General features: G+C 71.0%; 43 protein-coding genes and 3 pseudogenes. 26 read left to right on the plus strand and 20 right to left on the minus strand.

Annotated elements, in window-relative coordinates:
• Positions 1-43: 43 nt before the first annotated feature.
• A complete protein-coding gene (locus K4G64_RS13545) occupies positions 44-784 on the plus strand; it encodes a glycerophosphodiester phosphodiesterase family protein (RefSeq protein ID WP_221756322.1) in 741 nt (246 codons plus the stop codon).
• A gap of 67 nt (positions 785-851) precedes the next feature.
• Positions 852-2735 carry a molecular chaperone DnaK gene (gene dnaK / locus K4G64_RS13550; protein ID WP_221756288.1) on the plus strand — a complete coding sequence of 628 codons (1884 nt, stop codon included), beginning with the start codon at positions 852-854 and terminating at the stop codon, positions 2733-2735.
• A gap of 221 nt (positions 2736-2956) precedes the next feature.
• Here dnaK and K4G64_RS13555 read toward each other — a convergent pair whose 3' ends face one another.
• Positions 2957-3802, minus strand: a complete 846-nt coding sequence (locus K4G64_RS13555) for an NAD(P)H-binding protein (protein ID WP_221756289.1) — start codon at positions 3800-3802, stop codon at positions 2957-2959.
• 105 nt (positions 3803-3907) lie between these two features.
• Between K4G64_RS13555 and K4G64_RS13560 the strand changes: the two genes are divergently transcribed.
• Positions 3908-4294: a helix-turn-helix domain-containing protein gene (locus K4G64_RS13560; protein WP_260460422.1), complete on the plus strand. Its 387-nt coding sequence runs from the start codon at positions 3908-3910 to the stop codon at positions 4292-4294.
• Here the strand turns inward: K4G64_RS13560 and K4G64_RS13565 are convergent.
• Together K4G64_RS13565 and K4G64_RS13570 are read right to left on the minus strand one after the other, a co-directional pair.
• Complete coding sequence (locus K4G64_RS13565; RefSeq protein ID WP_221756290.1) at positions 4291-4758, minus strand: nitrate reductase molybdenum cofactor assembly chaperone; 468 nt, start codon at positions 4756-4758, stop codon at positions 4291-4293. The two genes, K4G64_RS13560 and K4G64_RS13565, sit on opposite strands and share 4 nt — an antisense overlap.
• A gap of 133 nt (positions 4759-4891) precedes the next feature.
• The gene (locus K4G64_RS13570) at positions 4892-5755 is read right to left on the minus strand and encodes a helix-turn-helix transcriptional regulator (protein WP_221756291.1); all 864 of its coding nucleotides are present in this window, start codon (positions 5753-5755) and stop codon (positions 4892-4894) included.
• A gap of 241 nt (positions 5756-5996) precedes the next feature.
• On the opposite strand from K4G64_RS13570, the gene K4G64_RS13575 reads away from it, so the two are divergent.
• Positions 5997-6422, plus strand: coding sequence for a hypothetical protein (locus K4G64_RS13575; protein ID WP_221756292.1), 426 nt, complete (start codon positions 5997-5999; stop codon positions 6420-6422).
• Here the strand turns inward: K4G64_RS13575 and K4G64_RS13580 are convergent.
• Positions 6404-7210, minus strand: a complete 807-nt coding sequence (locus K4G64_RS13580; protein ID WP_221756293.1) for a helix-turn-helix domain-containing protein — start codon at positions 7208-7210, stop codon at positions 6404-6406. The genes K4G64_RS13575 and K4G64_RS13580 overlap by 19 nt on opposite strands.
• 141 nt (positions 7211-7351) lie before the next feature.
• Here K4G64_RS13580 and K4G64_RS13585 point away from each other — a divergent pair, with 141 nt between their 5' ends.
• On the plus strand, positions 7352-7657 hold the full coding sequence (locus tag K4G64_RS13585) for a 4a-hydroxytetrahydrobiopterin dehydratase (RefSeq protein ID WP_031106506.1): 306 nt from the start codon (positions 7352-7354) through the stop codon (positions 7655-7657).
• A gap of 4 nt (positions 7658-7661) precedes the next feature.
• Positions 7662-8405: a class I SAM-dependent methyltransferase gene (locus tag K4G64_RS13590; RefSeq protein WP_221756294.1), complete on the plus strand. Its 744-nt coding sequence runs from the start codon at positions 7662-7664 to the stop codon at positions 8403-8405.
• Here the strand turns inward: K4G64_RS13590 and K4G64_RS13595 are convergent.
• Both K4G64_RS13595 and K4G64_RS13600 read right to left on the minus strand, forming a co-directional pair.
• A complete protein-coding gene (locus K4G64_RS13595) occupies positions 8374-8850 on the minus strand; it encodes a hypothetical protein (RefSeq protein WP_221756295.1) in 477 nt (158 codons plus the stop codon). The genes K4G64_RS13590 and K4G64_RS13595 overlap by 32 nt on opposite strands.
• Positions 8847-9326 (minus strand): hypothetical protein, encoded by a 480-nt coding sequence (locus K4G64_RS13600; RefSeq protein ID WP_221756296.1) that lies wholly within the window; start codon positions 9324-9326, stop codon positions 8847-8849. The genes K4G64_RS13595 and K4G64_RS13600 overlap by 4 nt, the downstream gene beginning before the upstream one ends.
• A 40-nt stretch (positions 9327-9366) precedes the next feature.
• Between K4G64_RS13600 and K4G64_RS13605 the strand changes: the two genes are divergently transcribed.
• Complete coding sequence (locus K4G64_RS13605) at positions 9367-10305, plus strand: YafY family protein (protein WP_221756297.1); 939 nt, start codon at positions 9367-9369, stop codon at positions 10303-10305.
• A gap of 181 nt (positions 10306-10486) precedes the next feature.
• Here K4G64_RS13605 and K4G64_RS13610 read toward each other — a convergent pair whose 3' ends face one another.
• Complete coding sequence (locus tag K4G64_RS13610) at positions 10487-13405, minus strand: glycoside hydrolase family 48 protein (RefSeq protein WP_221756298.1); 2919 nt, start codon at positions 13403-13405, stop codon at positions 10487-10489.
• Between the two features lie 452 nt (positions 13406-13857).
• Between K4G64_RS13610 and K4G64_RS13615 the strand changes: the two genes are divergently transcribed.
• The 3 genes from K4G64_RS13615 (at position 13858) to K4G64_RS13625 (ending at position 17432) form a co-directional block, all read left to right on the plus strand.
• Positions 13858-15573 (plus strand): glycoside hydrolase family 6 protein, encoded by a 1716-nt coding sequence (locus K4G64_RS13615; protein WP_221756299.1) that lies wholly within the window; start codon positions 13858-13860, stop codon positions 15571-15573.
• 153 nt (positions 15574-15726) lie between these two features.
• A complete protein-coding gene (locus K4G64_RS13620) occupies positions 15727-16638 on the plus strand; it encodes a trans-aconitate 2-methyltransferase (RefSeq protein ID WP_221756300.1) in 912 nt (303 codons plus the stop codon).
• 98 nt (positions 16639-16736) lie between these two features.
• Positions 16737-17432: an SDR family oxidoreductase gene (locus tag K4G64_RS13625; RefSeq protein WP_221756301.1), complete on the plus strand. Its 696-nt coding sequence runs from the start codon at positions 16737-16739 to the stop codon at positions 17430-17432.
• Positions 17433-17548: 116 nt separating this feature from the next.
• Here K4G64_RS13625 and K4G64_RS13630 read toward each other — a convergent pair whose 3' ends face one another.
• The 3 genes from K4G64_RS13630 to K4G64_RS13640 form a co-directional block, all read right to left on the minus strand.
• On the minus strand, positions 17549-18340 hold the full coding sequence (locus tag K4G64_RS13630; RefSeq protein WP_221756324.1) for an aldo/keto reductase: 792 nt from the start codon (positions 18338-18340) through the stop codon (positions 17549-17551).
• A 159-nt stretch (positions 18341-18499) separates the two neighbouring features.
• Positions 18500-20326, minus strand: coding sequence for a long-chain fatty acid--CoA ligase (locus K4G64_RS13635; protein ID WP_221756302.1), 1827 nt, complete (start codon positions 20324-20326; stop codon positions 18500-18502).
• Between the two features lie 301 nt (positions 20327-20627).
• The gene (locus K4G64_RS13640) at positions 20628-21506 is read right to left on the minus strand and encodes a LysR substrate-binding domain-containing protein (protein ID WP_221756303.1); all 879 of its coding nucleotides are present in this window, start codon (positions 21504-21506) and stop codon (positions 20628-20630) included.
• A gap of 161 nt (positions 21507-21667) precedes the next feature.
• Here K4G64_RS13640 and K4G64_RS13645 point away from each other — a divergent pair, with 161 nt between their 5' ends.
• Positions 21668-22681, plus strand: a complete 1014-nt coding sequence (locus K4G64_RS13645) for a bile acid:sodium symporter family protein (protein WP_221756325.1) — start codon at positions 21668-21670, stop codon at positions 22679-22681.
• Here the strand turns inward: K4G64_RS13645 and K4G64_RS13650 are convergent.
• The 3 genes from K4G64_RS13650 to K4G64_RS13660 form a co-directional block, all read right to left on the minus strand.
• Positions 22617-23852: a DUF4185 domain-containing protein gene (locus K4G64_RS13650; RefSeq protein WP_221756304.1), complete on the minus strand. Its 1236-nt coding sequence runs from the start codon at positions 23850-23852 to the stop codon at positions 22617-22619. The genes K4G64_RS13645 and K4G64_RS13650 overlap by 65 nt on opposite strands.
• An 11-nt stretch (positions 23853-23863) precedes the next feature.
• Complete coding sequence (locus tag K4G64_RS13655; protein WP_221756305.1) at positions 23864-25735, minus strand: sialidase family protein; 1872 nt, start codon at positions 25733-25735, stop codon at positions 23864-23866.
• A gap of 140 nt (positions 25736-25875) precedes the next feature.
• Positions 25876-26793, minus strand: coding sequence for a zinc-binding dehydrogenase (locus tag K4G64_RS13660; RefSeq protein WP_221756326.1), 918 nt, complete (start codon positions 26791-26793; stop codon positions 25876-25878).
• 103 nt (positions 26794-26896) lie between these two features.
• Between K4G64_RS13660 and K4G64_RS13665 the strand changes: the two genes are divergently transcribed.
• The gene (locus K4G64_RS13665) at positions 26897-27331 is read left to right on the plus strand and encodes a MarR family winged helix-turn-helix transcriptional regulator (RefSeq protein WP_221756306.1); all 435 of its coding nucleotides are present in this window, start codon (positions 26897-26899) and stop codon (positions 27329-27331) included.
• A 70-nt stretch (positions 27332-27401) separates the two neighbouring features.
• On the opposite strand, the gene K4G64_RS13670 is transcribed toward K4G64_RS13665, so the two are convergent.
• Complete coding sequence (locus K4G64_RS13670; protein WP_221756307.1) at positions 27402-27761, minus strand: hypothetical protein; 360 nt, start codon at positions 27759-27761, stop codon at positions 27402-27404.
• A 28-nt stretch (positions 27762-27789) separates the two neighbouring features.
• Positions 27790-28434: a hypothetical protein gene (locus K4G64_RS13675; RefSeq protein ID WP_260460423.1), complete on the minus strand. Its 645-nt coding sequence runs from the start codon at positions 28432-28434 to the stop codon at positions 27790-27792.
• A gap of 414 nt (positions 28435-28848) precedes the next feature.
• Between K4G64_RS13675 and K4G64_RS13680 the strand changes: the two genes are divergently transcribed.
• Positions 28849-29211, plus strand: a complete 363-nt coding sequence (locus K4G64_RS13680) for a DUF5335 family protein (protein WP_221756309.1) — start codon at positions 28849-28851, stop codon at positions 29209-29211.
• A 179-nt stretch (positions 29212-29390) separates the two neighbouring features.
• Entirely contained in the window at positions 29391-30338 is a 948-nt protein-coding gene (locus tag K4G64_RS13685; protein ID WP_221756310.1) for a phosphotransferase family protein, read from the plus strand.
• 139 nt (positions 30339-30477) lie between these two features.
• On the opposite strand, the gene fdhD is transcribed toward K4G64_RS13685, so the two are convergent.
• From fdhD to K4G64_RS13710, 5 genes and pseudogenes are all read right to left on the minus strand, one after another.
• Positions 30478-31326 carry a formate dehydrogenase accessory sulfurtransferase FdhD gene (gene fdhD, locus K4G64_RS13690; RefSeq protein ID WP_221756311.1) on the minus strand — a complete coding sequence of 283 codons (849 nt, stop codon included), beginning with the start codon at positions 31324-31326 and terminating at the stop codon, positions 30478-30480.
• Between the two features lie 7 nt (positions 31327-31333).
• Positions 31334-32195 (minus strand): annotated as a pseudogene (locus K4G64_RS13695) (2Fe-2S iron-sulfur cluster-binding protein).
• Entirely contained in the window at positions 32192-34024 is a 1833-nt protein-coding gene (locus K4G64_RS13700; protein WP_221756327.1) for an NAD(P)H-dependent oxidoreductase subunit E, read from the minus strand. Before K4G64_RS13700 ends, K4G64_RS13695 begins: the two are co-directional and overlap by 4 nt.
• 53 nt (positions 34025-34077) lie before the next feature.
• A pseudogene (locus K4G64_RS13705) lies at positions 34078-34644 on the minus strand (molybdopterin oxidoreductase family protein); the annotation flags it as partial.
• Positions 34641-35608 (minus strand): annotated as a pseudogene (locus K4G64_RS13710) (2-dehydropantoate 2-reductase). The pseudogenes K4G64_RS13705 and K4G64_RS13710, both read right to left, overlap by 4 nt.
• Positions 35609-35864: 256 nt before the next feature.
• Between K4G64_RS13710 and K4G64_RS13715 the strand changes: the two are divergent.
• The 12 genes from K4G64_RS13715 to K4G64_RS13770 form a co-directional block, all read left to right on the plus strand.
• Positions 35865-37196 (plus strand): OFA family MFS transporter, encoded by a 1332-nt coding sequence (locus tag K4G64_RS13715; protein ID WP_221756312.1) that lies wholly within the window; start codon positions 35865-35867, stop codon positions 37194-37196.
• The gene (locus K4G64_RS13720) at positions 37165-37305 is read left to right on the plus strand and encodes a hypothetical protein (RefSeq protein WP_167526639.1); all 141 of its coding nucleotides are present in this window, start codon (positions 37165-37167) and stop codon (positions 37303-37305) included. The genes K4G64_RS13715 and K4G64_RS13720 overlap by 32 nt, the downstream gene beginning before the upstream one ends.
• A gap of 168 nt (positions 37306-37473) precedes the next feature.
• Entirely contained in the window at positions 37474-38412 is a 939-nt protein-coding gene (locus K4G64_RS13725; RefSeq protein ID WP_221756313.1) for a beta-ketoacyl-ACP synthase III, read from the plus strand.
• A gap of 156 nt (positions 38413-38568) precedes the next feature.
• A complete protein-coding gene (locus K4G64_RS13730; RefSeq protein WP_221756314.1) occupies positions 38569-39246 on the plus strand; it encodes a GntR family transcriptional regulator in 678 nt (225 codons plus the stop codon).
• Between the two features lie 201 nt (positions 39247-39447).
• On the plus strand, positions 39448-40629 hold the full coding sequence (locus tag K4G64_RS13735; protein WP_221756315.1) for an ROK family transcriptional regulator: 1182 nt from the start codon (positions 39448-39450) through the stop codon (positions 40627-40629).
• 120 nt (positions 40630-40749) lie between these two features.
• The gene (locus K4G64_RS13740) at positions 40750-42267 is read left to right on the plus strand and encodes a sugar ABC transporter ATP-binding protein (protein WP_221756316.1); all 1518 of its coding nucleotides are present in this window, start codon (positions 40750-40752) and stop codon (positions 42265-42267) included.
• Positions 42264-43283 (plus strand): ABC transporter permease, encoded by a 1020-nt coding sequence (locus K4G64_RS13745; protein WP_221756317.1) that lies wholly within the window; start codon positions 42264-42266, stop codon positions 43281-43283. The genes K4G64_RS13740 and K4G64_RS13745 overlap by 4 nt, the downstream gene beginning before the upstream one ends.
• 17 nt (positions 43284-43300) lie before the next feature.
• Positions 43301-44347, plus strand: coding sequence for a substrate-binding domain-containing protein (locus tag K4G64_RS13750; RefSeq protein ID WP_030843640.1), 1047 nt, complete (start codon positions 43301-43303; stop codon positions 44345-44347).
• A 55-nt stretch (positions 44348-44402) separates the two neighbouring features.
• Entirely contained in the window at positions 44403-45614 is a 1212-nt protein-coding gene (locus K4G64_RS13755) for a Gfo/Idh/MocA family protein (protein ID WP_221756318.1), read from the plus strand.
• A 16-nt stretch (positions 45615-45630) separates the two neighbouring features.
• Positions 45631-46629 carry a sugar phosphate isomerase/epimerase gene (locus K4G64_RS13760; protein ID WP_221756319.1) on the plus strand — a complete coding sequence of 333 codons (999 nt, stop codon included), beginning with the start codon at positions 45631-45633 and terminating at the stop codon, positions 46627-46629.
• A gap of 263 nt (positions 46630-46892) precedes the next feature.
• Positions 46893-50615: a ThuA domain-containing protein gene (locus K4G64_RS13765; RefSeq protein ID WP_221756320.1), complete on the plus strand. Its 3723-nt coding sequence runs from the start codon at positions 46893-46895 to the stop codon at positions 50613-50615.
• Between the two features lie 84 nt (positions 50616-50699).
• On the plus strand, positions 50700-51815 hold a 1116-nt coding region (locus K4G64_RS13770; protein ID WP_221756321.1), incomplete at its 3' end, for an inositol-3-phosphate synthase.

Below are 51815 nucleotides of genomic sequence, written 5' to 3' on the forward strand. Positions count from 1 at the left end.
CCCCCGTCCCGCCTCCCCGCTCGCCCTCCGGGAGCCGACGACCATGACGCCCCGTCCCGCCGTCTCCGCCCACCGGGGCGGTTCCGAGCACGCCGGTCCCGCCACCTGGGAGGCGTACGAGGACGCGATCGGGTCCGGCGCGGAGTACGCCGAGTTCGACATCCGCCGTACCAGGGACGGGGTCCTCGTCGTCTACCACGACCCCCGGGTCGGTCCCGCCGGGCCGCCGCTGTCGGTGCTCACCCATGCGGAGCTGTGCGAGCGGGCCGGGTACGCCGTGCCCGTGGTGGACGAGGTCATGGCGCTGATCGCCGGGAAACTCGTGGCCCACCTGGACCTCAAGGAGCCCGGCTACGAGCGGGAGGTGGTCGACCGGGCCGTCGCCCTGCTCGGCGCGGACGGGCTGGTCGTGACCACGCTGGAGGACCGTTCAGTCGCCGCCGTCAGCCGGGGCTTCCCCGGGGTCCGCACCGCCCTGTCCCTCGGGCGCGACCGCAGGGAACTCGCCCTGGCCCGGCTGCCCGGGACCCGGCTGAGCGAGCTGTTCCCGGCCCGCCGGATCCGGGCCTGCGGAGCGCACGGCGTCGCCGTCCACCAGCGGCTGGCCAGGACGAACGTACTGCGCGAGGCGACCCGGCACGGCCTGTTCACCATGGTCTGGACCGTCAACGACGACACCCTCATGCGGGCCTTCCTCGCCCACCCGCGCGTCGACGTGCTCGTCACCGACCGGCCCCGGCGCGCGGTGGCCCTGCGCGGGCCGATCACCCCTTCGCGGCATTGACAAGAGCGCACTCAAGTTTTGTGCTGGAGTGTGGGACGAGTCGTCGCCCTGGCGGAAGGGGACAGCGATGGGACGAGCGGTCGGGATCGACCTCGGAACCACGAACTCGGTGGTCGCCGTGCTGGAAGGCGGCGAGCCCACCGTCATCGCCAACGCGGAGGGGGCCAGAACCACACCCTCGGTCGTGGCGTTCGCCAAGAACGGCGAGGTGCTGGTCGGAGAGGTGGCCAAACGGCAGGCCGTGACCAACGTGGAGCGCACGGCCCGCTCGGTCAAGCGGTATATGGGCGACGCGCACTGGCGCTTCCCCGACGAGGGTGACGTGGACGGTACCCGGTACCGGGCGCAGGAGCTGTCCGCGCGGGTGCTGCAGAAGCTGAAGCGGGACGCGGAGTCCTACCTCGGCGAGGACGTCACCGACGCGGTGATCACCGTGCCCGCCTACTTCGACGACACCCAGCGGCAGGCGACCAAGGAGGCCGGGGAGATCGCCGGCCTGAAGGTCCTGCGGATCATCAACGAGCCGACGGCCGCGGCCCTCGCCTACGGCCTGGACAAGGAGAACGACCAGACGGTCCTCGTCTTCGACCTCGGCGGCGGCACCTTCGACGTGTCGCTGCTGGAGATGGGCGAGGGCGTCATCGAGGTGAAGGCCACCAACGGCGACACCCACCTCGGCGGCGACGACTGGGACCAGCGGATCGTCGAGTACCTGATCAAGCGCTTCAAGGGCCAGAACGGCGTCGACCTCGCGGGCGACAAGATGGCGGTCCAGCGGCTGCGCGAGGGCGCCGAGCGGGCCAAGATCGAGTTGTCCAGCTCGACCGAGACGACGATCAACCTGCCCTACATCACGGCCTCCGCCGAAGGGCCCCTGCATCTCGACGAGAAGCTGACCCGGGCGCAGTTCCAGGAGCTCACCGCCGATCTGCTGGACCGCTGCAAGGCGCCCTTCCACCAGGCGGTGAAGGACGCCGGTGTGCAGCTGTCGGCGATCGACCATGTGATCCTCGTGGGCGGCTCCACGCGGATGCCCGCGGTGACGGACCTGGTCAAGGAACTCACCGGCAAGGAACCGCACAAGGGCGTCAACCCCGACGAGGTCGTGGCCGTGGGCGCGGCGCTCCAGGCGGGCGTCATCCGCGGCGATGTGAAGGACGTGCTGCTGCTCGACGTCACCCCGCTGTCCCTGGGCATCGAGACCAAGGGCGGCATCATGACCAAGCTCATCGAGCGCAACACGACCATTCCGACCCGGCGTTCGGAGATCTTCACGACGGCGGCGGACAACCAGCCCTCGGTCGGCATCCAGGTCTACCAGGGCGAACGGGAGATCGCCGCCTACAACAAGAAGCTCGGCGTCTTCGACCTGACCGGGCTGCCGCCGGCGCCGCGCGGGGTGCCGCAGATCGAAGTGGCGTTCGACATCGACGCCAACGGCATCATGCACGTCTCCGCCAAGGACCTGGCGACCGGCCGGGAGCAGAAGATGACCGTCACCGGCGGCTCGGCCCTGCCCAAGGACGACATCGACCGCATGATGCGCGAGGCCGAGCAGTACGCCGACGAGGACCGTAAGCGCCGCGAGGCCGCCGAGACCCGCAACCAGGCCGAGCAACTCGTCTACCAGACCGAGAACTTCCTCCGCGAGAACGGCGACCGGATCCCGGCCGACACGAAGTCCGAGGTCGAGTCGGCCGTCGCCGGGGTGAAGGAGCAGCTGGAGCAACAGGCGGACACCGCCGCCCTGCGCGCCGCCGTCGAGAAACTCGCCTCCGTCAGCCAGAAGATGGGCCAGGCGATGTACGCCCAGGCGGCCCAGCAGCCCCCCACCGAGGAACCCCACGGCACCCCCCAGGACGAGGAGGGCGTGGTCGACGCGGAGATCGTGGACGAGGACAAGGACCAGGGCGCCGGGCGGGACGGGAAGAGCGGCCCGGGCGGGGGCTGAGCAGCCCTTGGTCGTGTCCGCAAAGTCCCGTCGTCCGCCCGGAGGCGGGCCCTGCGGCGTCCGGTGCGTGCTCTCGGCGCGCCGGGCGGAGTCCCTCGTACTGGACGTACTTGGGGCTTCGCCCGGTGCGGCGAGTGGGGGTACCCCCTGCTCGAGCGGAGTCGAGAGCTCGGGGGCGCGTACCAGGCGCCGCGGGGCAGGCGGGACTTTGCGGACACGACCTAGCGGAACGCGGCGACGTGGCGGTGGGCCCAGTCGGCGAAGGTGCGGGGCGCGCGGCCGAGGACCCGCTCGATGTCGGGGCTGATGCGCCGCTCGGCGGGAGTGGGCTCACCCAGGATGGCCAGCGTCGTCTCCGCCACGGGTTCGGGCATGAACCGCAGCAGTTGCGCGCGGGCCTCGTCCCGGGTCTGCTCGACGAAGCGGACCGGTTCGCCGAGCGCCTCCGCCAGCGCCCCGGCGCGCTCCCGGGGCGTGCTCAGGGCGGGCCCGGTCAGCTCGTAGACCTGTCCGGCGTGCCCGTTCTCCCGCAGCGTCGCCGCGGCGACCTCGGCGATGTCGTCCGGGTCGACGACGGGCAGTCCGACGTCACCGAACGGCGCGGCGACGGTCCGCAGGGCGCGGACGGACTCGGCCCAGGCGTAGGCGTTGGAGTCGAAACCGCCGGGGCGCAGGATCACCCAGTCCAGGCCCGATCCCCGCACGGCGTCCTCGATGGCCCGTCCGACGCCCCCGTGGGAGGCCGACTCCGGCCGGGTCGCGACCCCCTGGGAGGAGAGCAGCACGACACGCCGGACCCCGCCGTCCCGGGCGGCGTCGAGGATCTGCCCCGGGTCCAGCAGATGGGCGTCGGCCCCGCCGTTCTGCAGGAACAACGCCTCGGCGCCGTCCAGTACGGGGCGGAGGCTCCCGGCGTCGGTCAGGTCCGCCGGGCGGGCCTGGACCCCCTCCGGCAGGTCAGCGTCCGAGACCCTCCGCGAGGTCGCCGTCACCTTCTCCCCGGCCCCGGCGAGGGCCTGGACGAGCGATCGCCCCACGTTCCCGGTCGCACCGGTCACCACGATCATGAGCAACTCCCTTGTTTCACGGCCTTGTTGCCGATGTCGTGGACGCTAACACCGTCGGTATAGTAGGTACCTAGAGGAAAGTGACTATCCCAAAGGGGTGTGCACATGGGCATGGAGACGACCCGGACGGCGTCCGCGGCCACCGCGCCGGAACTCGCCTGCCCGATCAGCGCGGTCGTGGACATCGTGTTCAGCCGGTGGACCACACCGATCCTGTGGACGCTCCACACCCACGGCCGGCAGCGCTTCGTCGAGCTGGAACGACGCATCGGCACCATCACGCCCAAGGTGCTGACCCAGCGCCTCAGGCAACTGGAGCGCGACGGCCTGGTCGTGCGCACCTACCACCCGGAGGTCCCGCCGCGGGTCGAGTACGAGATCAGCGAGCTCGGCCGCAGCCTCGCCCCGCTCTTCGCCCACCTCGCCGACTGGTCGGCCACCCACCTGGACGAGGTCGAACAGGCCCGTCACGCCTACGACAGCGAGAGCTAGGGCCCCGTGGCGACCGGCGGCAGCGTCGCGCACACCGCGTCCAGGACCGTCGCGTACGGTGTGCCGAAGTCGGTGAGCTTCGAGCGGAGCTGGTCCAGGCCGTCCCGGTGCTCCGCCAGCAGCCCGGCGTTGCCGGTGCGGGACGCGAACTCCAGGACCGCCGGCAGAAAGTCCGGCGGCTCCTCGCCGGTGGTCTCCAGGCCGTGCGCGCGGTACAGCTCCTCGGACGGCGCCGGGGCGGCCTCGCGCCAGACGCTCAAGTACAGGCTGTGATCGTGCCCCGCCTCGAACACCTCGACGTAGTGCGCGGCCAGTTCCATCGGCGGGGTCACGGCCGCGTGGTCGGCGAACTCCCTCAGCTGCGGCGCCGCTTCGCGCAGCAGCGGCAGCCGGGCGCGGAAGTCGTCGTCGGGGTACATCAGGCACAGCGCCGCCGCCTGGTACAGCACCTCGAATGCGGGCATCGGACCTCCTTCGCGTGCGCTCCCTTGCCTGCCCCGTCATCCCGACGCTAGGGGCGGCCCGGGGAGCACACCTGCCGACGGCGCCCGTACGGGTCAGAACCCGTGCCATGACGTCGGGGCGCGGGGGAGCGGCTCAGTAGCGCTCGCGCCACTCCCGCAGCAGCTCCTCCGTGCGCTGAGCGGAACCCGCCCGGGCCGTCATGTGGTCCAGCACCTCCAGATGCGCCGAGACCTCCTTGCGGGAGTCCAGGTACAGCGCGCCGGTCAGATACTCGGTGAAGACCATGTCGGGCAGCTCCGGCTCGGCGAAGCGGAACAGCGAGAAGGGGGCGTACGTCCCCGGATGCGGGCCGTCGGCGAACTCGGCGATCTGGAGGGTGACCCGGTCGCGCGCGGCGTACTCCAGCAGCTTGTCCAGCTGGTCGCGCATCACCCGTCCGTCCACGCTCACCGGGCGGCGCAGCACCGTCTCGTCCATGATGACCCACAGGTGCGGCGGGTTCGGCCGGTCCAGGAGCCGCTGCCGCTCCATGCGCAGCGACACATGCCGGTCCACGGCCTCCGGCCCGGCGTTCGCGATGGTGCCGGACCGCATCACGGCCCGCGCGTACCCCTCGGTCTGCAGCAGTCCCGGCACGAAGTGCGGCTCGTACGACCGGATGATCCGGGCGGCGCCCTCCAGGCTCACGTACAGGCTGAACCACTCCGGCAGCACGTCGTGGAACCGCTGCCACCAGCCCGGCCGGTTCGCCTCCTCGGTGAGGTCGACGAACGCGGTCACCTCGTCCTCGGCCACCCCGTACGCCGTCAGCAGGACCTGCACGTACGGGACCTTCAACGCGACGTCGGCCGTCTCCATCCGCCGGACGGTCGCGGGGGCGACCCGCAGCACCTTCGCGGCCTCGTCACGACTGAGGCCGGCGGCCTCGCGCAGCTCCTGCAACCGCTTGCCCAGGACCACCTGGCCCACGGTGGGTGCGGCCCGCCGTTCACTCACGCCACGCCTCCCCTACGCGCCCACGCCTGTGATCAGTCTGTCACGTCCGGTCGGCGGCATCACAGGGCTCAGCCCGAGAAGATCCCCGGAAGCGGAGGAGCGGGCCGGGCATTACCCCGCGGGTAATCGACCGGGCGCCGCCGGAACGGGATCGTGAACGGACCGGGTCCCGGGCCGGCGCACTCCGGCCCGGGACCCGGCTCCAGCCGCCGCACCACGACCCGACGGAGGGTGATTCCCCATGTCCGCGATCCAGCTCGCCGCACTCGCCCGGACCTCCGAGCCGCAGTCGATGCTGCGCCGCTTCCTCGCCCTGGACGCCGTCGTGACCGGCGGCAACGCGCTCGCCTACCTGGCGTTCTCCGGCCCGCTCGGACGGCTCCTGGGTGTCGACGCCACGCTGCTGCTCGCCCTGGGCGCGTTCCTCGCCCTCTACGCGGCGGGCGTGGGCCTGCTGGCCGCCCGCAGGCAGCCGCCGGAGCTCGGTGTCCGGGCCGTCGTCGAGGCCAACCTCGCCTGGGCGGCGGTCAGCCTCGCGGCCCTGGCGCTGTGGCTCACTCCGAGCACCCCGGGCGCCGTGTGGACGGTGCTCCAGGCCCTGGTCGTGGCCGGATTCGCCATCCTCCAGCACATGTCGCTGAAGGCCCGTCAGGACATGCGCCCCTGAAGGTACTTGACCGTCGCCGGGTCGGCCGGGAGCAGTGTCTCGATGGCCAGCTCGGCGACCGTCACGTCCATCGGGGTGTTGAACGTGGAGATCGAGGAGATGAACGACAGCGTCCGCCCCTCGTGCTCGATCCGCAGCGGCAGCGCGAAGTACGGCACCGGCTCATCCGGCTCGTCCGCGGGATCCGCGTCGGGCACCGGATAGGCCGCCACCTCCTCGTACAGCGCCCGCAGCGGCTCCGAGCGGTGCAGCGCGATCTGCCGCTCCATCTGCTCCAGCAGATGCCCCCGCCAGGCGCGCAGATTGCGGATCCGCGGCGCGAGGCCCTGCGGGTGCAGGGCCAGCCGCATCGCGTTCAACGGCGGCTCCAGCAGCGAGCCGGCGACACCGTCGAGCAGCGTCATGATCCCCCGGTTGGCGGCCACCACGTCGTACAGCGCGTCCACCACCAGCGCCGGATACGGCTCGTAACCGCCGATCAGCCGCTCGATACCCTCGCGCAGCGCGCCCAGCGCCGGGTCGTCCAGCGGCGTCTCCGGATAGCGGGGGGCGTAACCGGCCGCCAGCAGCAGCGCGTTGCGCTCCCGCACCGGGACGTCCAGATGCTCGGCCAGTCGCAGCACCATCTCCTCGCTGGGCCGGGAGCGTCCGGTCTCGACGAAGCTGATGTGGCGGGCCGAGGAGTCCGCGCGCAGGGCCAGCTCCAGCTGGCTGACCCGCCGCTGCTCCCGCCAGGCCCGCAGCAGCGGGCCCACGCCCTGCTCGGCGGTGGAGGGGTGAGTGGTCATGCCGGGACCGTAGTCGAGAACCGGTCGTCCCGGACAGATACACCCCTCTGACCAGGGAGGGCTTCGATCGCTCCTCTGTGGCAGGCTGAGAGAACACCGAGAACACCGAGAACCTCGCGGTCACGGAAAGGAGCGCAGCCCATGCCCGTCGAACCGCTGTCGCAGAAGGAGGTCGAGGACCGGCTGGCCGAGCTGCCGGGCTGGTCGCTCGACAAGGACCACCTCATCCGCTCCTACCGGCTCGGCTCGCACTTCGCGGCGACGGCGATGGTCGTGCACATCGCCCAGGTCCAGGAGGAACTGAACCACCACTCCGACCTCACGCTCGGCTACAACACCGTCTCCCTGGCCGTGCACACGCACAGCGCGGGCGGCGCCGTCACCGAGAAGGACTTCGAGCTCGCCCGCAGGGTGGAGGACCTCGCCCCCGGGCACGGTGCACACTGACCGGGTGCTCGACTACGACAAGGAAGCGGAGCGGTACGACGCCTCGCGCGGCGGCGAGCCCCGGGCGGCCGCCGCCGCGGAAGCCGTGCTGCGCCTCGTACCACCCGGCACGGGCCGGCTGCTCGACGTCGCCTGCGGCACCGGCATCGTGACCCGCCGGCTCGCGGCCGCCCGCGAGGACCTGCGGGTGACCGGCGTCGATCTCGCCCCCGCGATGGCCCGGCAGGCATCCACCCGGCTCCCCGGCGCCGTCGTGCGCGCCGACAGCCGCCGGCTGCCGTTCCGGGACGGGCAGTTCGACGCCGTGTGCAGCGTGTGGCTGCTGCACCTGGCCGCCGGGCCCGCCGAGGTGCGGAGCATCGTGGGCGAGTGCGCCCGGGTGCTGCGGCCCGGCGGGGTCTACGTCACGACGGTCGACAAGGCCGCCTCCCACAACGTCGGCAGTGACATCGATGTCGTCCTGTCCTCCCGGCCGCCCAGCCCGGTCCGGGACGCGGCGGCAGACGTCGAGTCCGCGGCCGCCGCCCACGGCCTGCTGCCGGCCGGGCGGGCCCGCTTCACCGGTCACGGCCAGGGCCGCAGCCCCCGCCGCACCATCGCCGACCTGCGCCGGGGCTGGTTCGTCACCCTGCCGCCCGGCGACCCCCTCGCCGACGGCTTCGCCACCCGGCTCGCCCGTCTCCCCGACCAGGAACGGCCGCGCCCCGACCCGGTGTTCAGCCTGCGGTCGTTCCGGAAGGCCGGGTGAACTCCATGATCCAGTTGGTCACCCAGCTGTCCCCGCCGTCGACGGAGAAGGCCTGCTCCCAGCGGGCCGACGTGGTGGAGATGCCCGACCACACGAACCGCGCCCGGATGTCCTTCCCGTCGTACGTGTCGTCGCCGAGGAACGTCCCGATTCCCCCCTCGAACCGGCCGACGACCGGCGGGAACAGCGTCCCGCTGATGCTGGAGGCCCAGTACAGGGACCACTGCTCGCTCTCCCGGTCGAAGAGCCGCAGCGTCGCACCCTTCGCCGACAGGTGCGGCATGTCGATCTCGTCGAGGTTGGCGGCCCCGTCGAACAGCGGCAGACAGCGGCTGGTGGCCGGGAACTCCTCCCAGTCGCTGTCCGGGTCGAGGAAGTCGGTGCGGCGCCGGTGCAGGACGTCCCAGTCGCCGTGGAAGAAGTCGAAGTCGTGCGGGCTGCTCATGCGCGGTCTCCTGTGGTTCCCTCGGGCAGGGAGTCGGTCAAGTAGGCCTGGAGGTCCGGGACTTCGGTGGCGAGCAGGTGCCGCACCCAGGCGTCCCGTTCGTGCAGGATCGGCGGCAGCTCCCAGACGCAGCCGATCCACGGCAGCTCGGGCGTGATGAAGCGGGCCGGGTCGCGGTCCGGGCAGCCCAGCACCGGCTGGCCCGCCGCCGCGCCCTTGAAGTGCAGGACGTTGTCCCACACCCAGCTGTACGCGTTGAGGTAGGCGCCGGTGTCGCCGCCCCGGTGCAGGACGACGAAGGTCGCCGGGGGAGTGCCGTCCGGCTCCGGCAGCAGCTCCGGCAGGATCGCGTACGCCGCCTTCTCGACGTCGGGCTCGATACCGGCCGGGTCGGCGGTGACGTGGTAGCGCTTGATGTGCCGGCCGGCCACCTCGATCGGCGGAGGCACGGTCAGCAGCTTCTCGGTGAAACTCATGCCCGGGACGCTAGAGCCGCTTCACTGACATCCTGTGTCAGTGAAGTCCAGCCGGCTCGTCTCCATCCTCCTGCTGCTCCAGACCCGCGGCCGGATGACCGCCGCACGGCTCGCCGAGGAGCTGGAGGTCTCGGTGCGCACGGTCTACCGGGACATCGAGGCGCTGAGCGCGGCCGGCGTCCCGCTCTACGGCGACGCGGGCCACGCCGGCGGCTACCGCCTCCTCGACGGCTACCGCACCCGCCTCACCGGCCTCACCGCGGACGAGGCCGAGGCCCTCTTCCTCGCCGGAGTCCCGGGCCCCGCGGCCCAGCTCGGACTCGGCTCCGTCCTGGCCGCCGCCCAGCTCAAGGTCCGGGCCGCCATGCCGGCCGAACTGCGCCCGCACGCCGACCGGATCAGCGGGCGCTTCCACCTCGACGCGCCCGGCTGGTACGCCGGCGCCGACGAGACGCCGTACCTCCCGGCCGTGGCCGACGCCGTGTGGAACTGCCGCGCCCTGCACGTCCGCTACCGCCGCTGGCGCGAGCCCACCGACGTGGAACGCCGGCTGGATCCGTACGGACTGGTCCTCAAGGCGGGCCGCTGGTACGTCGTCGCGGGCCCGGGCCCGCGCACCTACCGGGTCGACCAGATCCTGCACCTCACCTCCCTCGAGCAGCAGTTCACCCGTCCGGACGAATTCGACCTGGCCGGGTACTGGACGCAGTACCAGCGTGACTTCCACGACCGGCTCCGGCCGGCCCGGGCGGTGGTCCGGCTGGCGCCGGGAGTCTCCCTCCCCGGACCGGGTCAGACCGACGCCCACCTGGAAGAGGACGGCTGGACCCGGACCACCGTCCCCATCGAGTCCCTCGACCACGCCCACGCCGACTTCCTGCGCCTCGGCACCGGCATCGAGGTGCTCGAACCCCCGGAACTCCGCGACCGCATCGCCCGGACGGCGGCGGAACTGGTGGAACGGTACGGCACCCCGTGACCGCCGTGCGAGGGCCGGGCGGCTCCCGTGCGGAGGAGCCACCCGGCCGTGGCCCCGCGTCAGGTGCGGAGCCGTGTACGCGGTGCTTCGGAGCTGCCCCGGGGGCGCGCGGCACTGCCCGACCAGCCACGACGGACCGGCAGACGAAGTACCGCCCACCCCGCGGAGCGCCCGGCGGGGGCTATTCGAGAAGCTCCGCGTACGAGCCCATGGCCAGGGCGATGTCCGCCTGGGCCCAGAACCGGTGATACGTGAACGACGGCACCGCACCGCCGGCGAGATAGCTCTCGATCTTCGACCAGGCCGGATCGTCCTCGTAGAAGGACCGGATCGAGTCGAACGTGGACGACGAGTTGATCGCGTCACCGTTCGGCATCGTGCCCGTCCAGCCGCTCGGGATGTACACCGGGTCGTCGAACCGGTTGTAGTCGGCCCGGTTCTCCGGGACCGCGATCCCGAGGGCGTCCTGGTGGTTGTCCCACATGCCGTCCAGCAGCTTCTTCGCCGCCGTCGCGGCCTCCGTGTCACCGGAGCGGTCCGCGTAGTACGTCAGCGTCTTGGCGTACGCGGCCGCCACACCGACGTCGTTGGTGTAGTCGGCGACGGTGACGCGCAGCCCGCTGTTCGCGCCGGGGCTGGAGGCGTTCCAGGTGTCGGGCTGGCCCGACCACTGGAGCGTCGACGGGATCAGGAACGTGCCGTCCGGGTTGAACGTGGTCTTGGACAGCGCCCAGTCGACCCACTTGTCGAGGACCGTCTTGGCCTTCGCGTTGCCCGTTTGCTGGTACAGCTCGGCGACACGCTCCATGGACCACGCCTGGAAGCCGAACCACTGGTTGGACGGCGGGTCGTGGTACACGGGCTTCTCGTCGTAGTACATGCCGTAGAACGTCGACTTGCCTGCCGGCGGGGTCGCGTACCGGCCCGCCCAGCTGTTGGTCGCGCCGCCCGCGATGGCGCCCTCGCTCGACTGCAGCCAGCGGTAGAACTCCAGCTGCCGGTCGAGGGACTTGGCCCAGTCCGCCGCGCCCGTCGCCGACTTCGGCTTCAGCGGGGCGTAGCTGCTGAGCGCGTACGCGGCCAGCGGGTTCTGGTAGCCGCCGTGGGCGTGGCTGGAGCCGATGCGCCAGGCCCAGCCGGCATTCGTGTCGGTGGCGCCGCCCCAGGCGTAGTACCAGGACATCAGGTAGAACGAGGCGTCCTTGCCGGTGCCCGCCGGGCAGGCCGACGCTCCGACGCAGTTGCCGACCTTCTTGAAGTACTTGTCGAACATGGAGTAGCGCAGGTAGTCGCCCATCTTGGCGGCCTTGCCCACCGTCGCGGAGACGGCCGAGCCCTTGCCCTGTTCCTTCGCCCACAGGTCCGCCCAGTAGGCGGCCTGCACGGCCCGTGCGTCGGCGTCCGGCGCGTTGGTGAACTTCCACTGCTTGGCGTAGGAGGCGTCACCGGTGAACAGGTCGAGGTAGCCGTTCTTGCCGCCGTACTTGAAGGCGTCACAGGTCGGCTGCGGCACCGTCTCCCACACCGACTCCTGCGCGCCGCGCTGGAAGGTGTTGATGTAGGACGGGCCGGTGTCCGAGGGGCCCGCCTCACACTTGCCGGGGGAGTTGCCGTAGCCGTAGACATTGTCCACGTCCTGCAGCCAGTGCATGCCGTAGACGTCGTCCGTGCCGTACGCGCTCTTCAGCTCACCCGCGATGGGGTCGGACCCGACCGAGACACCGGTGTCGAGCTTGGCCGGATAGTCGTTCGGCGTGTCCAGCTCGGGCGCGTAGGTGCCCGGCTTCGAGGCGTTGTAGAAGGAGTTGGTCGGCTGGTCGGCGTGAGTGGGGATCATGTACTTCTCCATGAGGTCCCACGCGCCGTTGAACCTCGACCAGTCACCCGTCACCTTGCCGTACATGGCCTGGAGCCACAGGAGGTAGCTGTACGCCTCCGAGGTGGTCTCGTGGCCGTGGTCCGGCGCCTCGACGATCAGCGTCTCGACCGAGTGGTACGGGATGCCCTCGGGGGAGAAGTAGCCGTTCGCCGGGTTGGTGATCTTCCCGTAGAGCTCCAGGAAGCGGGCGTCGTACACCTTCGCCGCCGCCAGCTGGGTCACGGTGACCGAGGCCTTGGCGTGGCCCGCCGCCGTCGACTCGAAAACGGCCGAACCGGTGCCCGAGTTCGCGGCGGTGACGGTCACCTTCTGCGCGGTGTTCCAGTTCTGCGGCGTGAAGGTCAGCGAGGCGCCGGCGGAGACCGAGAGCCCCGAGTTGCCGCTCGCCCGCGCCGAGGTCACGGTCACGTTGCCCGTCGGCTGCTTGGACAGCTTCACCTCATAGGTGCCCGACTTGCCCGACTGGACGCCCAGTTGGAGCGGCGAGGCGACGACGGTCGGGCCGGAGGCCACGGTGATGCCGACCGGGGTGGAGTCGGCCGAGGCGCCCATGCTGTCGTACGCCTTCGCCACCAGGGAGTGACTGCCCACGGCCAGGTCGGAGACGGACAGCGCGTACGGCGCACTGGAGTCCGTGCCCAGCAGCTTGGTGTCGTCGTAGAACTCCACCTTGCTGATCGTGGCGTTGTCCGCGGCGGCGGCGGTCGCCGCCAGCGGCACCGCCTGGCCCTGGGTGTAGACGGCGCCCGCGCTCGGGCTGGTCAGCACGGCGATCGGCGGCTGGTGCGCGCCGGTGCAGGGCGTGCCGTTGACCGAGAAGGACGTCGGCGCGGTGTTGCTGCCGCTGTAGGAGAACTGGGCGCCGGTGGAGACGGCGGCGCCCGCGGCGACCCGGGCGTTGTGGGGGGCGTTCTTGACGGTGATGTTGCTGCCGGACTGCGTCCAGCTTCCGTTCCAGCCGTTGCCCAGCTTCTGGTTGCCGGCGTAGGCGTAGGTCAGCGTCCAGCCGTCGATGACGTCCGTGCCACGGTTGGTGAGGGTCAGGTCCACCGTGAAACCGGAGCCCCAGTCGTTCGTCTTGTAGTCGACACTGCACTGGAGCGGCGCTGCCTGCGCGGGTGTCGACCCCGAGGAGAGCATCGTCAACGGAAGCGCGAGAGCTGCGAGGGCGGCGGTCCACAACCGCCGTACCGCTCCGCGTCTCCGGGGTGGGGGATGCATGGTGCTGGTTCCTCCTTGCGGCTCGGAGAAGTCAAGGCTTGAACCAGTGGGAGCGCTCCCATAGTGATGACTCGTCAGGTATTGGTCAAGGTCCTCGAAGAGTCGAAAAGATTCGACGCACCGCATGGAGCAAAACTCGGTGACTCCCCTGTTTTTCACCGTCACTTGGCGCTACCTTCCTTGGCACCAGTGGGAGCGGTTCCATCAGTCGACGCGTCCGTCACGGCACGCCCGACCTGCAAGGAGTCGCTCATGCGACACCCCCCGCGTTCAGTACTTTGAGCCGCCGCCGGTGCGAGACGCCCGCGTGCGGCGGACAGTTGCACGCCCGCGTCGGCCGTACGGCGCCCCGCATCGGCTCCGCCATGCCCGCGAAAGCCTCACCGCACCTCTCAACCCCCCACGCAGCCGCGGAAATCGCAAGGAACCCAACGGAAGAGGGACCCCCACTCATGACCCGTACGAGAACCGCGTTACTGGCCGCCATGGCCCTGGTCACCGGCGCGACCGGCACCGCGTTCGCCGTCGACCCGGCCAGTGCCGGCGTCGCCGCAGTCCCCTGCACCGTCGACTACAAGATCCAGAACCAGTGGAGCACCGGCTTCACCGCCGCCGTGACCCTCACCAACAACAGTGCCGCCAAGTCGTCGTGGTCGCTGAAGTGGTCGTACGCCGGCAACCAGCAGGTCACCAGCGGCTGGAACGCCAAGATCAGCCAGAGCGGCGCCGCCGTCACCGCCGCCAACGAGACCTACAACGCCCAGCTGGCGACCGGCGGTTCGGTGAGCTTCGGCTTCCAGGGCAGCTACAGCGGCAGCAACGCGATCCCGGCCACTTTCACCCTCGACGGCGTGACCTGCAACGTCGACGGGGGCGGCGGCCCCACGGACCCGCCGGACCCGGGCGGGCCGTCCGGTCGCGTGAACAACCCCTACGAGGGCGCGAAGGGGTACGTGAACCCGGAGTGGTCCGCGAACGCCGCCGCCGAGCCGGGCGGCAGCCGGGTCGCCGACCAGCCGACCGGTGTGTGGCTGGACCGCATCGCCGCGATCAACGGCGCCGGCGGGAAGATGGGCCTGCGCGACCACCTCGACGAGGCGCTGCGCCAGAAGGGATCCGGGGAGCTCGTCGTCCAGTTCGTCATCTACAACCTGCCCGGCCGGGACTGCTCCGCCCTCGCCTCCAACGGCGAGCTGAAGGCCGACGAGATCGACCGCTACAAGACGGAGTACATCGACCCGATCAAGGCGATCCTCGCCGACCCGAAGTACGCCTCGCTGCGGATCGTCACCACGATCGAGATCGACTCGCTGCCGAACCTCGTCACCAACACCGGCAGCCGCCCGACGGCCGTCCCGCAGTGCGACGTGATGAAGGCCAACGGCAACTACGTCAAGGGCGTCGGGTACGCGCTCAACAAGCTCGGTGACGTGCCCAACGTCTACAACTACGTCGACGCCGGGCACCACGGCTGGATCGGCTGGGACGACAACTTCGGCCCCACCGCCGCCATCATGAAGGAGGCGGCGACCGCCGAGGGCGCCACGGTCAACGACGTCCACGGCTTCATCACCAACACGGCGAACTACAGCGCCCTGAAGGAGAACAACTTCACCATCAACGACACCGTGGCCGGCAAGTCCGTCCGCGAGTCGAAGTGGGTCGACTGGAACCGCTACCTCGACGAGCTGTCCTACGCCCAGGCCTTCCGAGGCCAGCTGGTCTCGGCCGGCTTCGACGCGAACATCGGCATGCTGATCGACACCTCCCGCAACGGCTGGGGCGGTGCCGCGCGGCCCACCGGACCGGGCGCGACCACCAGCGTCGACACCTACGTCGACGGCGGTCGGTACGACCGTCGCCTCAACGCCGGCAACTGGTGCAACCAGTCCGGAGCCGGCCTGGGCGAGCGACCGAAGGCCGCCCCGGCAGCCGGGATCGACGCCTACGTGTGGATGAAGCCGCCGGGTGAGTCCGACGGGTCGAGCAAGGCCATCCCGAACGACGAGGGCAAGGGCTTCGACCGCATGTGCGACCCCACCTACACGGGCAACCCGCGGAACAACAACAACATGTCCGGTGCCCTGCCGGACGCGCCGGTGTCCGGTCACTGGTTCTCCGCCCAGTTCCGGCAGCTGATGCAGAACGCGTACCCGCCGCTGTCCTGACCGTGCTCGCTGAACCGCTGAACCGCTGACCCGCTGATCCGCTGATCCGTCGGGGCTCCTGCCCCGGCGGATTTTGCGGGACCGGCAACAGCACTGGCCTCCGATCGGTGCGTCGGCGCACGCTGACCGCATCCGAGCGAGAGGCTGACCACCATGGCGCACGACCACGACCACGATCACGACCACGTCCACCGGCAGGGCCACGGCCACCACCACGACCACACCGACATCGACTGGGCGGCCATGGCCCCGATGCTGGAGTCCGAGGCGGAGCTGTTCACGTCGATGTACGACAGGGCCCTGGCCTGGCTGGCGAGGGAGGTGACCGAACCAGGTCTCATCGTCGACGCGGGCAGTGGGCCCGGCGTCGTGTCCTGCCTGTTCGCCGAGACGTTCCCGGGCGCCCGGATCGTGGCCGTGGACGGCTCGGAGCCGCTGCTGGAGCGGGCCAGGGCACGGGCGGAGCGTCAGGGGGTGGCCGACCGCTTCAGCACGGTCGTCGGGGAACTGCCGGACGTCCTGGACGAGTTGGACTACCCGGCCGATCTGCTGTGGGCGAGCCGCACCCTGCACCATCTCGGCGACCAGCGGGCCGGGCTCGCCGCGTTCGCGGCGCGGCTCGCGCCGGGCGGCACCCTGGCCCTCATGGAGGGCGGGCTGCCCGCACGGTTCCTGCCCCGCGACATCGGCATCGGCCGCCCCGGCCTCCAGGCACGCATGGACGCACTGGAGGAGGAGTGGTTCACGAAGATGCGGCAGGACCTCCGGGGCCATGTCGCCGAGCCGGAGAACTGGCCGGCCCTGCTGTCCGCCGCGGGCCTGAAGCACACCCGGACGCACAGCTTCCTCCTGGACCTTCCCGCCCCGGCCTCGGACCGCGCCCGTGCCCATGTCGTCGACCGCCTGACCCGCTTCCGCGACACCCTCGCGGAGGGCCTCGACCACGACGACCGCGCCACCCTGGACCGCCTCCTCGACCCCGGCGACGCGGCGAGCGTGCACCGCCGCCAGGACGTGTTCGTGCTGGCGGCCCACACCGTGCACACGGCGGTCCGGCCCGCGTAGCCCCGCGGCCCTCGGCGTCGAGTCCCTTGACTTCGAGAGCGCTTCAACTGATGGACTCCCCGGCATCGCACTCCGGCCGACACCACAGGGGGAAGTCCATGTCTCAGGTAGCGCTCATCACCGGCGGCGGAAGCGGCATCGGTGCCGCTGTCGCCCGGCAGTTGCTCGACGCCGGGCACCGGGTGGCGGTCACCGGCCGGGGGGAGGAGCGGCTGCGTGCCTTCGCCGAAGAGCTGGGACGTCCCGAGGGGCTGCTGACGCTCGTCGGCGACACCGCCGTGTACGACGACGTCCGCTCGGCGGTGGACAGCACCCTCAAGGCGTTCGGCCGGCTGGACACCGTGGTAGCCAACGCCGGCTTCGCCACCCACGACACGGTCGCCGAGGGGGATCCCGACGGCTGGCGGGACATGGTGCTGACCAACGTCCTCGGTCCCGCCCTGCTGATCCGGGCGTCCATCGACGCGCTGAAGGAGACCCGCGGCCGGATCGTGCTGGTCGGCAGCGTCGCCGGGTTCGTGCACGGACCGGGCAACCTGTACGGGGCGACCAAGTGGGCCGTGACCGGGCTCGCCGAGAACACCAGGCGGCAGGTCACCGAGTGGGGCGTGGGTGTCACCCTGGTCGCGCCGGGCCGGACGGAGACCCCCTTCTGGGACTCCTACGGCAGCCTCCCGCCCGGCCATCTCCTCACGGCCGGGCAGATCGCGGACTCGGTGGTCTGGGCGATCCGGCAGCCGGCCGGTGTCGATGTCAACACCGTCGTCATTCGGCCGGTGGGCCAGCCGGTCTGAGACCGCGGAGACGACAGCGCCCCGGCCCGGGCCCCGCGAAGGGGCTCCGGGCCGGGGCGCTGTCGGTGCTCCGGTCCTGTGAGGGGGGATCCGGACCCCGGCGCCGCCGCTACGGCTCAGGTGCCGTTGAACTCCGCCGGGTCCGGGCCGATGCGGCGGTCCTCGTTCAGGGCGCTGATCGCGGCCAGGTCCTCGTCGTCGAGGCTGAAATCGAAGACCTCGATGTTCTCCTTGATCCGCGACGGCGTCACGGACTTCGGGATCACCACGTTGCCCAGCTGGATGTGCCAGCGCAGCACGACCTGGGCCGGGGTGCGGTTGTGTTTCCGGGCGATGGCGACGATCGCCGGGACCTCCAGCAGGCCCTTGCCCTGGCCGAGCGGCGACCACGCCTCCGTGGCGATGCCCCGCTCCGCGTGGTACGCGCGGGAGGCGCCCTGCTGCAGGTGCGGGTGCAACTCGATCTGGTTCACCGCCGGGACGACCGACGTCTCACCGATCAGCTTCTCCAGGTGCTCGGGAAGGAAGTTGGAGACGCCGATGGCCCGGATCCGGCCGTCGGCGTGCAGCTTCTCGAACGCCTTGTAGGTGTCGACGTACAGACCGCGCTCCGGCGTCGGCCAGTGGATCAGGTACAGGTCGACGAAGTCCAGGCCGAGCTTCTCCAGCGACGTGTCGAAGGCGCGCAGCGTGGAGTCGTACCCCTGGTCGGCGTTCCACAGCTTCGTGGTGACGAAGAGCTCCTCGCGGGGGACGCCGGCGGCGGCGATGGCCTTGCCGGTGCCCTCCTCGTTGCCGTAGATCGCCGCGGTGTCGATGCTGCGGTACCCGGCCTCCAGCGCCGTCGCGACGGCCGTCTCGGCCTCGTCGTCCGGCACCTGCCAGACGCCGAAGCCCAGCTGGGGCATCTCGACGCCGTTGTTCAGGATGATCGGGGGGACCTTGCTCACGAGCTCTCGATCCTTCGGTAAGTGGTCAGATGAACTACCCATCGTCAAACGATCACGGGCGGTGATGCATTCCTGACGGGAGATTTCCGAAGCCACACCTGCCCCGCGGGGCGGACGTCACGCCCGGTAGAGCGCCTCGACCTCGTTCTCGTACGCCTTCTCGATCGCTTTCCGCTTCAGCTTCAGGGACGGGGTCAGCAGCCCGTGCTCCTCGGTGAACGGCTGGGCGAGTATGCGGAAGGTGCGGATCGACTCGGCCTGCGAGACGAGGGTGTTGGCGGCGACCACCGCGCGGCGCACCTCCGTCTCCAGGTCTGCGTCGCGCACCAGCTCCGCGGGGGACATCTGCGGCTTGGCCCGCATGGCCAGCCAGTGCTCCACGGCCTCCTGGTCGAGGGTGACCAGGGCGGCGATGTACGGGCGGTCGTTGCCCACGACGATGCACTGGTTGACCAGCGGATGGTCCCGGACGCGTTCCTCCAGCACACCGGGCGAAACACTCTTGCCGCCGGAGGTGACCAGGATCTCCTTCTTGCGGCCGGTGATGGTGAGGAAGCCGTCCTCGTCCAGCGTGCCGAGGTCGCCGGTGGCGAGCCAGCCGTCGTGCAGGGTCGCGTCGGTGGCCTTCTGGTTGTTGAGGTACCCCTGGAAGACGTTCTCGCCGTGCAGCCAGATCTCGCCGTCCTCCGCGATGTGCACGGTCATGCCGGGGATGGGCTGCCCGACCGTGCCGAAGCGGGTCCGGCCGGGCGGGTTGGCGGTGGCGGCGGCCGTGGACTCCGTCAGGCCGTAGCCCTCGTAGATGTGCACGCCCGCCCCGGCGAAGAACAGCCCGAGCCGGCGGTCCATCGCCGAGCCGCCGGACATGGCGTGCTTGATGCGGCCGCCCATCGCGGCGCGGATCTTGGTGTAGACGAGCTTGTCGAACAGCTGGTGCTGCATGCGCAGGCCCGCCGACGGGCCGGGTCCGGTGCCCCAGGCCTTGGCCTCCATCGCGTCCGCGTACTTGATGGCGATGTCGACGGCCTTCTCGAACGGGCCGGAGCGGCCCTCCTTCTCGGCCTTGCGGCGGGCCGCGTTGAACACCTTCTCGAAGATGTACGGCACGGCCAGGAAGAACGTCGGCTTGAACGCCGCCAGGTCCGGCAGCAGGGCCGCCGCGTTCAGCTGCGGCTGATGGCCGAACTTCACCTTGCCGCGAATGCCGGCGACCTGCACCATGCGCCCGAAGACGTGCGCGAGCGGCAGGAACAGCAGGGTCGCCGCCTCGTCGCCGCGCCTGGAGTGGAACACCGGCTCCCAGCGCTCGATGACGGTGTCCGCCTCGTACATGAAGTTGCCGTGCGTGATGACGCAGCCCTTGGGGCGGCCTGTGGTGCCCGAGGTGTAGATGATCGTGGCGACCGAGTCGGGTGTGACGGCCTGCCGGTGGCGGTGCACCACCTCGTCGTCGAGGTGCGCGCCCGCGTCGTACAGCTCGTGCACCGCCCCGGCGTCCAGCTGCCACAGGCGGCGCAGCTGGGGCAGCCGGTCGATGACGGTGGCGATCGTCATGGCGTGGTCCTCGTGCTCCACGACCGCGGCCGTCACCTCGGCGTCGTAGAGCATCCAGAAGCACTGCTCGGCCGAGGACGTCGGGTAGACCGGCACGACCTGGGCGCCGATCGTCCACAGCGCGTAGTCGAAGAGGGTCCACTCGTAGCGGGTGCGGGACATGATCGCGACCCGGTCGCCGAACCGGATGCCGCTCGCCAGCAGCCCCTTGGCCAGGGCGAGTACCTCGTCGCGGAACTCGGCGGCTGTGACATCCCGCCACTGGCCCGCATCGTCCTTGCGGCCCAGCGCGATGTGCAGCGGGTCCTCCTGGGCATGCTCGAAGACCACGTCGGCCAGACCACCCACCGGAGGTGCCAACGCCAACGGAGGGTTGGTGAACTCGCGCAAACCCCGCTCCCCGCTCCTCAGCGCTTCAGTCGAGTGACGCCCCGCACAGCGCCGTGAAAGCTACCCCAACCGACCAGGGGGCGGGAGGGGGTACGAAGGCGGGCGGCCCTCTCGTATGCGCTGGTCAGCCAGGGAAAAAAGCGCCCACATGGGGAAGGGTCGGACACAATCCTGACGGTTGAGTAAGTTTCGGTGCCGTAATCTCCACCGAATCTGTACGAGTCCAGGTGCCGCGCGACGCGCTGTCGAGCGGGGTCTCTTCTGTCAGTGGGACGGCGGCGGATTCTGTCACTCCGCTTCGTCACAGCCCCTCGCGCTCGCTGCGGTGAAGACGATCCCCACCTGCCAGGATCGCCGCCGCGAGGGCGTCCGCCGCGCCCTGCGCGGAGGGTCGGCGGCGGCCGTGGACCAGGACGAAGTCGACCTGCCCCAGCTCCGGCAGCCCCGCCCGGTCCGGGACCCGGACCAGACCCGGAGGGATGAGACCGCGGGAGTGGGCCATCACCCCGAGACCGGCCCGGGCCGCGGCGACCAGACCGTTGAGGCTCCCGCTGGTGCACACCACGCGCCAGTCCCGGCCCTGCCGCTCCAGGGCCTCCAGGGCGAGCGCGCGGGTGATGCCCGGCGGCGGGTAGACGATGAGCGGCACCGGGCGGTCCGGGTCGAGGCGGAGCCGCTCCGCGCCGATCCACACCAGCCGGTCGTGCCGGACCAGCTCGCCCCGGGGGTCCTCGGGGCGCCGCTTGGCCAGGACGAGGTCCAGCTTCCCGGCGGCCAGCTGCTCGTGCAGCGTGCCCGACAGCTCGACCGTCAGCTCCAGGTCGACCTCCGGGTGCTCGTGCCGGAAGCCCTCCAGGATCTCGGGCAGCCGGGTCAGCACGAAGTCCTCCGAGGCGCCGAAGCGCAGCCGGCCGCGCAACCGGGTACCCGTGAAGAACGCCGCCGCCTGCTCGTACACCTCCAGGATCCGGCGCGCGAAGCCGAGCATGGCCTCGCCGTCCTCCGTCAGCTCCACCGAGTGCGTGTCCCGGGTGAACAGCGTGCGCCCGGCGGCGTCCTCCAGCCGCCGCACGTGCTGGCTGACCGTCGACTGCCGCAGTCCGAGCCGACGCGCGGCCTGCGTGAAGCTCAGCGTCTGCGCGACCGACAGGAACGTGCGCAGATGGGACGGGTCGTACATGCCGACCACGTTATCGCGAAACGCGATGACAGTGAGTGCCGTATACGGGATTCCCGATCGCCGGAGCGGGGAGCAGGATGGAAGGGGGCCCCTGCGGCCCCGGACCGACCGGAGTACCAAGCAAGTGGAGCACCGTGAAACGCCTGCGCTGGCCGAGCTGGATGCCGATCGACCCCTATATCGTGCTGCTCCTCGGGACGGTGGGGCTCGCCGCGCTGTTCCCGGCGCGTGGGTCGGCCGCGGATGTCGCCTCCGGTGCCTCCACGGCGGCGGTCGCCCTCCTGTTCTTCCTGTACGGGGCCCGGCTGTCCACCCGTGAGGCGCTCGACGGGCTGCGGCACTGGCGGCTCCACATCACGGTCCTCGCCTGCACCTTCCTCGTCTTCCCGCTGCTCGGGCTCGCGGCCCGCGGGCTGGTGCCGGTGATCCTGACGCACCCGCTCTACCAGGGCCTGCTCTTCCTCACGCTCGTCCCGTCGACCGTGCAGTCGTCGATCGCCTTCACCTCGATCGCCCGCGGCAACGTGCCCGCCGCGATCTGCGCGGGGTCCTTCTCCTCCCTCGTCGGCATCGTCGCCACCCCGCTGCTCGCTGCCTCACTGCTCGGCGGCAGCGGCGGCGGGTTCTCCGCCGACTCGCTGCTGAAGATCGTGCTGCAACTGCTGGTGCCGTTCCTGGCCGGGCAGCTGCTGCGCCGCTGGATCGGTCGCTTCGTCAGCCGCCGCAAGAAGGCCCTCGGGCTCGTGGACCGCGGCTCGATCCTGCTCGTCGTCTACACCGCGTTCAGCGCGGGCATGGTGCAGGGCATCTGGCACCAGGTCAGCCCCGCCCGGCTCGGCGGTCTGGTCGGCGTCGAGGCCGTGATCCTCGCCGTGATGCTGCTGCTGACCTGGTACGGCGGCAAGGCGCTGCGCTTCGGCCGGGCGGACCGGATCGCGATCCAGTTCGCCGGTTCGAAGAAGTCCCTGGCCGCCGGGCTGCCCATGGCGAGCGTCCTGTTCGGCGCCGAGGCGGCGCTCGCCGTGCTGCCGCTGATGCTCTTCCACCAGATGCAGCTGATCGTGTGCGCGGTGATCGCCAAGCGGCGCGCGCGGGAAGCGGCGACGGAGGTCACCGCACCGCAGCCAGTCGCAACGACACGAACCGCGGTCGGTACAGGGACACGTTCCGGCTGAGCCGGTCGGCGGCGCCCGTCGGCTCCAGCCAGTTGACGTCGTAGCTCAGCACGAGCCGTCCGTCGCCGCTCAGCACCGGATGCGTCTGCGGGTTGTAGGCGGCGACCTGTCCCTGGGGCAGCGGCGGGCTGAACTCCTTCCCGGGGCCGTGCCACGGCCCGGCGGGCGAGCAGGCCCAGTAGGAGGCGATGGTGGTCAGCCCCTTCGGTCCGGCGGCCATCGTGAACAGCACGTACGTGCCGTCCTCCCGGACGACCGAGAACGCGCTGCCCACGCCCTTGCGCCGCCCGTCCCCGAGCACCGGCCGGGGGCGGGCCCCGGGCACCCACGCCGAACCGCTCCAGTACTGCCAGGCCGACGGATCGCCGAGGGCGCCCTCCGGCACACGGGCCGCGTAGGCGTGCGAGGCGGGCCGGGAGGCGGCCCGGCCGTCGTCGCCGCCGAACACATAGGTCCAGCCGTCCTCCTCGACCAGCGTCGTACCGAACAGCACCCGCCGGGACGGGTCGGGGACCCGCTGCCGGCCGAGCACCTCGACGATCGACTCCAGGCGCAGGTCCGGCAGCGACAGCGTGGCGACCTCGGTGGCGGTGGGCACGCCGTAGATCCAGGGGGCCTGCCCTGCCGTGCGCACCCACAGCAGCACCCGGACGACCTGCTCCGAGGAGCCGGGGGAGCGCGGTTCGACGCGGGCGGCGACCGGCCAGCGCCACTGGTTCGGTGCCGGGTCGGCGAACAGCGGGGCGGGCAGGGTGGAGTCGAGCCGGCCGTCGCGCATCAGCACCGCCGAGTTGCGCACCAGCGGTGTGCCGGCGTCCCGCCAGGCGTGGGACTCGCCGTGCGGGTTGGGCGGGCCGTACACGCGGCCCAGGTAGGTGTCCGAGAACAGCCACAGCACCCGGCCGTCCGGCAGCCGCACCGAATGGGTGCCGTCGCCGCCGGTCCAGTCGTCGACGCGGCTCGCGTCGTCGCCGTAGCGGGTGAACTCGTCGGTGAGTCCGTCGTCCGGCTTCCAGGAACCGACGGTGAGCGCCTGGCAGGCGTCGTCGTGCGAACCGTCGTCGTCCGGCAGTGCGATGAGCAGGGCGGCGCCGAGAACCAGGGCCAGCAGCAGGCCGATCCCGGTTCCCGTGCGCTGTCGTGCTCGTGCTGCTCCTGAGTCGTCGGGCACGTTCCGTGACGTTAGTTGCTGCCGCTCACCTGGTCCATGGGGAGCCACAGCACCGTGCCCCGGGACGCCGCGCCCGCCGCGCCGGATGCCAACTCGGCGTCGCTCAGGGCCCGGTTCCACACCCGGACGTCGTCGATCGCGCCCGTGAGGAACGCCCGGCTGTCCATGCGCTGGCCGATGTGCACGCCGAAGGGGGAGTTGCGGCTGACCGAGCCCGGCACGTCCGGGGTGCCGATCGACTCGCCGTCGAGGAAGAGCGTCAACTGCCCTCCGCCGCGACGCAGGGCCAGATGGTGCCAGCGGCCGTCGTTGTGGGCCCCGTCGGTCGACACCGAGGCGGACCTGACGGTCGTCGCCCCGGACCGGGTGGTGATCAGCCCCCGGACGCGGTTGCTCGCCGGTTCCCCGCGCAGCCAGATCTGCGGCTGGGTGGTGCCGATGCCGCCCATCCACAGGAAGGGCTGCTCGCCGGTCGTGGCCGTGTAGCGGAAGTGCAGCGAGGCCGTGAAGTCCCCCTCCCCGAGCGGGAGCCGGGACCGGTAGGGCAGCCGTACGGCGTCGTCGGTGCCGTCGAAGGCCAGCGCACCGCCGTGGACACCGGCCGTGCGCCCGGCGCCGCCGAGCACCGCCGCGGGCCTGGCGCCCGCCGCAGAGTCGCGCGTGGTCGGGTCGGCTCCCCGGCGCGGCTTCAGCCAGTCCTCGGTGAAGCGGGCGAAGCGGATCTCGTCGCGCGCGTCGACCGCGCCGCCCTCGTACAGCAGGCCCACCGTGGTGCCGCCCACGGCCACCATGTCGGAGTAGCCGGACCAGTCCGTGGTGACGACCGTGCCCCGGTCCACGCTCTCCCAGGTGCGCCCGCCGTCGTAGGAGGAGCGGACCATCATCGTGCGGCGGCGGTCGGGGTCGGCCGGAGCGGACAGCAGCATCCGGCCGCCGAGGCGCAGGGTCGCGCCCTGGACCTGCGGGGTGTACAGGTCGGGGAGGTCGCGGAACGGGGTGGCGAAGCTGTCGCCGCCGTCCGTGCTGAAGGTCTGGGAGCGGTGGCCCAGGTCGGTGCCGTCCTGCTCCCGGCCGCTGACGAGCAGGACGCCGTCGGCGCGTTCGGTGAGCGTTACCTCGGACGGCTTCTGCCGGAACACGCCGTCCTGCCCTATGGGCCAGGTGTCCGTGGCGCCGACGCGCCAGGAGTCGCCGCCGTCGTCGCTGACGACGAGCGCGGCGTGGTTGGCGGAGACCCGGCTGCCGTTCCACGTCTCGGTGTTGACACCGAACACCAGCCGTCCGGCGTGCTTGCCGCGGGTCAGCTGGATGCCGTGCACCGGACCGGTCGCGTACCAGGAGTTCCAGTGCTCGGGCAGGATCTCGTCGCTCAGATCGCGCGGCTGCGACCAGGTGCGGCCGTCGTCGTCGCTGTACTGAAGGTGCGGGGTGCGGTCGCAGGGGACGGCGCAGTTGCCGGCGTCCGCACGGCCGGTGTTGTACGTCTCGGCCAGCAGGATCCGGCCGGTGTCGCGGTCCACGATCGGCGCCGGGTTGCCGTGGGTGTCGCCGGCGCCCTCGGTGACGACCTGGAGCGGCCCCCAGGTGCGGCCGCCGTCGGTGGATCGCTTGAGGACGATGTCGATGTCGGCCGCGTCACCGCAGTTGAGGACCCGGCCCTCGGCGAACGCCAGCAGCGTGCCGCTGGTGGTGCGCACGATCGCCGGGATCCGGAAGCAGGCGTAGCCCGGGTCCTGGGACGCCTTGAAGAGCACCTGCTGGTCGAACTCCGTTGAGACGGCGACGGGTTGGGCGTGTGCCGGGGCGGTGGGCGCCAGCAGCGCCCCGGCGGCGACGGCGGCTGTGAGGGTGGATCTCAGACGTGCGCGAAGACTTGACGGCATGGTGCGACCTGCCCTTCATGCGTCTGTCGGCTGGACCACCGAGGCATGGGGGAAGAAGTCCGGTCATCCGGACATCCCACGTCCAATGTGTGGGCCACAGACGGTACTTGGGTTCACAGACCCCCCACAAGAAGCGTGCGTCAGGGGATCAGCACGACCTTGCCCAGGTTGGACCGCCCCTCGATCTCCCCGTGCGCCTTGGCTGCGTCCTCCAACGCGAACTCCCGGTGCACGACCGGCCTGAGCTCTCCCGCGGCGAACAACCGCCACAGTTCCGCACACCACCGTTCGTGCAACTCGGGCTTCCCGCGGGCGATACGGGCCACCTGGAACCCGATCACCGACTTGGCTCCCACGAGCAGGTCGTACGCCTGGATGGTGCCGCCGCCCGAGCTGTACGCCACCAGCCGTCCCTCGGGGACGAGCGCGTGCAGGGCCGGGGTGAGCAGCTCGCCGCCGACCGCGTCCAGCACGTAGTCGACCGGGGTGCCCCAGCCGGTGTCGCCGTACGCGATGACGTGGTCGGCGCCGAGGCCCCGGACGAAGTCGGCCTTGGCCGGGTCGGACACGGCTCCCACGACCCGTCCGGCGCCGCGCGTCCTGGCCAGTTGCAGGGCCAGGTGGCCGACGCCGCTCGCGGCCGCGGTGACCAGGGCCGCCTCGCCCGGCTCGGGGCGTGCCGCCTCCAGGGCGCCGAGGGCTACGAGTCCGCTGCGGACCAGGGCGACCGCGTCGACGGCACTCGCGTCCGCCGGAATCGGGGAGGCCATGGCCTCGTGCAGCAGTGCGAAGTCGGCGTAGCCGTGGCCGAAGCAGAGCCCGGTCACCCGGTCGCCGGTACCGAAGTCCGAGACGCCCTCTCCGACGGCCACGACCTCGCCCGCGATCTCGCCGCCGAGCGGGACGGGCTCGTCCGCCTCGGTGACCTTGCGTACGACCGGGAGCGTCACGCCGATGGCTTCCGCGCGCACGAGCAGCTCTCCGGGGCCGGGCTCGGGGAGCGGGGCCTCCTCCATGAACAGGGGGCCGCCTCGGGATTCGTAGCGGACGCGGCGCATCGCACCTCCGGGTTCGTTGGTGTTCCCCATGAATTCATTGGGGAGCCCAACGGTATAGGAGGATCATAGGAAGAACCAACGATGTTGTGGTTAGGCTGCGCCCATGTCGGAAGCACCCCTCCCCGCGATCCGCTCCCTGCCCAGCTGGCTGCTCGGCCGCGCCGCCGCCCGTGGCCGGGCCCTGGTGGCCGAGGCACTGGCCGCGGAGGACATGCGGATGTGGCACCACGTGGTGCTGTCCGCCGTCCGCGACCTCGCACCCGTCGCCCAGGCCGACCTCGGCCGCGGGGTCCGGCTGGACCCCAAGGACCTGGTCGGCGTGCTCAACGACCTCCAGTCGGCCGGCCTGGTGGTCCGCGAGCCCGACCCGAAGGACCGCCGCAAGAACGCGGTGTCCCTCACGGAACGGGGAGCACGGCTGCTGAAGCGCTGCGAGAAGGCGGCCCGCGCCGCCAACGACGAACTGCTCGCACCGCTGTCCGCGGCCGAACGGGAGCAGTTCAAGGCGATGCTGCTCCGGATATCCGAGACTGGCTAGCGGCACTGGCTGGCGGCAGTGGGCGATCCGTCGCCGGGGGCCGGATGAAGGTGCACCTTTTTCGGCGCCGTCACCGCCCGGCCCGCCTGCCTTCCAGCAGTCCGTGCAGGTGCGCGGCGGCGTTCTGGATGTCCGAGTATTTCTGCTGTCCGGCCCGTACCTCGGCGGAGAGCACACCGCAGCGGTGGACACGATCGAAATCGCCGTAGGGGAACTTGTACCGGCCCTTGGTCTCGTTTCCCATCTCGTCGTCGATGCCCAGGTACCACCTGGCGTACTCGGCGAATCCGTGCTCATCGAGATAGGCATTCTCGTCCGCCGCCGAAGGCCGGTGCTCGCTCCAGTCGTCCCGGTCGTCCAGGACGATCCGGTCCTCTTCGGCCAGCTTCTTTGCGTGGTCGAACGCCGTCGCGTTCAATTTCACCGTCATGCCGTTACCGCCGTATCGACTGTCGTGTTCAGATGTCGGCTGCCGCAGACCGGATGTCCTGCCGCGCCTGCCCCATCAGCTCGTCCAAATCGCCGACCTCAGGTGCGAGTTCCCGCGCGCGCGGCGCGATCTGCTGCAGCCATGTCGCCGTGGCCAGGGCCAGTTCGACCGCCTCCCGGGTCCGCTCCTCGCCGAGCAGTTTCTCGACCTTGAAAGCAATGCCGGCGAGCGTGTCGTCATCGGTGGCAGGCACCAGGTAGGACTCCAGGCCCGGCGGATACGGTGTCCGCTCCCGGTACTCACGCATCGCGGTCACGACCGCGGGCACCGCGCTGTACCGGTCGAGGAGGCCCATGAAGACGTACAGGCGGGCCACCAGCCGTGGCAGGCCGGGGTGCCGATCCAGCCAGGCCATCAGCTCACGCTGATCACCGAAGTGGTCGATGATCTGCGACATCGCCTCCGCGACCCGGTTCGGCCAGGTCCAGTGGAAGGGCAGCAGCCGAGCCACCTGACGGGCGAGCGCCGCCTCGCCCTCCGCGTCCAGCGTGCCGGCGACGAATTCGGCGACCTGCCCGTGGTCCAGTCCGTAGTCGGCCGGCGCCGCCCGGTCCTGTGAGCTCTGCGACGAGTCGTGGCGCAGACGCAACAGCTGTGCGCCGATCTTGCTCATTGTCCGGTTCCGCATTGTTCCTCCCAGCTCGCGATGTGTTCAGCCGATGGCCAAGAGGGTGGTGTTGCCACGGGCAACGGGCACCGCTGGTGGGCTCTTCCCCTTGCGCCTGTGCGTGCCGTGCGGCCGGCACGAGCCAGTAGACATTCCGCTGCCGGTATCTCTCTTCGTCCGTCCGGTACAGGAGGCGAAGTCGCCATTGGATCCTGCAGGCGGAAGCGCCCGGACGGATTACTCGACACCGTGAACACAGGACACCACATGCGTCCGCTGCTTCCGCGTGGGGCTTCGGCCCGGACTCGTCCAGGCAGGTCCAGCAGGGCCGGACGGCTCGGCCTGTCAGGCCGAGGAAGTCGCTCGGGGCTGCGCATACCGTCGCGGAGAGAGCAGATTGCCACCGGAGGAGGAACGACGATGGCTGGTACCGAAACGCTCGACCGCAGCACCTGGGAGACCGCCCTCAACCAGATGACCGAGGAACACCAAGGGGAGTTCGTCACCATCGAAGTACTGGACCCCGAGGTCGGGCACCAGTACGAAGCCAACCGGCTGCCCTTCGCCAACATCCTGTACGACCCGAAGGACGACGTAGTGGTCGTCTCCGTCGGCGGACAGTCGCCGCGCTACCCCGCCGTCCTGCGGCACCTGGTGTGGCACCCCAGGGAGATCGACGTCGCCACGCGGGACATTCCCGAGCCGGCGATCCGGACAGTCGACAAGGACGGCACCGCCACGCTGATCACCTTCTTTCCCCAGGAATCCGGCACGGAGTCCTGACCTCTGAGGCGCGCCCGCCCGCACTGCTGCGCCGTACACGCGTGACGGACCGCACGGCGCCCGGGCAGCCCTCCGTCACCGGGTGTCGTGCGGGCGAGGGGCCTACCGTGGGAGATGGTCCCGGCCTCGGCCCCGCCGACCGGCCGGTCGTTCACGCCGGGGGCGGAAGGAGGCGCGAGATGTCCGATGCGATACGGGACACCACGGCCCGGCGTGTACGACATTTCGTCGACGCCGGATATCCCGACGCCGGGCCCGTCGAGGCGGCGGTGGAGGGAGCCGTCTACCGACTCGGGGACGGAACGGTGGCCAAGGTGTGGGAGCGCCGACGGGGATCCGAACTGTGTCGGATGCAGCGTTTCTACACCGATGCCGCGGCGCACCTGCCGTTCGGCACCCCGGAGATCCTCGCCGTCGAGGACATCGACGGTGTCCCGATGACCGTGGAGCGGGAGCTGACCGGCGAGCCCCTGGCGGGCAGGATCCGCACCGACGACCCGGACGAGGTGCTGCCCGAAGCGGTCGACTGCCTGGTCGGCGTGCTGCGCGCCCTCGCGGACGCCCATGACGTCGACGAGGTCAAGCACCTTCCTGTGCTGGACGAGGAACGCCCGCTGTGGGATGACCACGCCACTTTCGGATCCGCCTTGGCGGACCTGGTGGACCGGCGGGTCAGCCGGTACGCGGACCGGCTCTCCACGCATGTCCGCGACTTCGACGACACGCGCGCCCGGCTGCTTCGGAAGCTGCGCTCGCTGCCCCGTACCGACGAGGCGGTCGTCCACGGTGACGTCTTCCCGGAGACCGTGCTGGTGGACGACGATCTGCGGCCGCTCGCCCTCGTGGACTACGGCTTCCTGTCCACGGGCGGGGACCCCCGGTTCGACGCCGCCGTGGCCGCGGCCATCTTCCCGGCGGGCACCGAGCACGCCCCGGAGATCACCCGGCAGCTCACCACGCGGTTCGCCGACGAGTTCGGCTACGCGGTCGACGACCTTCTGCTGTACCGGGCCGCCTATGCGATGGCCACGAGCGACGCCTTCGCGCCGGGCGGCGGTGACGAGCACTTCGCCTGGTGCGTCACCGTGCTCGAGGACCCGGCCGTCGCCGAGTCCCTGCACCGGTGACGCACACGAGGGCCAGAACGCCAGGACCCAAGGGGGGCCTGGGTGGGACGCCCCGGGCGGGCCGAGACGGGGCCCCTGCGGCGCAGGGGGCGCTCCCCGCCGGTCGGGGCCCCGCCGCCGTGTCGCGGGGAGGGCCTGCTCAGCCCTGGGCGGCCGCGGCCCGCACAGCGATCCGGTCCTCACCCGCGTACACGTTCATGGAGCTGCCCCGCAGGAAGCCCACCAGCGTCAGGCCCGTCTCGGCGGCCAGGTCCACCGCCAGCGAGGACGGGGCGGACACGGCCGCCAGCACGGGGATGCCCGCCATCACGGCCTTCTGCGCCAGCTCGAAGGAGGCCCGGCCCGAGACGAGCAGGACTGTCCGGGACAGGGGCAGCTCCCCGTTCTGCAGGGCGCGGCCGACCAGCTTGTCGACCGCGTTGTGCCGGCCCACGTCCTCCCGGATGTCCAGCAGCTCGCCCTCCTGCGAGAACAGGGCCGCCGCGTGCAGGCCCCCGGTCCGGTCGAAGACCCGCTGTGCCGCGCGCAGCCGGTCGGGGAGGGTCGCGAGCAGCTCGGGGGAGACCCGGACCGGGGGAGTGTCGGCAATGGGCCACCGGGCCGTGGTGCGCACCGCGTCCAGCGACGCCTTGCCGCACAGCCCGCAGGAGGACGTGGTGTAGACGTTGCGCTCCAGTGTGATGTCGGGGACGCCCACGCCCGGCGCGGTCTTCACGTCGACCACGTTGTAGGTGTTCGACCCGTCGGCCGTCGCCCCGGCGCAGTAGACGATGTTCTGCAGATCCTGCTGATCCGCCAGCACCCCCTCGCTCACCAGGAACCCCGCGGCCAGCGCGAAGTCGTCGCCGGGGGTGCGCATGGTGATCGCCAGGGGCTTGCCGTTGAGCCGGATCTCCATCGGCTCCTCGGCGACGAGCGTGTCCGGGCGGCTGGAGACCGCCCCGTCCCGGATACGGATCACCTTGCGTCGTTCCGTGACTCGTCCCATGTTCCGATCAGTCCCGGTTCTGTACGTGCTGGTAGCCGAAGCGGCCCTTGATGCAGAGGTTGCCGTGGGTCACCGGGTTGTCGTGCGGCGAGGTGACCTTCACGATCTCATTGTCCTGTACGTGCAGCGTCAGGTTGCAGCCCACTCCGCAGTACGCGCACACCGTGGTCGTCTCCTTCTGCCGCGCCTCGTCCCAGGTACCCGCCGCGCGCATGTCGAACTCGGACTTGAAGGACAGCGTGCCCGTGGGGCACACCTCGATGCAGTTGCCGCAGTACACGCACGCCGAGTCGGTCAGCGGCGCGTCGTGCTCCACGGCGATCCGGGCGTCGAAACCGCGCCCGGCGACCGAGATCGCGAAGGAGTTCTGCCACTGGTCGCCACAGGCGTCCACGCACTTGTAGCAGAGGATGCACTTGTCGTAGTCCCTGACATACAGATCGTTGTCGACCCTCGGTTCCTCGTCGAGGCGGGCCGCGTCCGGGCCGAAGCGGTCCGGCTTCGCCTCGTACTCCTTGAGCCACCCGGCGACCTTCGGCGTCGTCGACAGGTCGACCGACGACGCGAGCAGCTCCAGGACGACCTTGCGGCTGTGCCGGGCGCGCTCGGTGTCCGTGCGGACCTCCATGCCCGGCTCGGCCTTGCGGGAGCAGGCCGGGACGAGCGTCCTGGCCCCCTCGACCTCGACCACGCAGACCCGGCAGGCGTTCTTGGGGCGCCGGGTGTCGCCCTCGCACAGGGTCGGGATGTTCCTTCCCGGCCGCCCGGCAGGCGTCCAGAATGGTCGAGCCCTCGGGGACCCGGGCCTCCTCGCCGTCGAGGGTGAACTCCAGCACGCGGCCCGGGATCCCCAGCGGTGTGACGGTCATTCGTACGCCCCCAGACGGTCGATGGCGGATTCCACGGCGTTCCACGCGGTCTGCCCCAGACCGCAGATCGAGGCGTCCCGCATGGCGCGGCCGACCTCCCGCAGCAGCGCGATGTCCCCGGCGGTGTCGGCGCCCGTGCGCTCCACGATCCGGCGCAGTGCCTCCTCCTGGCGCACCGTCCCGACCCGGCAGGGCACGCACTGCCCGCACGACTCGTCCCGGAAGAACTCCGCGATGCGCAGCAGCAGGCGGGGCAGGGGCACGCTGTCGTCGAAGGCCATGACGACCCCCGAGCCGAGCGTGGTGCCCGCCTCCCGGGTCCCTTCGAAGGTGAGCGGGATGTCCGTCTCGTCGGCCCGTACGAAGCCGCCCGCGGCCCCGCCGAGCAGCACCGCCCGCAGCCCCTCGCGCACCCCGGCCAGGGTCAACACGTCGCCCAGCGTCGCACCGAACGGCACCTCGTAGACGCCGGGCCGCTCCACACTCCCGGACACGCAGAACAGCTTCGGCCCGGTGGAGCGCCCGGTGCCGATGGCCGCGTACGCCGGGGCGCCCACGGTCAGGATCGGCAGGACGTTGGCCAGCGTCTCGACGTTGTTCTCGACCGTCGGCTTGCCGAACAGGCCCTTTTCCACCGGGAACGGCGGCTTGGAGCGGGGCTCGCCCCGGTAGCCCTCGATGGAGTTGAACAGGGCCGTCTCCTCACCGCAGATGTAGGCGCCCGCGCCGCGCCGGATCTCGATGTCGAAGGCGTAGCCCTGCCCGAGGACGTCGTCGCCGAGCAGTCCGCGCGCACGGGCCTGCGTGATCGCGTGCTCCAGCAGGTGCAGGGCGCGCGGGTACTCGCCGCGCAGGTACAGGTAGCCCTCGTGGGCGCCGGTCGCGTACCCGGCGATCGTCATCGCCTCGACGAGCGCGTACGGGTCGCCCTCCATGAGCACCCGGTCCTTGAAGGTGCCCGGCTCGGACTCGGCGGCGTTGCAGACGAGGTAGTGCGGATGGTCCGGCTGCGACGCCGTGGCCTGCCATTTGCGGCCGGTGGGGAAGGCGGCGCCGCCGCGCCCGACCAGGCCCGAGTCGGTGACCTCGCGGATGACCCCGGCGGGACCCAGCTCGAAGGCCCGGCGCAGGGCGGTGTAGCCGCCGTGGGCGCGGTAGTCGTCGAGGGACGACGGGTCGACCACGCCGACCCGGTGCAGCAGCATCAGCCCGTCCTGCCCCGCCTGGGGCACCGCCGGCGCGGCCGGCGGCTCCTCGGGCGCGGAACCGGGCGAGGACGCGGCGAGCACCGCCTCCTCGACGGTCGCCGGCGCCGAGACGGCCGTACGGACGGGATCCCCGGCCTTGATCGCGAGCGCGGCCGGGGCCCGTTCGCACAGGCCCAGGCACGGGCTGCGCTCGACGCTCACCCCGCTGCCGAGGCCCAGCCGCGCCTCGACCCCGGCGCACAGCTCCGGCGCCCCGGCCGCCGCGCACGCCAGGTCCGTGCACACGTGGAGGAGGGTCGCCGGACGCGGCTCGAGAGAGAACATGGCGTAGAACGTGGCGACCCCGTACGCCTCCGCCGGCGGCACCGTCAGCCGCCGGCACAGGTAGTCGAGGGCACCTTCGCTGATCCAGCCGATCCGGTCGTTGACGGCATGCAGCCCCGGCAGCAGCAGGTCGCGGCGGTCCCGGGCCTCGCGTCCGCCACGCGCCCACTTCAGATCGCCGGCTCGCAACTCATCGCGGGCGGCGCCCTCCCAGGAGGACTCCGGAGGCCCGAGCAGGGCGTCGACGGCCGCCCGCTCCTCGTCCGTCGGCTTGCTGTCACCGAAGTGCAGGTCCACTTGCGTCACCCCACGATGGTCGCGATGGGCAGCTTCTCGATCCGGATCGCCGACGCCTCGTTCGCGAGCCCCGCGTGGATGATCTCGCGGCCGATCGCGTGCGCCATCGGGATGTCCGTGCCGACGTTGAGCCCCATCCAGCTCTCCGCCCACTCGGCGGTCGACGCCCGGCGCGGATCGACCGCGTACATCCGGGCGCCGTTCCTGATCCCCTTCAGCACGTGCTGGAAGAAGATCGGGTGCGCGAACCGGGCGTTGGAGCCCCACATCACGATGACGTCGGTGTGCTCGATCTCCTCGTACGACGACGTCCCGCCGCCCGAGCCGAACGCCGCCCACAGGCCCGCCACGCTCGGGGCATGGCAGGTGCGGTTGCAGGAGTCGACGTTGTTGGTGCCCATGACGACCCGGGCGAACTTCTGCGCCACGTAGTTCATCTCGTTGGTGGCGCGGGCGCAGCTGAACATGCCGAAGGCGTCGCGGTTGCGCCCGAGGCCCCGGGCGGCCCGGTCCAGGGCCTCCTCCCAGGTGGCCTGCCGGAACGGCTCGTCGCGGGAGTCCCTCACGAGCGGGTGGGTGAGCCGGGTGTAGGTCGTGGGGGTCCGGTCGCGATTCCTCATGCGGCGCTCCTCAGCGCGAGCAGGTCCGAGATGGCGTGCACGGTGCGCAGGGTGGGCACCTCCAGGCCGGTGATCTCCGCCAGTTCGACGACCGCCGCGAGCAGCACGTCGAGTTCGAGCGGCTTGCCGCGCTCCAGGTCCTGGAGCGTGGAGGTGCGGTGGTCGCCGACCCGCTCGGCACCCGCGAGCCGGCGTTCGACGGAGACACCGACCTCGCAGCCGAGGGCCTCGGCGACCGCCAGCGTCTCGGTCATCATGATCTCGATGACCTTGCGGGTGCCGCCGTGCAGACACATCTGCCGCATGGTCGCGCGGGCCAGGGCGCTGATCGGGTTGAAGGAGATGTTGCCGAGCAGCTTGACCCAGATGTCGCCGCGCAGGTCCGGTTCGACGGGGCATTTCAGCCCGCCCGCATGGCCTCGCTGAAGGCGAGGCAGCGCGTGGAGCGGCTGCGGTCGGGCTCGCCGATGGAGAACCGCGTGCCCTCCAAGTGGCGTACGACGCCCGGCCCTTCGAGTTCGGTCGCCGCGTAGACGACACAGCCGATGGCCCGTTCGGGGGCGAGTACCGCACTGACCGCGCCGTCCGGGTCGACGCTCTCGACACGATGACCGTCGTACGGGCCGCCATGCCGGTGGAAGTACCACCAGGGGATGCCGTTCCGGGCCGCGACGACCGAGGTCGTCTCATGCAGCAAGGGCGCGATCAGCGGCCCGCACGCCGCGTACGCGTTGGCCTTCAGACCCAGGAAGACATGGTCGACCGGGCCGACTTCGGCCGGGTCGTCGGTGGCGTGGGGGTGCGCGGTGAAGTCACCGCGTGGGCTGCGCACCCGCACTCCGTGCTGCCTCATGGCCGCCAGATGCGGTCCACGGGCGATGAGATGCACCTCGGCGCCCGCGGGGTGGAGCGCGGCGCCGACGTAGGCGCCGATGGCACCGGCGCCGAGAACTGCGACTTTCACGGGAACACTCCGTTCGGTTTGAGGGATACCGCGGAGGTGGCTGCCGTCCGGCCGCCCACGGGTCGCTTATGGCTCGCGTATAGCTCGCGGACGGCTCGCGGACGGCTTGTGTCGACGAAATATTGTCTACAGTATGGAGGTTGGGGCGGCAAGGGTCCGTGCGCCGACCGTTCGGCGCATGCCGCATACCGTTCACCGCATACGGTCGACGCCGCGTCTTCTCAACACCCCTGCGGATCCCTACCGTCCGGGATTCATGAGTCCCCCAGTCGCGCCCCCGGGCTGGAGCCGCTGGCTCGTTCCGCCCGCCGCTCTCTCCGTACACCTCTCCATCGGCCAGGCCTACGCCTGGAGCGTGTTCAAACCTCCCCTCGAGTTCGCGCTCGGCCTCAGCGGCACCCAGAGCGCGCTGCCCTTCCAGCTGGGCATCGTCATGCTCGGCCTGTCCGCCGCGTTCGGCGGCACCCTCGTGGAGCGCAACGGCCCCCGCTGGGCGATGACCGTCGCCCTGCTCTGCTTCTCCTCCGGCTTCCTGCTCTCCGCGCTGGGCGCGTTCCTGGAGCAGTACTGGCTGATCGTCCTCGGCTACGGCTTCGTCGGCGGCATCGGTCTGGGCATCGGTTACATCTCGCCCGTCTCCACGCTGATCAAGTGGTTCCCGGACCGGCCCGGCATGGCCACCGGCATCGCCATCATGGGCTTCGGCGGCGGCGCGCTCATCGCCTCGCCCTGGTCGGCCCAGATGCTGGAGTCGTTCGGCAGCGACAGCTCCGGCATCGCGCTGGCCTTCCTGGTGCACGGGCTGTCGTACGCGGTGTTCATGCTGCTGGGTGTGCTGCTGGTCCGGGTTCCGCGCAGCGAGAAACCCGTGGAGAGCGGTCCCCGTGTCTTCGCAGGCCCACAGGTCTCCGCGAAACAGGCGCTGCGCACCCCGCAGTTCTGGCTCCTGTGGATCGTGCTCTGCATGAACGTCACCGCCGGCATCGGCATCCTGGAGAAGGCCGCGCCGATGATCACGGACTTCTTCGCGGACACCTCCACCCCGGTGTCGGTGACGGCCGCCGCCGGCTTCGTCGCGCTGCTGTCCGCGGCGAACATGGCCGGCCGCATCGGCTGGTCCTCGACGTCCGACCTCATCGGCCGCAAGAACATCTACCGCGTCTACCTGGGCGTCGGCGCCCTCATGTACGCCCTCATCGCCCTGTTCGGCGACTCCTCCAAACCGCTGTTCGTCCTGTGCGCGCTGGTCATCCTCTCCTTCTACGGCGGCGGTTTCGCCACGGTTCCGGCCTATCTGAAGGATTTGTTCGGTACGTACCAGGTCGGCGCGATTCACGGGCGGCTGCTCACCGCCTGGTCCACGGCCGGGGTGCTCGGCCCGCTGATCGTGAACTGGATCGCCGACCGGCAGGAGGAGGCGGGCCGGCACGGCGCGTCCCTGTACGGGCTGTCCTTCGTCATCATGATCGGGCTGCTCGTCGTCGGCTTCGTCGCCAACGAACTGGTGCGGCCCGTCGACCCCCGCCACCACGTCCCCGCCCCGAAGGAGGCCGCCCATGTCGAGCGACAGCAGTCAGAGTCCGCCTAGCCCGGACCGGCGGTGGCTGATCGCCCTCGCCTGGGTGTGGGTGGGCGTACCGCTCGCCTACGGGCTGTACGAGCTCGTCCGCAAGGCGACGCAGCTGTTCACCGGGTAGGAGCCGGGCCGCCGGGTGGGCGTTCGACAGGTGTCCGGGCGTCCGAGCTCCTGACCGAAGCTGACAACCCCGGCGCTCGTTTCCTGTCGCCTTGGCTGCCGTCGTACCCGTGAGTCACTCATCAGACTGGTGGATCCGCTACCCAAGGCAACGAGGGGGATCCACCCAATGAACGGCTCGCGCATCGCCGCCGTCGGCCACTACCAGCCCGCCAAGGTCCTCACCAACGAGGAACTGGCGGGCCTGGTCGACACCAGTGACGAGTGGATCAGGAGCCGGGTGGGCATCCGCACGCGTCACATCGCCGGACCCGACGAGCCGGTCGACGAGCTGGCCGCCCACGCCGCCGCCAAGGCGCTCGCCGGGGCGGGGCTGGCCCCGGCGGACATCGACCTGGTCCTGGTCGCGACCTCCACCGCCGTCGACCGCTCGCCCAACATGGCCGCCCGGGTCGCGGCCCGCCTGGGCATCCCGCAGGCCGCCACCATGGACCTCAACGTCGTGTGCGCAGGTTTCACCCACGCCCTGGCCACCGCCGACCACGCCGTCCGCGCCGGGGGCGCGAGCCGGGCGCTGGTCATCGGGGCCGACAAGATGTCGGAGGTGACCGACTGGAGCGACCGCACCACGTGCGTGCTCGTCGGCGACGGGGCCGGCGCCGCGGTGGTCGAGGCCGCCGGCGAACCGGCCATCGGACCGGTGCTGTGGGGCTCGGTTCCCGAGATGGGCAACGCGGTGCGCATCGAGGGCACCCCGCCGCGCTTCGCCCAGGAGGGGCAGAGCGTCTACCGCTGGGCCACCACACAGCTGCCGCCCATCGCGCGCCGGGCCTGCGAGCGGGCCGGGCTGGAGCCGGCCGACCTCGCCGGAGTGGTGCTGCACCAGGCGAACCTGCGCATCATCGAACCCCTCGCGGAGAAGATCGGCGCCGTCAACGCGGTCGTCGCCCGCGATGTCACCGAGTCCGGCAACACCTCGGCCGCGAGCATCCCGCTGGCCTTCTCGAAGCTGGTCGAGCGGGGGGCGCTCACCACGGGCGATCCGGTGCTGCTGTTCGGCTTCGGCGGGAACCTGTCGTACGCGGGGCAGGTCGTGCGCTGCCCCTGAGCCCGGGTCGGTTCCTCGTGGTGTGACGCGGTCAACTCACCGAAGCCCTGGTGCTTGTGCGCCGTAGACTGTAGACGAAAGACAATCAATACTGATTCTGCGGCGATACCGGCTCGCGCCGCGCTGTGCACGGCCCTGCCGAGGAGGGGGACCGCGATGCTGTCGACAGGCCTGCCCCAAGGGGCGGTACCCAAGCTGGAACGCCCGGGTCCGCTGCGTGACCGTGTCTACGAGGCACTGCTCGAACTCATCACCACCCGTGCGCTGCAGCCCGGCCAGCATCTCGTCGAGAGTGAACTCGCCGGGCATCTCGGGGTCTCCCGGCAACCGGTGCGCGAGGCGCTGCAGCGGCTCAACACCGAGGGGTGGGTCGATCTGCGGCCGGCCCAGGGCGCGTTCGTGCACGAGCCGACGGAGGAGGAGGCCGACCAGCTCCTCACGGTCCGTACGCTCCTGGAGGCGGAGGCCGCCCGGCTCGCGGCGGCCAACGCCGACAGCGCGGGCATCGCCGCCCTCGAAGCGCTGTGCGCCGAGGGTGAGAAGGCCGTCGAGGCGGACGACGTGGACGGGGCCGTCGCCATGAACGCCCGCTTCCACGCCAAGATCATGGAGCTCGCCGGCAACGCGGTCCTCGCCGAACTCGCCGCCCAGGTCGACCGGCGCGTGCGCTGGTACTACACGCCGGTGGCGCGTCGGCGCGGGCACCAGTCCTGGATCGAGCACCGCGAGCTGATCGCCGCGGTCTCCGACCGGGACGAGCAGCGCGCGACCCAGCTCATGCGCGAACACACCGAGCACACGCGCCGGTCGTATCACGCGCGTTCCCGCTCGTAGCTCAATGGCTCCGCGGCTCCTTCGCGGGGCGCCCGTCGCCGCCTCTTTGTCCTGTGAGTGGAAAAAGTAGGGGGCAATTCCTGCGCGACTTCTTCCCACTCCCGGCAGCCGCTGCTACGTTCCCTCCGAAAGCAAGCCACCGAGGTGGCGGAAAACCGGCGCGCACAGGCCGATCGAGGCGGGGAGGGGCTCGTGAGACGCATGACCGCACGACCCGGAAACGCCCACCAGGCCCGACTGCTCAGGTTGTTGCGCGACGGCGGACCCAACTCCCGTGCACAGCTGGGCGACCAGGTCGATCTCTCACGTTCCAAGCTGGCCGTGGAGGTGGACCGGCTGCTGGAGACGGGGCTGGTCGTGGCCGACGGACTCGCCGCCTCGCGCGGTGGCCGCCGCTCCCACAACATCCGGCTCAACCCCGAACTGCGCTTCCTCGGCGTCGACATCGGCGCGACCTCGGTCGACGTCGCCGTCACCAACGCCGAGCTGGAGACCCTCGGGCACCTCAACCAGCCCATGGACGTGCGCGAGGGCCCCGTCGCGGTCTTCGAGCAGGTCCTGGCCATGGCCGCGAAACTGCGGGCCTCCGGGCTCGCGGAGGGGTTCGACGGCGCCGGTATCGGCGTCCCGGGCCCCGTCCGCTTCCCCGAGGGCATCCCGGTGGCACCGCCGATCATGCCGGGCTGGGACGGCTTCCCCGTGCGGGAGGCGCTCAGCCAGGAACTCGGCTGCCCCGTCATGGTCGACAACGACGTGAACCTCATGGCGATGGGGGAGCAGCACGCGGGCGTCGCCCGCACCGTCGCCGACTTCCTCTGCGTCAAGATCGGCACCGGCATCGGCTGCGGCATCGTCGTCGGCGGTGAGGTCTACCGCGGTACGACGGGCAGCGCCGGCGACATCGGGCACATCCAGGCCGTCCCCGACGGCCGACCCTGTGCCTGCGGCAACCGGGGCTGCCTGGAGGCCCACTTCAGCGGAGCCGCCCTGGCCCGTGACGCCACGGAGGCCGCCCAGCAGGGGCTTTCGGACGAACTGGCCCAACGTCTGGAGGCGAACGGCGGCCTCACCGCCGTCGACGTCTCCGCCGCGGCCGCCGCGGGCGACGCCACCGCCCTCGATCTGATCCGTGAAGGCGGCAACCACACCGGCCAGGTCATCGCCGGGCTGGTCAGCTTCTTCAACCCCGGCCTGGTGGTGATCGGCGGTGGGGTGACCGGCCTCGGTCACACCTTGCTCGCCGCGATCCGTACCCAGGTCTACCGCCAGTCGCTGCCCCTGGCGACCGGCAACCTGCCCATCGTCCTGGGCGAGCTCGGCCCCACCGCCGGCGTCATCGGCGCGGCCCGGCTCATCAGCGACCACCTGTTCTCACCCGCGTAAGCCCGCACCTCCGTACGGCCGCACCAGCACAGCTCACCGCTCTGCCCTGCCCTGCCCTGCCCTGAACACGCCTGTTCGACAAGCGCCCTGACACCGGCCCGCCCGCCAGGGGGAATCCGCATGGCACCAGAACCACCGCTGCTCAGCATGTCCGGCATCACCAAGTCCTTCCCCGGAGTCCGGGCCCTCGACGGCGTCGACCTCGACGTCCAGGCCGGTGAGGTGCACTGCCTGCTCGGCCAGAACGGGGCCGGCAAGTCCACCCTCATCAAGGTGCTGGCCGGCGCCCACCAGCCCGACACAGGGACCATCCGCTGGCGGGGCGAGGGGGTGACGCTCCGCTCGCCGATCGCCGCCATGCGCCTCGGCATCGCCACCATCTACCAGGAACTCGACCTGGTGGAACACCTGTCCGTCGCCGAGAACGTGCACCTGGGGCATGAGCCGACCGCCGCCGGGTTCGTCGTACGCGGCAAGACGGCCAGGGCATCAACGGCCGCTCTGCTCAAGCGACTTGGGCATGCGGAGATCGATCCGGCCCGGCTGGTCGGCGACCTGTCCGCGGCGCAGCAGCAGATCGTGTCCATGGCGCGGGCGCTCTCCCACGACGTGCGGCTCATCGTGATGGACGAGCCGTCCGCCGCCCTCGACCCGGACGAGGTCGACAACCTCTTCCGCATCGTCGGCGACCTCACCGCCACCGGAGTCGCCGTCGTCTACATCTCGCACCGCCTGGAGGAGATCCGCCGCATCGGCGACCGGGTGACGGTGCTGAAGGACGGGCGGGCCGTCGCGGGCGGACTGCCCGCGAAGTCGACCCCGACCCGCGAGGTCGTCGCCCTGATGACCGGCCGCAACGTCGAGTACGTCTTCCCGGACCGGCCCGTCTCCCCGCCGTCCGCAGAGCCCGTGCTCCAGGTCCAAGGTCTGTCGCGACAGGGCGAGTTCGACACGCTCGACCTCGAAGTACGGCCCGGCGAGATCGTCGGCCTCGCCGGACTCGTCGGCTCCGGCCGCTCCGAGATCCTGGAGACCGTCTACGGCGCCCGCAAACCGACGACCGGTCAGGTACTGGTCGACGGCAGGGCCCTGAAGCCGGGCAGCGTACGGGCCGCCGTCCGGGCCGGACTCGGGCTCGCCCCCGAGGAGCGCAAGGCGCAGGCCCTGCTGATGCTGGAGTCCGTCACCCGCAATGTGTCGGTCTCCTCCATGTCCCGCTTCTCACGCGGCGGCTGGATCGACCGGGGCGCCGAACTCGGTGCCGCCCGGGCCGCGACCCGCGAACTGTCGCTCCGGCCGGACAACCCGTCCGTGCCCGTGCGCACCCTGTCCGGCGGCAACCAGCAAAAGGCGGTCCTCGCCCGCTGGCTGCTGCGCGGCTGCAAGGTGCTGCTGCTCGACGAACCCACCCGCGGCGTCGACGTGGGCGCCCGCGCCGAGCTCTACGCGGTCATCCGCCGGCTCGCCGACGAGGGCCTCGCCGTCCTGCTGGTCTCCAGTGAGGTGCCCGAGGTGCTCGGCCTCGCCGACCGCGTGCTGGTGCTGCGCGAGGGCCGCGTCGTCCACACGGCACCCGCCCGCGAACTCGACGAACACCGCGTACTCGACCTGGTCATGGAAGGAAGCCCGGCGTCATGACGCAGCCCGTCTCCCCGCCGCTGGACAGCAGCACCGACAAGGTGCCCCCGGCCCGGCCCCCCGCCTGGCGCGGCCTGCTGATCCGCGCCGACGTCCGCACGCTGTCCCTGCTCGGCGTGCTCGCCGTGCTGATCCTCATCGGCGGCATCACCAAGCCCGACGAGTTCCTGGACACCCGCAACCTGCAACTCGTCCTCACCCAGGCCTCGGTGATCGGTGTCGTCACCGTCGGCATGACCTTCGTCATCGTCTCCGGCGGTATCGACCTGTCGGTCGGCGCGATCGTCGCCCTCGCCTCCGTGTGGGCCACCACCGTCGCCACCCAGGAGTACGGCTTCGCCGGCATCCTCTTCACCGCGGTCGTCGTCGGAGTCGGCTGCGGCCTGGTCAACGGCGTCCTCATCGCCTACGGCGCGATGGTGCCGTTCATCGCCACCCTCGCCATGCTGGCCTCCGCCCGCGGCCTCTCCCTCCAGATCACGGACGGCAGGACGCAGATCGTCACCGTGCCGTCCGTCCTGGACCTCGGGGAGCGCGACGCCTACGTCCTCGGCATCCCGCCCCTGGTCATGGTGTTCGCCGTCGTCACGGTCATCGGCTGGCTGGTGCTCAACCGCACCACCTTCGGACGCCGCACGGTCGCCGTCGGCGGCAACCCGGAGGCCGCCCGGCTCGCCGGCATCGACGTCCGCCGCCAGCGGCTCTACCTCTACCTGCTGTCCGGGCTGTGCTGCGGCATCGCCGCCTTCCTGCTGATCGTCCTGGCCGGCTCCGGCCAGAACACCAACGGCAACCTCTACGAACTCGACGCCATCGCCGCCGCGATCATCGGCGGCACCCTCCTCACCGGCGGCCGGGGCACCATCACCGGCTCCGTCCTCGGTGTCCTGATCTTCACCACGATCACCAACATCTTCGCCCTGAACAACCTGCAGAGCGACGTCCAGCAGATCGCCAAGGGCGCGATCATCGTCGCCGCCGTGCTGGTCCAGCGCCGTACCGCGAGCACGACCTGAGGAAAGGGTTCACCTCCATGCCAGAGATCACGAGCCGCAGAGGGCTGCTCTTCGGGGCCGCCGCCGTCTCCGCCGGTGCCCTCCTCACGGGGTGCACGAGCAACGAGCCGTCCGACTCCAAGGACGAACCGGCCGGCAACGACCAGCCGGCCGCCGACGACAAGCCCGGCAAGCAGGTCACCATCGGCTTCGCCGGACCGCAGGCCGACCACGGCTGGCTCAACGCCATCAACGACAACGCCAAGAGCCGCGCCGAGAAGTACTCCGACGTCACCCTGGAGATCACCGAGGGCTCCAACGACACCGCCCAGCAGATCGGCCAGATCGAGACCCTCATCAACAAGAAGGTCGACGTCCTGGTCGTGCTGCCCGCCGACGGCAAGGCCCTCACCCAGGTCGGCCTCAAGGCGATGCGCGCCGGCATCCCGGTCGTCAACCTCGACCGCATCTTCAACACCCCGCAGGCCTACCGCTGCTGGATCGGCGGCGACAACTACGGCATGGGCCTCAACGCCGGGCACTACATCGGCGAGAAGCTCAAGGGCAAGTCCGGCGCCCGCGTCATCGAACTGGCGGGCCTGGACAACCTGGAGCTCACCAAGCAGCGCACCCAGGGCTTCGACGACGCCCTGAAGAACTACCCCAACATCAAGAAGGTCGCCCGGCAGGCCGCCGAGTTCACCGTCGAGTCCGGCCAGGCCAAGATGGCCCAGCTGCTCCAGGCCCAGTCGAAGTTCGACGCATTGTGGAACCACGACGACGACCAGGGCGTGGGCGCGCTGCGGGCCATCGAGCAGGCCGGGCGCGACGACTTCCTGATGGTCGGCGGCGCCGGCGCGCTCTCCGCCTTCCAGGCCATCAAGCAGGACGACGGCGTGCTCAAGGCGACCGTGCTGTACCCGCCGACCATGGCCGCCTCGGCGATCGACCTCGCCCGCGCCCTCGGCCAGAGCAAGGGCATCGGAGGCCTCGCCGAGTTCGAGATCCCCTCGTCGCTCACCCTCTACTCGGCCGTCGTCGACAAGACCAACATCGACCAGTACATGTCCACCGGCTTCAAGTGAGCCACCCCGCACCCCCCACGTGCGCCACCCCGACCAGGACGAGGAGGACACCCGTATGGGACAGCCGCAGGAGCAGCCGGAAGGGACCGAGGCAGGGAAGCCACCCCTGCGCGTGGGGATGGTGGGCTACGCCTTCATGGGCGCCGCCCACTCCCAGGGCTGGCGCACCGCGGGCCGCGTCTTCGACCTGCCGCTGGACCCCGTGCAGGCCGTGATCTGCGGCCGGGACGCCGCCGCCGTCCGCGCGGCGGCCGACCGGCACGGCTGGGCCTCCACCGAGACCGACTGGCGGGCCCTGATCGAACGGGACGACATCGACCTCGTCGACATCTGCACCCCCGGCGACAGCCACGCCGAGATCGCCCTGGCCGCCCTGGCGGCCGGCAAGCACGTCCTGTGCGAGAAGCCCCTCGCCAACACCGTCGAGGAAGCCACCTCGATGGCGCTGGCGGCCGAACAGGCCCACGACCGCGGCCAGGTGGCGATGGTCGGCTTCAACTACCGCCGGGTTCCCGCCACCGCCCAGGCCCGCCGCATGGTCGCCGAGGGGCGTCTGGGCAGGCTGCGGCACGTGCGCGTGACGTACCTCCAGGACTGGCTGGTCGACCCGCAGTTCCCGCTGACCTGGCGGCTGCGCAGGGAGCAGGCCGGCTCGGGCTCGCTCGGCGACCTGGGCGCGCACATCGTCGACCTCGCGCAGTACCTGGTGGGGGAGCCGCTGGCCGGTGTCTCCGCGCTGACGGAGACCTTCGTACGGGAACGGCCCCTGCCCACCGAGGCCACCACCGGCCTGTCCGCCGTCACGTCCGCCGGCACCGGGCAGGTCACCGTCGACGACGCCGCGCTGTTCACGGCCCGCTTCCCCTCCGGCGCCCTCGCCTCCTTCGAGGCCACCCGCTACGCCACCGGCCGCAAGAACGCCCTGCGCATCGAACTCAACGGGGAGCGCGGCTCGCTCGCCTTCGACCTGGAGCGGCTCAACGAACTGTCCTTCCACGACGCCACCGAGCCCGGCGCGGAGGCCGGTTTCCGGCGGATCCTCGTCACCGAACCCGACCACCCCTATCTGGACGCCTGGTGGCCGCCGGGCCACGGCCTCGGCTACGAGCACACCTTCGTCCACCAGGCCCGCGACCTCGTCCACGCCATCGCCGAGGGCCGCCGCCCCGAACCCTCCTTCGCCGACGGGCTGCAGGTGCAGCGCGTGCTCGCGGCGGTCGAGGAGAGCGCCGAGAAGAACTCCGTCTACACGCCGATCGCGGTCTGAGGAGGGCCAGTTCCCGATGCCACGCACCTTCACACTCTTCACCGGCCAGTGGGCGGACCTGCCCCTGGAGGAGGTCTGCCGCCTGGCCCGCGACTTCGGCTACGACGGCCTCGAACTCGCCTGCTGGGGCGACCACTTCGAGGTCGACAAGGCACTGGCCGATCCCGGCTATCTCGACGGCCGCCGGGCCCTGCTCGACAAGTACGGCCTCAAGTGCTGGGCGATCTCCAACCACCTGGTCGGCCAGGCCGTCTGCGACGCCATCATCGACGAACGGCACCAGGCGATCGTCCCGGAGGCGGTCTGGGGCGACGGCGACCCGGAAGGTGTCCGGCAGCGGGCCGCGGAACGCATGAAGGACACCGCCCGGGCCGCGGCCGCCTTCGGCGTGAACACCGTCATCGGGTTCACCGGCTCCGCCATCTGGCACCTGGTCGCCATGTTCCCGCCCGCCCCCGAGGCGATGATCGAGCGGGGCTACCAGGACTTCGCCGACCGCTGGAACCCGGTCCTGGACGTCTTCGACGCCGAGGGCGTGCGGTTCGCGCACGAGGTCCACCCCAGCGAGATCGCCTACGACTACTGGACGACGGCCCGCGCGTTGGAAGCGGTCGGCAGGCGCCCCGCCTTCGGCCTCAACTTCGACCCGTCGCACTTCGTGTGGCAGGACCTCGACCCGGTCGGTTTCCTCTGGGACTTCCGCGACCGGATCTACCACGTCGACTGCAAGGAGGCCCGCAAGCGCCTCGACGGCCGCAACGGCCGCCTCGGCTCCCACCTGCCCTGGGGCGACCCGCGGCGCGGCTGGGACTTCGTCTCGGCCGGGCACGGCGACGTTCCCTGGGAGGACGTCTTCCGGATGCTGCGCTCCATCGACTACCAGGGCCCCGTCTCGGTCGAGTGGGAGGACGCGGGCATGGACCGTCTGCAGGGGGCGCCGGAGGCCCTGAATCGGCTGAAGGCTTTCGATTTCGAGCCGCCCAGCGCGTCCTTCGACGCCGCGTTCAACAGCTGAACCACGCTCCCGGCGCAGGTCGGGGGACGGGGACCGGCAACACCGCCGATCCCCCCTCCGACCTGCGCGGATCCTGCTTTGTCCCGCACTGGGAGAAAGTCCGACCGAGTCCGTCGCAAGGGGTGTTCGCCCCGGACGGACACGGTTACCGTCCTTGATGTGTTCAGGACACATGCACCTCCGGGGTGACGGCGCACCCCGGCGCCCGCACCGCACGCTTCGCACCCACCCCGTACGGCCCACCCCGTTCCCGGAGGGACTTCGTGCACAGAACCAGACCCAGAAGCACCGCCACCCCCAGGCGTCCAGGGCTTCGCACCACCGTCGCCCTGTTCACCGGACTGCTCCTCGCCGTCGGTACCCCGGCCACCGTCGCCGGCGCCCACCCCGGCCACCCGGAGCACGACGAACCGGCAGCCGCCGAGGGCCAGTTCCAGCAGGTGCCGCTCGCCAAGGGCGAGCCCGAGATGGGCGAGCCGATGTCGCTCGCCGTGCTCCCGGACCGCAGTGTCCTGCACACCTCGCGCGACGGCACGCTGCGCCTCACCGACCAGGGCGGCGTCACCAAGATCGCCGGCAAACTCGACGTCTACAGCCACGACGAGGAGGGCCTCCAGGGCGTCGGCATCGACCCGGACTTCAAGAACAACCGGGCGATCTACCTCTACTACGCCCCGCCGCTCGACACCCCCGCGGGCGACGCCCCGGAGACTGGCACCGCCGAGGACTTCAAGAAGTTCGACGGCGTCAACCGCCTCTCCCGCTTCACGCTGAACGCCAACGGCACGCTGAACAAGGCCAGCGAGAAGAAGGTCATCGACGTCGCGGCCTCCCGCGGCACTTGCTGTCACGTCGGCGGGGACATCGACTTCGACGCCGACGGCAACCTCTACCTGTCGACCGGCGACGACACCAACCCCTTCGCCTCCGACGGCTACACCCCGATCGACGACCGGCCGAACCGCAACCCGGCCTTCGACGCGCGCCGCAGCTCCGGCAACACCAACGACCTGCGCGGCAAGATCCTGCGCATCAAGGTCGCCGAGGACGGCTCCTACACCGTCCCCGACGGCAACCTCTTCGCCCCGGGCACCGAGAAGACTCGCCCCGAGATCTACGCGATGGGCTTCCGCAACCCGTTCCGCATGAGCGTCGACGACAAGACCGGCACCGTCTACGTCGGCGACTACGGTCCCGACGCCGGCGCCGCCGACCCCAAGCGCGGCCCGGGCGGACAGGTCGAGTTCGCCAAGGTGACCAAGGCGGCCAACTTCGGCTGGCCCTTCTGCACCGGCGACAACGACCCCTACGTCGACTACGACTTCGCCACCAAGGAGTCCGGCGAGACGTTCGACTGCAACGCCCCGAAGAACACCTCGCCGTACAACACGGGCCTGACCGACCTGCCGCCCGCGCAGGCCGCCTGGATCCCGTACGACGGCGGATCCGTGCCCGAGTTCGGCAGCGGCTCCGAGTCCCCGATGGGCGGCCCGGTCTACCGCTACGACCCCGAGCTCGACTCCAGCGTGAAGTTCCCGGAGGCCTACGACGGCGACTTCTTCGCCGGCGAGTTCGGCCGCCGCTGGATCAAGCGGATCGAGCAGAACGACGACGGCTCGGTCGCGAAGATCAACGACTTCCCGTGGACCGGCACCCAGATCATGGACATGGAGTTCGGCCCCGACGGCGCGCTCTACGTCCTCGACTACGGCGTCTCCTGGTTCCAGGGCGACGAGCACTCCGCGCTGTACCGGATCGAGAACGCCGAGGACGGCTTCTCCCCGATCGCCGAGGTCAGCGCCGACAAGACGTCCGGCGCGGCCGGCCTGAAGGTCAAGTTCACCGCCTCCGCCAAGGACGCCGACTCCCCGAACCTCACCTACAGCTGGGACTTCGGCGACGGCACCAAGGGCGAGGGCCTCAACCCGACCCACCAGTACAAGAAGGTCGGCACCTACAGCGCCACCTTCACCGCCAAGGACCCCGAGGGCAACACCGGCAACGCCAGCGTCCGGATCGTCGTCGGCAACACCGAGCCCAAGGTGCGCATCGACGTCCCGGGCAATGGCGCCCTCGCCGAATTCGGCAAGCCCGTCCCCTTCAAGGTGACCGTCACCGACCCCGAGGAGACGGTCGACTGCTCCAAGGTCAAGGTCTCCTACAGCCTCGGCCACGACTCCCACGCCCACGAGCTGACCAGCGAGATGGGCTGCGAGGGCACCCTGACCCCGCCCCCCGGTGACGGCGGCCACGACCCCAACGCCAACATCTACGGCGTCGTCGGCGCGAGCTACACCGACGGCGGGGCGAACGGCCAGGAGGCGCTCACCGGCACCGCCCGCACCGTGCTCCAGCCGCTGCACCGCCAGGGCGAGCACTTCACCACCCAGTCCGGTGTCTCGGTCATCGACAAGACCGGCGCCAACGGCGGCAAGACCGTCGGCGACATCAACGACGGCGACTGGATCTCCTTCTCCCCCTACCGGTTCGACGGGCAGAAGAAGATGACCGTGCGGGCCTCCTCCGGCGGCGCGGGCGGCTTCGTCGAACTGCGCACCGGCTCGCCCGACGGGCCCCTGCACGGCTCGGCCTACATCCCGCCGACCGGCGGCTGGGAGACGTTCCAGAACGTCGACGTGCCGCTGCGGTCGCTGCCGAAGAAGACCACCGACATCTACCTGGTCTTCAAGGGCGGTGAGGGCGCGCTCTACGACGTGGACGACTTCGAGTTCTCCAAGGAGCCGTTCAAGGGCGGCAAGAAGGTCCTGGTCTTCTCCAAGACCGCCGGCTTCCGGCACGACTCCATCCCGGCGGGCATCACGGCCCTGAAGGAACTCGGCGGCCCGGCCGGCATCACGGTCGACGCGACCGAGGAGGCCAAGCAGTTCACCACGGCCAACCTCGCCAAGTACGACGCCGTGGCCTTCCTGTCCACCACCGGTGATGTGCTGAACGCCGAGCAGCAGAAGGCGTTCGAGAACTACGTGGCCGGCGGCGGCGGATACATGGGCATCCACGCGGCTGCCGACACCGAGTACGACTGGTCCTTCTACGGCGGCCTCGTCGGCGCCTACTTCGACTCGCACCCGGCCATCCAGAAGGCCACCGTCCGCGTCGAGGACCACGACCACCCGTCCACCGCGCACCTCGGCGACGCCTGGGAGCGCACCGACGAGTGGTACAACTACCGCACCAACCCGCGTGAGCAGGCCAAGGTCCTCGCCACCCTGGACGAGACCACCTACCAGGGCGGGAACATGAAGGGCGATCACCCGATCGCCTGGTGCCAGAGCTACGGCGGCGGCCGGTCCTTCTACACCGGCGGCGGCCACACCAAGGAGTCCTACGCCGAGGAAGCCTTCCGTGCCCATCTGCTCGGCGGCCTCCAGTACGCCACCGGCCAGGTCAAGGCGGACTGCAAGCCGAGCAAGGACTACCGGAAGATCTTCAACGGCCAGACCCTGGACGGCTGGAAGCAGGCGGGCCCCGGCAAGTTCAACGTCAAGGACGGCACCCTCGAGTCCGAGGGCGGCATGGGCCTGCTCTGGTACCAGGCCAAGGAGCTGAAGTCGTACTCGCTCAAGCTCGACTGGAAGATGCGCGGCGACGACAACTCCGGGATCTTCGTGGGCTTCCCCGCCTCCGACGACCCCTGGTCCGCCGTGAACAAGGGCTACGAGATCCAGATCGACGCCACGGATGCGGCCGACCGCACCACCGGATCCGTCTACTCGTTCAAGTCGGCCAACATCAAGGCCCGTGACCAGGTTCTGCGGCCGCCCGGCCAGTGGAACTCCTACGAGATCAAGGTCCAGGGCGAACGCCTCCAGGTGTTCCTCAACGGAGTCAAGATCAACGACTTCACCAACAAGGACCCCCAGCGGAGTCTGACCGACGGCTACATCGGCCTCCAGAACCATGGCGCCGGTGACCAGGTCTCCTTCCGCAACATCCAGTTGAAGGAACTGCCCGTCAAGGGCGACTGAACGGCGGCGGGCGGGGGACGCCGGACCCCCGCCCGCCGTCTCCTCACCTCCCCCCGGGGCTCACGCACGATCAGGAGGCTGCCCATGTCCGCGTCCCTCTCCCGACCGCGTGTGGGGGTGTGGCTGATCGGAGCCCGAGGCTCCGTCGCCACCACCGTCGTCACCGGCTGCGCCGCCGTCGCCGCGGGACTGCACCCGCCCACCGGCATGGTGACCGAAACACCGGCCTTCACCGGCAGCGGTCTGCCCGCGCTGTCCGACCTCGTCTTCGGCGGACACGACACCTTCGACTGCCCCCTGCCCAAACGCGCCGAGACCCTGACCGCCGGCGGTGTCCTCCCACCCGGCGTCGCCACCGCCGTCACCGCCGAACTCGCCGCAGCGGACGGTGAGATCAGGCCCGGCGGCCCCACGCCCGGGGACACCAGGAGCCAGGCCGAACTGATCACGGCCTTCGCCGCCGACATACGCGACTTCGTCCACCGCCACGACCTGGAGCGGGCCGTGGTCGTGAACGTCGCCTCCACCGAACCCGCGTCCGCGGGCCCCGACGCTCCGCTCCCGGCCAGCACCCTCTACGCCCTGGCCGCCCTCCGCGCGGGCTGCTCCTACGTCAACTTCACCCCCTCCGAGGGCATGCACCACCCCGTCGCCGCCGGCGAGGCCGAACGCAGCGGCCTGCCGCACGCCGGCCGGGACGGCAAGACCGGCCAGACGCTGCTGCGCGCCGTGCTGGGCCCCATGTTCGCGCAGCGGGCGCTGACGGTCCGGGCCTGGTCCGGCACGAACCTGCTGGGCGGCGGCGACGGCGCGGCCCTCGCCGACCCGGCCGCCGCCGCGGCGAAGAACGCCGGCAAGGAACGCGTCCTCGCCGACACCCTAGGCACCGTCCCCGAGGGCGAGGTCCACATCGACGACGTCCCGGCCCTCGGCGACTGGAAGACAGCCTGGGACCACATCGCCTTCGACGGCTTCCTCGGCACCCGCATGATCCTCCAGACCATTTGGCAGGGCTGCGACTCGGCCCTGGCCGCACCGCTCGTCCTGGACCTGGCCCGCCTGACCGCCCGGGCCCACGAGACGGGGCTGTCCGGTCCCCTCGCCGCGCTCGGCTTCTACTTCAAGGACCCGGTGGGGGAGGGGCCCTCGGGGCTGTCCGAGCAGTACGAGGAACTGGTGCGGTTCGGTCGGAGCCTGGGG

It is taken from the genome of Streptomyces sp. WAC04114 (assembly GCF_019733245.1).
In the GTDB taxonomy this organism is placed as follows: domain Bacteria; phylum Actinomycetota; class Actinomycetes; order Streptomycetales; family Streptomycetaceae; genus Streptomyces; species Streptomyces massasporeus_A.

Bases quoted from the DNA above. Each gene is read 5' to 3' on its own strand.
- K4G64_RS13545 (WP_221756322.1), top strand. From the start codon at position 44: ATGACGCCCCGTCCCGCCGTCTCCGCCCACCGGGGCGGTTCCGAGCAC.
- dnaK (WP_221756288.1), top strand. From the start codon at position 852: ATGGGACGAGCGGTCGGGATCGACCTCGGAACCACGAACTCGGTGGTC.
- K4G64_RS13555 (WP_221756289.1), bottom strand. From the start codon at position 3,802: ATGATCGTGGTGACCGGTGCGACCGGGAACGTGGGGCGATCGCTCGTC.
- K4G64_RS13560 (WP_260460422.1), top strand. From the start codon at position 3,908: ATGGGCATGGAGACGACCCGGACGGCGTCCGCGGCCACCGCGCCGGAA.
- K4G64_RS13565 (WP_221756290.1), bottom strand. From the start codon at position 4,758: ATGCCCGCATTCGAGGTGCTGTACCAGGCGGCGGCGCTGTGCCTGATG.
- K4G64_RS13575 (WP_221756292.1), top strand. From the start codon at position 5,997: ATGTCCGCGATCCAGCTCGCCGCACTCGCCCGGACCTCCGAGCCGCAG.
- K4G64_RS13580 (WP_221756293.1), bottom strand. From the start codon at position 7,210: ATGACCACTCACCCCTCCACCGCCGAGCAGGGCGTGGGCCCGCTGCTG.
- K4G64_RS13585 (WP_031106506.1), top strand. From the start codon at position 7,352: ATGCCCGTCGAACCGCTGTCGCAGAAGGAGGTCGAGGACCGGCTGGCC.
- K4G64_RS13595 (WP_221756295.1), bottom strand. From the start codon at position 8,850: ATGAGCAGCCCGCACGACTTCGACTTCTTCCACGGCGACTGGGACGTC.
- K4G64_RS13600 (WP_221756296.1), bottom strand. From the start codon at position 9,326: ATGAGTTTCACCGAGAAGCTGCTGACCGTGCCTCCGCCGATCGAGGTG.
- K4G64_RS13610 (WP_221756298.1), bottom strand. From the start codon at position 13,405: ATGCATCCCCCACCCCGGAGACGCGGAGCGGTACGGCGGTTGTGGACC.
- K4G64_RS13615 (WP_221756299.1), top strand. From the start codon at position 13,858: ATGACCCGTACGAGAACCGCGTTACTGGCCGCCATGGCCCTGGTCACC.
- K4G64_RS13620 (WP_221756300.1), top strand. From the start codon at position 15,727: ATGGCGCACGACCACGACCACGATCACGACCACGTCCACCGGCAGGGC.
- K4G64_RS13625 (WP_221756301.1), top strand. From the start codon at position 16,737: ATGTCTCAGGTAGCGCTCATCACCGGCGGCGGAAGCGGCATCGGTGCC.
- K4G64_RS13630 (WP_221756324.1), bottom strand. From the start codon at position 18,340: ATGCCCCAGCTGGGCTTCGGCGTCTGGCAGGTGCCGGACGACGAGGCC.
- K4G64_RS13640 (WP_221756303.1), bottom strand. From the start codon at position 21,506: ATGTACGACCCGTCCCATCTGCGCACGTTCCTGTCGGTCGCGCAGACG.
- K4G64_RS13645 (WP_221756325.1), top strand. From the start codon at position 21,668: ATGCCGATCGACCCCTATATCGTGCTGCTCCTCGGGACGGTGGGGCTC.
- K4G64_RS13655 (WP_221756305.1), bottom strand. From the start codon at position 25,735: ATGCCGTCAAGTCTTCGCGCACGTCTGAGATCCACCCTCACAGCCGCC.
- K4G64_RS13660 (WP_221756326.1), bottom strand. From the start codon at position 26,793: ATGCGCCGCGTCCGCTACGAATCCCGAGGCGGCCCCCTGTTCATGGAG.
- K4G64_RS13665 (WP_221756306.1), top strand. From the start codon at position 26,897: ATGTCGGAAGCACCCCTCCCCGCGATCCGCTCCCTGCCCAGCTGGCTG.
- K4G64_RS13670 (WP_221756307.1), bottom strand. From the start codon at position 27,761: ATGACGGTGAAATTGAACGCGACGGCGTTCGACCACGCAAAGAAGCTG.
- K4G64_RS13675 (WP_260460423.1), bottom strand. From the start codon at position 28,434: ATGAGCAAGATCGGCGCACAGCTGTTGCGTCTGCGCCACGACTCGTCG.
- K4G64_RS13680 (WP_221756309.1), top strand. From the start codon at position 28,849: ATGGCTGGTACCGAAACGCTCGACCGCAGCACCTGGGAGACCGCCCTC.
- K4G64_RS13685 (WP_221756310.1), top strand. From the start codon at position 29,391: ATGTCCGATGCGATACGGGACACCACGGCCCGGCGTGTACGACATTTC.
- fdhD (WP_221756311.1), bottom strand. From the start codon at position 31,326: ATGGGACGAGTCACGGAACGACGCAAGGTGATCCGTATCCGGGACGGG.
- K4G64_RS13715 (WP_221756312.1), top strand. From the start codon at position 35,865: ATGAGTCCCCCAGTCGCGCCCCCGGGCTGGAGCCGCTGGCTCGTTCCG.
- K4G64_RS13720 (WP_167526639.1), top strand. From the start codon at position 37,165: ATGTCGAGCGACAGCAGTCAGAGTCCGCCTAGCCCGGACCGGCGGTGG.
- K4G64_RS13725 (WP_221756313.1), top strand. From the start codon at position 37,474: ATGAACGGCTCGCGCATCGCCGCCGTCGGCCACTACCAGCCCGCCAAG.
- K4G64_RS13730 (WP_221756314.1), top strand. From the start codon at position 38,569: ATGCTGTCGACAGGCCTGCCCCAAGGGGCGGTACCCAAGCTGGAACGC.
- K4G64_RS13735 (WP_221756315.1), top strand. From the start codon at position 39,448: ATGACCGCACGACCCGGAAACGCCCACCAGGCCCGACTGCTCAGGTTG.
- K4G64_RS13740 (WP_221756316.1), top strand. From the start codon at position 40,750: ATGGCACCAGAACCACCGCTGCTCAGCATGTCCGGCATCACCAAGTCC.
- K4G64_RS13745 (WP_221756317.1), top strand. From the start codon at position 42,264: ATGACGCAGCCCGTCTCCCCGCCGCTGGACAGCAGCACCGACAAGGTG.
- K4G64_RS13750 (WP_030843640.1), top strand. From the start codon at position 43,301: ATGCCAGAGATCACGAGCCGCAGAGGGCTGCTCTTCGGGGCCGCCGCC.
- K4G64_RS13755 (WP_221756318.1), top strand. From the start codon at position 44,403: ATGGGACAGCCGCAGGAGCAGCCGGAAGGGACCGAGGCAGGGAAGCCA.
- K4G64_RS13760 (WP_221756319.1), top strand. From the start codon at position 45,631: ATGCCACGCACCTTCACACTCTTCACCGGCCAGTGGGCGGACCTGCCC.